Raw genomic sequence first — 57671 nt, 5'->3', positions numbered from 1 at the left:
CCTTTAACATAATACCTGCGGGTTTTAGTTCTTTCTCAATCCATTTAAGATTTTTCATAGTGATACCAAAGCCCAATATTAATTGAAATTTTCCTGCCAGGCTTAGTAAAAGCTTCTTTTGCGCTTCATCTATATTTTCAGTGTCTTCACTACTTTTTAAAAGGAGATAATCATAGTGATCTAAATGCTCAACCGAAGACTTCAAAGATTTAGAACTCTCAATGTTGAATTCAAATATTTTCGATTTTTCATCCTGAGGAAAAAGACCTGCTTCTTTGCTTAAATAAGAGTCAAAGTCCATTTTGAGTAAATCGGCATTCAAATTATAATTTCTAATCTCTAAAACGGTTTCAATTCCCTCTACCCATTGCAAAATTCCCTTTAGGTCATTCTCCGACAATATACTGCCCAGATCCTGACTTGAAAAACCCAACCATTTAACGCCCATTCCGGCACAATATCTTGCATCAGAAAGGTTATTAACTGAAGCTATGTACACAGGAATTCTTAAAGCCATAATTAGTATTAAAATTCAAAGCTCATAGTAATTGTTTAGAAAACCTACAGAAAGGTATTTATAAGTTAAATTTGTAAACAAATTGGATTTGTTGAAATACCTGATATATACATTCATTTTAATCATTTTTTTATCCTGCAATAATGATGATGATAAAATTGTACCGGAAGCAGGATACAACTATTTTCCACTTCAATTAAATTTATACCGGGATTATAAAATAAACAATACAAAATATTTTCTAAGGCCGGATTCCACACTGAATAAGGTGGTGCCTGACTCAACGGTAAAAGAGTATTATTTACGCGAAATCATCGCCTCTAAATTTTTGGATTTTGAAGGTGATTCTGCTTTGCGAATTGAAATTTACACAAAAGCTCAGCTTTTAGATGAATGGCCGAATCAACCTGATTCCATTGCCATCGCTAAAATAAAAAATGATGAATTGATTTATGAAATCAACAACCGCACTTTGATCAAACTTATTTTTCCGGTAAAAAATGGACTTAGTTGGAATGCGAACAAATTTAACAGTTTGGGTGAAGAGATTTACTCAATAAATAATCTTGGTGCCTCGATTCAACTGACTGATACAATTTTAAGTCCGGCATTAAGCATAATTCAAAGTGATATCGAAAACTTAGTTGAAGTTGATAAACGAACCGAAGAATATGTTTTAAACGTTGGATTAGCAAGGAAAAATACCCGAATATTGCAATATCGGCAGTCCAATGGAATGGTATTAACCGGAGAAATTGAAAAGGGTACTATTTTTAGTCAGGAATTAATAAAAAATGGTAAAATTTAAAGCGCTTGGAATCCTTTCACTAATTGTACTTCTGTCAATTGGTAATTCACTTTTAGCCCAGAAGAAATACGTCGTATATTTTAAGGACAAGGCCAATACCTCCTATGATTTGTCAAATCCACTCAGCATGATTTCCCAAAGAGCACTGGACAGAAGAACTAGACAAGGCATTTCTATGGATTCATCTGATATTCCTGTCAATGTAAATTATGTTTCGCAGGTTGAGAGCACCGGTGCGCTGGTCATCCGACAATCAAAATGGTTCAATGCGGTGGTTGTGGATTGCGACTCGATCACTCTTAATCAAATTCTGACATTGCCATTTGTGAAAAATGATCAGAGAATATTTAAAGTAAAACAACCGGATCGCGAATTTGAAGAATGGGAGATTGACAGAAAATATACCTCAAATGCCAAAACTCAATTTGACTATGGGGCCGCTGCGAATCAGATTACAATGCTGGGAGCAGATGTGATGCACAATGAGGGTTTCGACGGCACAGGAATGTGGATAGGTGTATTTGATTCTGGTTTTAGAAATGCCGACAGCATTGCAGCATTTGATCATTTGCATCAAAGTAATCGAATTTTAGGGACTTTTGATATAGTTGAAGGAGATCAAAATGTCTACGATGAACACAGCCATGGAACAAGTGTACTTTCATGCATGGCGGCTTTCTCTTCGGGCGAAATAATCGGAACCGCTTTTGGCGCCTCTTATTTTTTATTCAGAACTGAAGATGTGTTTTCCGAGACACAACTTGAAGAATTTAACTGGTTGGTAGCTGCTGAACAAGCAGATAGTCTGGGGCTTGACCTAATCAATACCTCTTTGGGCTATTCTACTATGGATAACTCTCAATTCAGCCATAGCTATGCGGACATGGACGGAAACACCACCATAATCTCAAGAGCTGCTGAATTTGCAGCCAAAAAAGGCATTCTTTGTATCAATAGTGCCGGGAATGAAGGCAATGGATCTTGGTATTATATTACTGCCCCGGCCGATGCCGATTCAATTATTACTGTAGGAGCTGTGGGCGCAGACAGCACTTTAGCTGCATTTAGCAGCAGAGGGCCAACAGCGGACGGAAGAATTAAACCCGATGTTATGGCCCAGGGTTTGTCCACGGCGGTGATAAGTTCTAGTACCGGAAATGTTGTAAACGGTTCCGGAACTTCATTTTCCGGGCCATTGATTGCCGGTTTTGCTGCCTCGCTTTGGTCTGCTTACCCAAATAAAACAAACATAGAGATGATTGAACTTATTAGAATGTCTGCAGATAGATATGCAAATCCTAACAACGATTATGGTTATGGAATACCCAACTATTCAAAAGCTAAATTTTTAAGTTCGCTTAATGACTTAAGCGATTCAAATGCTGATTTTAAGTTTTTCCCAAATCCTTTTTCTTATAATTCAAACTTGACTTTACAGGTAAGTGCGAAAATTATAGGTAAACAAGTAAAGATTGAAGTGTATAATACAATAGCATCTCTGTTAAAGAACATAGAAATCAAATCAGCCGATTATATAAATACTATTGATTTGTCTGAAAAATTTATGAATTCTAATATCCTGTATTTACGTGTCAGCACGGATGAAGAATCAAATGTATTTAGAATTGTAAAAGCCCAATAATATGGCCAATACCTTAATTGCTCCTTCTTTACTTGCAGCCGATTTTGCCAATATTGAGAAAGAAGTCAATATGTTAAATCAAAGCGAAGCCGATTTTATTCATCTCGATGTTATGGACGGAGTTTTTGTACCAAATATTTCATTTGGATTACCTGTCATTTCTGCAGTAAAAAAACATGCAAAAAAGGCTTTGGATGTTCATTTGATGATCGTTGAGCCCGATAAATACATTGCAGATTTCAAAAAGGCAGGTGCAGATTGGATCAGTGTTCACTATGAAGCTTGTCCCCATTTGCATCGCAGTATTCAAAATATTAAAAGCCATAATTGTAAAGCAGGTGTCGTTTTAAACCCGCACACGCCGGTGGAATTGCTCGACAATATATTGCCTGAGCTTGATTATGTTCTTTTAATGTCTGTAAACCCTGGATTTGGCGGCCAAAAATTTATTCCTCATGTTATTGAGAAAGTAAGGAAACTAAGAACTATGTGCGATGATAAAAATCCGGCCTGTCATATTGAAGTGGATGGAGGTGTAAACGCCGTGAATGCAGTTGAACTAGTAAAAGCCGGGGCAGATATGTTGGTTGCCGGTAGTTTTGTATTCAATTCTGAAAATCCCACAAAAGTAATTTCCGATTTGAAAAATATCAGTGCCGATTCTTACGTTGCCTGATCACAATCATTGATGATCCCAATTCGGTTTTCTCTTTTACTATTATTGATTTTTTTAGCATTCGCTGCTAATTCTCAGGATCTGGCCAGAGTATATGGTGTGGTTAAAGACGAAACGGGAATACCCGTAGAGTTTGCCAATGTAATAAGCAATTCCGATCAGAAATTATCTATTACCAATTCCAAAGGGGAGTTTTCTTTAATTACTACAGCTGGAATTGATAAAATATTTACGGTAAAATTTGTCGGTTTTAAGTCTCAGACTTTCATACTTAATCTCAATGCCGGAGAAGAAAAGTATAGGGAAATATATTTAGAAGAAGAAACCAAACTTTTGGAAGATGTAGAAATCAAAGGTGATCGTTCTGAAGCGGAAAAAGAACAGGTCAGTGTGATAGCAATAGACCCGAAATTGCCCAAAATTCTACCTAGTGTTAGTCAGGATTTCAATAAAATTATTGCCACCTTGCCCGGTGTAATCGCTCAAAATGAATTGTCGAGCGAATATGCGGTTAGGGGAGGAAACTTTGACGAAAATTTGGTTTACGTCAATGATATATTGGTTTACCGACCATTTTTAACCCGATCCGGCCAACAGGAGGGATTAAGTTTTGTCAATTCAGATCTCACTTCCAGTGCAGAATTTTCAGCCGGAGGTTGGCAGCCACGTTATGGTGACAAATTAAGTTCAGTTTTAAATGTTACCTATAAAGAGCCAGAGGCATTTGGCGGATCAATTTCTGTAGGCTTATTGGGAGGTTCATTTCACCTGGAAGGAAGTTCTCCAAATAAAAGACTTTCACATATTACAGGAATACGTCATAAAAGGACTGAATTTTTATTAAATACACTTGAAACGGAAGGGGAATATTTACCGCGTTTTACCGATCTGCAATCCTATATAAGTTATGATTTGAGTAAAGTTCAGGGAGAGGGTAAAACAAAATTGGGTTTCCTCAATGCCTATAGCAGAAACCGTTACAATGTAATCCCGGCAGCAAGAGAAAGCACTTTTGGTACCGTTCAGGAAGTGATCAGGTTATTCGTGGCGTTTGATGGACAGGAAGAAATGGAATACGATACATACCAGGGGGGACTCAGTTTGAAACACAAATTCTCAGAAAAATTTAAAAGTACGGTAACACAATCTTTGACCATTACCAGGGAAAGAGAAAATCAGGACTTGGAGGCAGGTTACCGGCTTTGTGATGTAGGGACAAATCTTGCGGACACCAGTTTTGACAAATGCATTTCCGAAAGGGGTATAGGTACGATATATAATTATGGCAGAAACAGTCTTTCAGCAAGTATTTTAAATACTATAAATAGAAATGAAATTAAGTTGAATGAAAAAAACGAATTGGAATTCGGATTACAATACGGGACTGAAATAATAGAAGATCAGCTCAATGAATGGTCTTTTATTGACTCTTCGGACTATGTCAATATCACTGAAAATAGAAAAAGCAGTATTGATCTAAACTCACATCGTTTTGAAGGATATGTACAGCATGAAATTCAACCCGATTCCGCAATTAAAATTACCTATGGTCTGCGCTTCAATTATTGGAATTTAAATGATCAGTTATTGGTATCGCCTCGGATACAGGTCTATTATCATCCAAAATGGAATAAAGATTTTACCTTCAAAGGTGCCCTGGGGGTATATCAACAACCTCCATTTTACAGAGAATTGAGAAATTTTGATGGAAGCGTGAATAAAGATGTGCTGGCGCAAAGATCATATCACGCCATTATAGGTAGTGATTATCGCTTTAAAATTTGGCATAGGGATTTTAAATTGACAACTGAAGGCTATCTCAAATACCTGGACAAAGTCATTCCATACGATATAGATAATGTCAGAATTCGTTATTATCCTAAGGTAAATGCGGAAGCCTATAATATTGGTTTAGATGTTAGAATTGGTGGAGAGTTCATAAAAGGAGCAGAATCCTGGTTTAGTTTGGGAATACTTTCTTCACGCGAAAATCTCGAGGGCGATGATAATGGTTTTATACGACGGCCAACGGATCAAAGGTTAAATCTGGGCATATTTTTTCAAGATCATTTACCAAAAAATCCGAGTATCCGTGTTTATATTAATTTGGTTTACGGCACAGGTCTTCCGTTTGGACCTCCGAGGAGACCGGAATTCAGAGCTCAGCTTAGTGCGCCATCTTACAGAAGGGCCGACGTAGGCTTTACAAAAATTTTAACCATAGGAGGTAAAGGTATTCGCGATGGAGGTTTTAAATCGATAAAACTGGCTGCCGAGGTTTTAAATATTATCGCAGCCAATAATACCATTTCCTATATCTGGATTCAGGATGTTACTGGAAATACTTATGCCATACCTAACACGCTTTCCCAACGATTTTTGAACTTCAGAGCAATCGCTGAATTCTAAATTTTATTTTTTGGTATAGTTATTGGTTTATGTTTTTCAAATCATAATTTTGGTTGTAAATAATCACAAAATGAAAAATTTAAGAATAATTCTAATCGCCATTGCTTTTTTAACTATTGGAACCGCTTGTAAACGCAGCGTTACAAGAGTAAGTCCCGATCAGCAAATTGACCTTAGCGGTCGCTGGAATGATACTGACTCAAGGCTTGTTTCCGAAGAAATGATCAGAGATGTATTGTCAAGGCCCTGGCTAGAGGATTTCCGTCAGGCAACAGGGGAAAAGCCCGTTGTTATTGTGGGGATGATGTCCAACAAGACTTCTGAGCACATTGAAACGGAAACATTTATCAAAAACATAGAAAGAGAATTTATTAATTCCGGTCGTGTTAGGGTTGTTCAGAATTCTGTATTCAGAGAAAAAATGAGAGAGGAAAGAGCTGATCAAAATGAATTCTCAAGTCCTGAAACGGCTAAAAAATGGGGTAAGGAATTAGGTGCTGATTTTATGCTTTTTGGCGTGTTGACATCAATCACCGATTCTTACAACAAGGAAAAGGTTGTCTTTTATAAAACCAATCTTGAACTGGCGAATCTGGAAACCAATGAAAAGGTCTGGATTGGTGATAAGGAGATTAAGAAATACATAAAAAATTAAGCATATACTTCTTTGAGAGCATTTAAAATTGCATCTGCATACCTGCTCCTGGTAGTGTTGCTGGGAGCTTGTATGACTTATTATCAAAGATACAGGGAGTTTAACCAAAGTTTTGAAAATGGCAACCTGGAACAAGCCAAAAAATTGCTGGTGGCTGATGATAAGGGAGAAAACAGAAAGAGTAGATTTCTGTATTTCACAAATTTAGGTGTGGTTAATTCTATGCTTTCAAATTATGAAGAAAGCAATGCCTGGTTTGAAAAAGCCTATATTTTTGGAGAAGATTACCGCAAAAATTACCTGAATTATGCGGCTTCTTTTCTTACCAACCCCAAAATGACCGTTTATCCCGGTGAAGACCATGAACATCTTTTGGTTCCCTATTACAAAGCCATAAACTATCTAAAGCAGGGGAATTTTGAAGCTGCCCTTGTAGAGGCCAGAAGAATGGATATTCGGCTAAATCAATTTAGTGATAAATATAAAAGTGATAATAAATTTCAGGAGGATGCATTTATAGACCTTTTGATTGGCCTCATCTACGATGCTTCAAAAGATTATAATAACGCATTTATAGCCTATAGAAATGCTTATAATACGTATGAAAATGAGTACAAGACGCGATTTGGTCTGTCTGCTCCTGACCAGTTGAAAAAAGATTTATTAAGGACGGCCAAATTATCAGGATTTTATACCGAAGTAGAACAATACGAAAGAGAATTTAAAATGAAAACTCCCGATCCATTGGCTTCCAATGAAGGCAGGGTTTTGTTTATTTGGCATAATGGCCTTGGTCCGGTGAAGGATGAATGGGCAATTAATTTTGTAATTATCAAAGGAGCCGGTGGAGTTGTAAATTTTCAAAATGAGGAGCTTGGCTTAAATTTTAATTTTGTAATGAGCAGCGACGATAAATCCTCACTGGGAGATTTGAGAACCTTAAGAGTGGTGTTTCCAAAATATGTCGAGCGGGAATTGTTGTTTACTGATGCTTCTGTCCAATGGGAAGGGGGTAGCTCCAGGTTATTTAAAGCAGAACCTGTGAATGATATAGCAAGACAATTGTTAAAACAGAGAATGCTCAAGGAAATGGGAGAAAGCTTATTGCGGGTTGCCATTAAAAAAGCTGCGGAACAAGCCATACGTCAACAAAGTGAAGGAGCCGCCGTTGCTGCAAGTATTATTAATATGGCAACCGAACAAGCCGATACCAGAAACTGGCAAACTTTACCACACAGCATCTATTATACCTGGTTGGAGGGAGAAGAAGGCAAAAAGGACTTAAATTTAAAATTGCTTTCCTCCAGATTTAGCAGTTATAATTCTCAAAAAAATATTTCTGTAGAATTTGAAAAGGGCAGAACCAAAGTCTTAACCTATCATTCTCTTGACGTATCCCCGAGATACAATCCTGTTATGGATTCTTACTGAATGAAAACACTGAGAATTTTCATATTACTTCTTATTATCATTTCCATTTCGGGAGCAATGGAATCCTGTAAACCGAGATATGGCAGCAGGTCGCTTGAAAAACGGAAAAGAAAACTCAAAAGAAAATATAAAAGAAGCGGAATTAACGATTGTCCTGTATTTGATTGCAGGAATTATTCTGAAATAGAAACCAGTATTTCTTCCTAAGCGGGTATTTCCCTATTGGCGATTTGATTTATCGATCTTATTCTGAAATAAATTTGCTCTGTTATGGAGTGAAGCCTTGAGAAATAAACATTCAATTTGGCTTTGTGCTTTTTCTTAAGTTTTGATTCAAGATGATCATCTTTGATCCTTTTAAAGGTATCCTCCAGATAAGCCAGCTCCTGCTTTTTTTCCAATTCACCCTTTTGAAAATTGTTTTGGAGTAATTTATTAAAGTCACCTAATGAATTAAATATATGTTTCAGTAATTCGTCCAATTGGTTTTTATGTTTTTCCTTTAGTTTCAAACCATTATTTCTATTTAATTCAATTTCTTTGGCCATGTATTCCAATAGGTCGGCAAAATCTTCAAGCTCACTGCTTATTTCCATGTATTGATATATTCTAAGTGAATTATATCTACTGGTTTCTTTTTCAGATAGTTCTATTAAATAATTACTAATGTTTAAGTCAAATTCATTGGTTATATCGGCATAAGCTTTTATACTTTTTCTTAATTCCCTATTTCCGTTATCATCATTATCGCTATTTGCAATATAGGACCTTAAGTTTTGAAATGATTTTTCAACATTATTGACAAACTCGACAAGTTCGAATTTTACATTACTCATGGCCTTATTGATGTCTTTTAAATCACCGGCATTGAGATATAATGGAAGACTGAGATCATCAAAATGTTTTTTATCCTTGACCAACCTCGTCACCGTAGAAGCAATGAAGTGACTAAACCAGATCAGAATAAAAACATTTAAAATGTTAAACACTGTATGAAAAATGCTCAAACCAATGGGGACGCTGCTTGCAGTTTCCATTGGTGAACCAAAATTATTTTTTTCCATATACCAGTTAATGGCCGTAATAAAGAAAGGCATTAAAAATACCATCCAAATCACTCCGAATACATTGAAAATGAAATGTGCTCTGGCTGCTCTTTTGGCATTCGTATTGGCCACTAGTGCTGCCAGGTTTGCTGTAATTGTAGTACCTATGTTTTCACCCAAAACCATAGAGGCGGCAAGAGGAAATGGAATCCATCCCTGATTGGTCATTACCAATGTCAGCGCCATAGCAGCACTTGAGGATTGCACTACAATAGTTAATATGGTTCCTATAAATACGAATAATACTGTGGTTAATAATTTTCCAAAATAGCTTTTGTCCTCATAAGAGAACCCCTTTAAAAACTCCAATGCTTGTGGGTTATTCTGAAGATCGGGAACTGAGTCTTTTAAAGCCTCCAAACCCATGAAAAGAAGTGCAAAACCAATTAAAGTTTCAGCGAGATTTTTAAAATTATTGTTTTTTGAAAAGAGAAGTGGGAAACTGATTCCAATTATAATTAGACTGAAATCCGCAATTTTAACCTTAAATCCAAAAATAGAAATTAGCCAGGCGGTTATGGTTGTTCCAATATTGGCGCCCATGATAACACCTATGGATTCAATTAAAGATAAGAGGCCTGCGTTTACGAAACTCACCACCATCACTGTAGTCGCCGATGAGCTTTGAATTAGACAGGTGATTAAAAAGCCAGTAATTACCCCAAAAAACCGATTGGACGTCATGGTGGCCAAAATCTGTCGGAGTTTGGTTCCGGCTACTTTTTGGACACCGTCACTCATGATTTTCATGCCATAGATGAAAAACCCAAGAGCCCCTATTAAAGTAAGTAAGTCAAGTAACCCGTAATTCATTGTTGAGTTACTTTAAAGAAAAAGCATTTTCATTTTTATGATTAGCGCTGCGCTGTGAAGGTAAAGATGAAGGTTTAATTCAGCAAGAAGTAAGAATTCAATATTAAGAATTTGTTAAGAAATTGAATTTTAGATGATTTGTCTGTATCAGATTTTTTCTCCTGCCTTCAGTTGATCTTCGATTGACACTCCTTCAATAACTTCAATATTGATTCCATCGGAGAGCCCCACTTTTACAGCCTGTTCTTTGAATTCCTGCTCACTCGTCTGTATTTCAACATAGGTTTTCCCATCTTTAAATGAGAGTATTCGCTCTGGAACTACAAGCACACTGTCTCTTTTATCGAGTACAATATCGGCATTGGCGCTGTATCCGGCGCGTAAAAATTTTCCTTCTTCCAATTTTACAGCGGCGCGTATTTCAAATTGAATTGCACCTTCTTCTTCTACACCCTTTGGAGAAATGTATTCGAGTTTGGCTTTAAAGCTCTCACTTTCAAGAGCTCCAATTTTTAAAATGAGATCCATTCCCTCTTTAATTTTACCAACTTCGGTTTCATCCACATTTCCTTCAAATATCATTTCGCTCATATTTGCTATAAAAGCGATGGTGGTACCGTCATTAAATGTATTTGTTTCAATCACAAAGTTTCCCTCTTTCACAGGGACATCTAAAACCATTCCTTCCACTGTGGATTTGACGAGATTAGAAACATTGCCTGATTTTTTAGCCGCACCTTCCTTGATGAGATCAAGGTTGTTTTCCGCAGCTTCTACCTGCTGTTTTCTTAAATTATAATCGAGCAGGAATTGATTATAATCAAATTCTGAAATCACTTTTTGTTCAAAAAGATCCTGCTGCCTTTTCAGTTCTTTTTCAGAATTTTTAAAATTGATTATGGCTGTTTTTAAATTGGCTTCGGCATTATTTAGTGCAACGACATTGGGAATAATTTTTATTCGTGCAATTATTTGGCCGGTTCTAACCTGTTCACCTGCTTCTACAAACAATTTATCAACAACCCCGGAAACCTGTGATTTAATTTCAATTTCCTTTCGCGGAATTATTGAGCCTGTTGCAACAGTTTTTTTGACTACATCACTAAAAAATGGTTTTTGAATTTCATACACAACCGGCTTTTCTTCTGATTTTTGGTAGAGATAATAGCCTCCCCCTATAAAACTTCCAAAAAGTAAAACAACGACTATAATTATTAGAAAGGTTCTCATTTTATTCTGTTCTTAATGCTTCTATTGGGTCAACAGCTGCCGCTTTTCTAGCCGGAATTAATCCAGCTAAAGCGCCTCCAAGTACTAATACAAAAAGTGCTATTAATGCTACCTGAAGATCGATTTCGGGATGGGCAAACATTCCTGTTTCCTGGCCTTCAATTAATTTATTAATGCCTTCAACCAGGATAGTGCCTAAAAGCAAACCACCATATCCTGCAATTAAAGTTATAAAGATTGATTCCTGAATTATTAATGCTATTATAGACCAGGGAGTAGCTCCCAAAGATTTGCGAATACCAATTTCCTTGGTTCGCTCTTTGACTATAATTAGCATGATATTGCTGACTCCAATAACACCGGCCAACAATGTTCCAATTCCTACAATCCATATAAATGTGTTTATACCTGTGAAAAGCGCTTGAATTTCTGCAAACTCTTCCTCTGCATTATAGGAACCAATACCTCTTTTATCTTCGGGGTGAACAGAGTGCCGCTCTTTTAAAATGGCTGCCGCATCTTCTTCGAGCTTTTCAGATGAATAGCCTTCTTTTGGAATCATGGCATACCAGCCTACAATGTCGCCATAGTTGAACACATTTTGAAATGTGGTAAATGGAATATAAATGCTTTGTTGATCTCGATCCTGCTCATCGCCTTCCGCACGAGATTTATGTGTACCTATTATTTTAAAATAAATACCATTAATTTTTAAGAAATCTCCAACGGGATCTTCATCTTCTTCAAATAGAATGTTTTGTACTCCTTTTCCTATTACACAAACTTTTCTCTTATAATCAATGTCCAATGGATTGATAAAACGGCCTTCCGGCATGACCATATATTTAATCCTTAAAAAGTCAGGAAAATCGCCATAAACACTAAAAGCTCCTGCTTTATTTTTACGGGTTACATTATTGGCATCTCTATAACCTCCCAATTGATTTCTTGGACTAATAACTTCTGCATAATTGATATTGTCACGAAGAAATTCGGTATCGGAATTATTAAAATTGAAATACCTTCCCGGTTTGAAACCTTTGTAGGGCATGGTGGTTCTTTGACTCCACATATAAACAGAATTAGTTGCACCGTTTACAAAGTCCTTGTTTACCCCATTTCTCAATCCACTACCACCCCCCAGCAATAATAATAGCATAAATATGCCCCAAAAAACGCCAAACATAGTAAGGAATGTCCGAAGTTTATTTTTTCGGATCGTCATCCATATTTCCTGCCATTTGTCGAAATCAAACATATTATTCGTCTCTTAATGCTTCAATTGGTTGAATTTTTGCAGCCTTTCTGGCAGGGAAATAGCCGGCCAGTGCTCCGGCAAATACCAGTATTCCTGTGGCCGTCAATGCCGTGCCCAATTCTATTTCTGGATTTTTAAAATAAGGCACATCAGCCCCAAAATTTTCCAGTGCAAAATTTACTAATTCAATAAGTGATACGCCAAATAATAATCCAAAATATCCTGAGATCAGGGTTATCACAATTGATTCCTGTATTATCAAAGAAATTATTGAAAAAGGAGTGGCACCCAAGGCTTTCCTAATTCCAATTTCTCTTGTTCTGTCTTTTACGATTATAAGCATGATATTACTTACACCGACAACACCGGCCACAATGGTTCCCATTCCAACAATCCATATAAAAATATTTATGCCTCCAAATAAATCTTTAAATCTCTGAAAGTTTTCAAGATTATTCCACATATGAATTGCGCGTTCATCTTCAGGAGAAAATTTATGCCTCTCAATCAATAATTCTTTAGCCTGATCACCCATCGCCACGCTTTCATTTACACTTGCATCGCCAACTGTGAACATCATCATGTGAACCCTGTTTGAACCATTATAGGCCATTTGAGTTGTGGAAATTGGAATAATTATTACCTGTTGTTCACGTTCACTTCCTTCGTCTCTGAATGTTCCTACTACTTTATAAAGAATGCCGGAAATATCAATCCATTTTCCCAATGGATCTTCACCATTTTCAAAAAGAGAATTAACCACCTCCTGACCTATAACTGCCACTTTCCTTTTTTGCTCAATATCCAAATCGTTAATGTAACGACCGGAAGTTAAAATTGTGTTTTCGAGATACAAATGAGCAGGGTGTACCCCCCTGATCTGAAATGAGGAATACTTTTTTTCATATCGCACCGTGTAATCTCCCCAAAGGAAATATCTGGCGGTTATGTGTTCCAAGCCATCGACTTTGTTTTTGAGATTGTTATAATCTTCATTGGTAAACTGAATTCTTCTACCGGGTTGCATGCCCTTATAAGGAATACTTGTTTGTCCTGACCTGATCCAAATGGAATTAATCGCATCGTCCTTGAACATTTCTTTTACACCGTTTAAGATTCCGGAGCCGGCACCCAAAAGCAATATCAACATAAATATTCCCCAGGATACACTGAATGCTGTCAGAAAGGTCCTAAGCTTATTCTGCCTGATTGTATTAAAAATTTCTTCCCACTTATCCAGATCGAACATATCAGTTGTCGTTAACTACTATTCCGTCTTTGAGTCTTATAATTCTATCCGTCATTTCTGCAATGTCATTTTCATGGGTCACTATAACCACGGTCATACCTTCCTGATTTACATCTTTAAAAAGCTGCATGACTTCCGATGATGTTTTTGAGTCAAGGGCACCTGTGGGTTCATCCGCCAATATTAACTTTGGGGATGTGATCAGAGACCTCGCAATGGCCACTCTTTGTTTTTGGCCTCCTGAAAGCTCACTGGGCATATGATCCCACCAATCGGTAAGGCCCACTTTCTCTAAATATTCCATGGCCTTTGCGTTTCGTTTTCTACGGCTTATTTTTTGATAATAGAGCGGGAGTGCTACATTTTCCAATGCATTTTTAAACGAAAGAAGATTGAATGACTGAAATACAAAACCAATAAATTTGTTTCTGTATTGCGCGGCAATTTTTTCATTCAACTTGTAAATGCTTTTACCAGCAAGATTATAGGTTCCCGAATCGTATTGATCAAGAATTCCGATTATGTTTAATAAGGTGGATTTTCCGGATCCGGAACTTCCCATAATACTGACCATCTCACCTTCTTTGATAGTCAATTCAATGTTTTTTAATACATGAAGCGACTTAGTTCCGGTTTGATAAGATTTATTTATCTTATTTAAGTCAATTATACTTTCTGCCATGGCCTCCAATCTTCGCAAATCAAAGCCAAATTTACACATTTAAACAGGAGTTCCATTTTAATATAAGATTGATATTATATAAACGGTCAAAAAAAAATATTAACAGAAAATTATAAGCCCCTGTGATGTCTGCGTTTTCATAACTTAGCGCATTCAAAAATAAAAGCATGAAGAAAAAATATCTATTCCTTGTATTTACGCTCATTTATTCAATAACGCTTTCATTTTCTCAAAAGACCACACCCTCAGCAGGAGAATTATTACTTAATCTGAAAAAACTAAATACACTTGGTTCGGTGCTTTATATCGCTGCACATCCCGATGATGAAAACACTAGAATGATCTCCTATTTTGCCAATGAAGCCTGTATGCGGACAGCCTACTTGTCACTCACCAGGGGAGACGGGGGACAAAATCTCATTGGTCCCGAAAAAGCTGAAAAAATGGGTTTGATTAGAACACAGGAATTATTGGAAGCCAGAAAAAAAGACGGAGGCATTCAGTTTTTCAGCAGAGCGAATGATTTTGGCTATTCCAAACATCCGGATGAAACCTTAAAAATATGGGGTAAGGATGAAGTACTGTCCGATGTGGTTTGGATAATCAGGAAATTTCGTCCAGATGTAATTATTACCAGATTTTCACCAAATAGTGCAGGCCAAACGCATGGCCATCATACCTCATCGGCAATGCTGGCTTTGGAAGCGTTTTCTATGTCGGGTGATAAGAATGCCTTCCCTGAGCAATTGGATCATGTGGACGAATGGCAGGCAGCAAGAATATATTGGAATACATCATGGTGGTTTTACGGCAGAAGGGATTTTGATAAAACCGGCCTCACTATGGTAGATGTTGGTGAATTCAATGCTCTATTAGGGAAAAATTATGGTGAAATTGCAGGTTCGAGTAGATCTATGCACAAATCTCAAGGATTTGGCGCCTCCGAATCCAAAGGAAGTATTGAAGAGTATCTGGACCCAATTGACGACAAAGAAGCGCCTGAAAATGTACTCAAAGGCATAAATACAAATTGGTCGAGAGTAGAAAAAGGTGAAAAGGTAAGTGAACATATACAATTGGCAATCGAGCAATTTGACCCTGAAAACCCGGCTGCAATTGTCCGACATTTAATAAATGCGAGAAAGGCATTGGCCTATTTAAAAGAAGATTTTTGGAGAGAAATTAAATACGAACAAATCAATGAACTTATTCTGGATTGTATGGGATTTACTGTCGAAGCGCTTTGTGACGATTATGTCTTTGCACCGGGAGATTCGGTATCCTTTAATCTTGAAGCTATTAACCGTTCACAAGAAGATTTGGTGATTTCAAATATTTCGCTTTTGAACAATGGCTATTCAGAGAATTTGAATTTAGCCTTGAAATACAATCAATTGGAACAAAAACAATTGAATTTTAAGATTCCAACTGACGCAGAGATTTCAAACCCTTATTGGTTAAAGCAGGATCATGAATACGGTTTGTATAATGTAGAAGATCTGCGATTGATTGGCTTACCCGAAACTCCGCCTTTTATGCAATTGAAAGTAGTCTTAAAAATGGGCGATACAGAACTAGAAAAAATAATTCCTTTCAACTACCGCTGGGTGGATAGAGTCAAAGGAGAATTGTATCGTGATATGGTGATAGCCCCTCCTGTAAGCATCAATTTTCTTGAGAAAACACTGGTATTTAATAAAGGAGCTAAGAAAAACCTGAAAGTTTCAATAAAAGCCTTTAAGGATAATGTTGAGGCCAAAGTAAAATTTGAAATTCCAGAAGGATGGACTGTAAATCCCAAAGAAATAAATCTATCCTTCCCTGAAAAAGGCAATACCCGTATAGTGGATCTGGAAATTAGTCCGGGTAATTCATCCATTAACGGAACGATTAAAGCATTCGTCGAAATAGGGGGGCGTTCTTATGAAAGAAGTTTTGAAGAAATCGACTACGATCACATCAAGCATATCAATTATTTTCCTAAGGCAAAAATGCCTTTGGTTAGCATAGACCTTCAAAGAAAAGGGGATTTGCTGGCCTATATTAAAGGAGCCGGTGATGATGTCCCCGAAGCACTTATGCAAATGGGTTACCAAATAGAATTTCTAGATGAAAATGCCGTAATACAAAGTGATTTAAGCAAGTACGATGCGATTATTCTTGGTGTAAGGGCATTCAATACTCAAACATGGTTATACGAAGCCCATGAAACTTTAATGAGATATGTTTATGAAGGTGGTAATTTAATTCTTCAATACAACACAAGCCGGGGGCTTAATTTTGAAAAGATGGGGCCATATAAATTTGAGTTGGGAAGAGACAGAGTTACCGTAGAGGAAGCTAAAATTAATATCAAAGTTCAGGATCACCCGATTTTAAACACACCCAACAAAATTGATGACAAGGATTTTGAAAACTGGGTGCAGGAAAGAGGTTTATATTTCGCATCTTCCTGGGATGAAAATTATGTTGCACCATTCGAATCGATGGATCCCGGAGAGGAACCAACAAAGGGAATGCTAATAACTGCGAAGTATGGCAAAGGTTATTTTACATACACAGGAATATCTTTCTTCAGGCAATTACCAGCCGGGGTTCCGGGAGCTTATCGTTTATTTGCCAATTTAATTTCCCTCGGCAAATGAAAAATCAAACCGAAACACCGGCTGAACAGGCACCATTCTTTAAGACCTGGGAAAGACTTTACATTTTTGTAATGGCCTTTTTTATTTCATTGGTGGGTCTCTTCTACCTTTTAAGCAGCTATTATAAATGAACTGGCTCGACTGGCTCACCATGCTCGGAACTTTGCTTTTCATCGCCATTTACGGCACATGGAAAACAAGGAAAAATAAAAACATAAAATCCTATTTGCAGGGTGATAAGGATATGAAATGGGTGACCATTGGATTATCTGTAATGGCAACACAGGCAAGCGCAATTACTTTTATTTCAACCCCAGGACAAGCTTTTGAAAGTGGAATGGGCTTTGTGCAAAATTATTTTGGTTTACCACTGGCGTTAATTATTGTTTCCGCTGTATTTATTCCTATTTATTATAAATTAAATGTATTTACTGCCTATGAATTTTTAGAGTCCCGCTTTGATTTAAAAACAAGGCTTCTCGCAGCTTTTTTATTTCTATTTCAACGAGGATTGGCCGCGGGCATCACCATTTATGCCCCTGCAATAATTTTAAGTACTACGCTGGGTTGGAATCTTTCTGTTACCATTGTATTGGTCGGTTTGGTCGTAGTTATTTACACAGTTTCTGGAGGTACAAAAGCTGTCAGCTTGACTCAAAAATGGCAAATGGGAGTAATCATGCTAGGAATGTTTATCGCATTTTTCATAATAATAAATAGCTTGCCCGATTATATCGGATTCTTAGATGCGGTAGATATAGCCGGCAGAATGGGTAAACTGGATGCGGTAAACTTTTCATTTGACCCTACTGAGCGATACACTTTTTGGTCTGGTATTACGGGCGGATTGTTTCTTGCTTTATCCTATTTTGGAACAGATCAATCTCAGGTGCAAAGATACCTCGGCGGAAAATCGGTCACAGAAAGCCGTATGGGTTTGATGTTTAATGCGGTATTAAAAATACCCATGCAGTTTTTTATCCTTTTCGTAGGGGTAATGGTGTTTGTTTTTTATCAGTTTGAAAGTCATGAAGTGCTATTTGACAAAACCAATCTTGAAAATTTAAGACAGAGCAAATATTCCGAGGAAATTTCATTTCATGAAGATGAGTACGCGAAAAATCATCAGATTAAACAGGAAGAGATAAGGGAATTAATTAAAGCCAGAAATGATGGTAATGCAGAATTGCTGAGTGAAAAACAGGAAAGCATAAAGGAGCTCGATTTAAATTCAAAGGAAATACGCGCCAATGTCAAACAAATCTTGATAGAAGAATACCCTGAAGAGACCGCTAAGGATTCAGATTTTGTATTTCTTACATTTATAATGAATTATCTGCCGCATGGTATAATTGGATTGTTGCTGGCAGTAATAATTTCCGCAGCCATGTCTTCAACAGCCGGTGAACTGAATGCATTAGGTTCAACAACAGTCGTAGATTTTTATAAACGCCTTATGAAAAGTGAAGCCTCTGATACACATTATGTCATTGCCTCCCGCCTGCTCACCGCATTATGGGGAATTCTGGCGATTATGTTTGCTCTATTTGCAAGACTGCTGGAAAACCTCATAGAAGCAGTAAACATTTTGGGATCTTTATTTTACGGAACTATTCTGGGAATTTTCCTTGTGGCCTTCTTTTTTAAGAGGATAAAAGGATCCGGGGTATTTTCTTCGGCCTTACTTGCGCAGTTATTTGTCTTTATTCTTTACATCTTTTTCGAGGATGTAGTTGCCTATCTATGGTACAATGTGATTGGGTGTTTACTCGTAATTTTCATCAGCCATTTCTTTTTATTTCTAACGTACAGGTCCAGAGCAAAATAATTCATTTACTTACATTGAATTTGAACTGCAATATCATAGTGCTAAATTGAATCGGTAATTTTATGCAACCTTAAAATGAACCAGGCTAAGGAAAGAAAGAGCGATATTTTTAGTTTTCTGTCTGTAGATCGAAAATATACCAGAACCAGAGAAGGTCATCAGAGCATTCGGGTGTTTAATATTCTGGCTTTTTCATTTATCCTATTTTATCTAATTACTGCAATTCCATTTCTATTTACAGAAGCGTATAAGGTAGGTCTGTTTTTGGTCTTTGAATCTTCGCTTTTTGCCTTGACTATCTCATTGACAAAAAGGGGAAAGTTTATTCTTGCTAAAAATTGCATATCCATAGCACTAATGGCAGGAATATTAACCTTGGGGGGTGTCTTGGGCCCTGACGGTTTTGCTCACATTCTATTTTTTCCATTGGTAATCTCCCTGTTTATCATTTTTAATAAATATGAAATACTTAATCGCAACATCTTCATTATAATTTCCATTGTTCAATTCTTTATTATGGAATTTTACCCGATCCATTATTACGATGGCCCGGCACTGGGTCACGATCAGGAAAGGGTTCTGGAATTTTGGATTTTTCTTGTTTCATTTATTGCCAACGGTGCTGCAGTATATTATTTCCTGATTATAAATTTATCATACAGAACCAGGCTAAAATCTAATGAGAAACGATTTAGATTTATTTCAGAGAATTCTAAAGACATAATCGCGCTTCTAAATAAGAATTGCAAAGTCCAGTATGTCTCGCCATCCATTGAAGAATTACTGGGTTATCAGGCCGATGAAGTAGAATCAAAAGGCATTGACCAATTCATTCATTCAAAGGACCGCTATTTGAAAAATGAAATACTTAAAGATGGAAAAGGCGAATTAAGGTTAATCAGTAAAAACAACAATACCATTTGGTTTGATATTGTCATCAGCGAAATTGATGAAGATAATTTCAGTGCTTATCAGTTAAGTATTAGGGATATATCCGATCGGAAAAGGGTAGAATACGAACTTCAAAATAATCGTTCTTTAATCGAAAGAATCGCGGAAACCACTCCAAATTTTTTATATGTATTTCATCACAAAGAGAAAAAAATAAGCTATTTGAACAGGAGTATTTGGGATTATCTGGAATACGACATGAATAGCTTGTTCAGGATGGATGAAGAAGATTTTCACTTGATCCACCCGGATGATAAAGATTTATTGGAGAAGAATTACAACACTTTGAAAAATGCTAAAGAAGGAAAAGTTGTAAGCACCGAATACCGAATGAAAAATGCTTCAGGAAGGTGGATTTGGTTTGAAAGTCGCGATACTGTTTTGGAAAAAACGCCTGATGGAAAAGATCTGGTTCTCAGTTTGGGAGAAGCCAGAGATATAACTCAGAATAAAGAAAATGAAGAATTTCTTTTAAAAAAACAGGAGGAGTTAAGAAAAGCCAAGCATTTGGCCGAGGAAGCATCAGAAGCAAAGGCCCAGTTTCTTTCAACCATGAGCCATGAAATCCGAACTCCTTTAAATTCCGTAATCGGGATGACCAATCTCCTTAGTTTAGAGGACCCTAAACCTGAGCAAATTGAAAACTTAAAGGCCCTGAGTTTTGGAGCTGAAAGCTTAATGGCTTTGATCAACGATATTTTAGATTTTTCAAAGATCGAAGCCGGCGGAATTAAGTTTGAATCCACAAGTTTTAATCTGGAAGAGCTTCTTAAAAATGTGGTCGAGTCTTTTAAGGTACTGTCACGTGATAAAAACCTTGAAATAAAGTTTGAAATCAATGAAAATCTGCCTCAATATATAAAAGGCGACCCCACCCGTTTAGGTCAAATACTAAACAATCTAATAGGAAATGCAATAAAATTCACCAATGATGGCTACGTTAAATTATCTGCAAAGAAACTATCTGAACAAGATAATTCTGCCAGAATTGCATTTATTGTTGAAGACACGGGTATAGGAATACCCAAGGAAAAACAGGAAATTATTTTTGATAGTTTTTCACAGGCAAGTTCTGAAACAACCAGAAAATATGGCGGTACCGGACTGGGATTGGCGATAACTAAAAAGCTAGTAGATCTACAAAAAGGAAAAATCCAGCTTTCAAGTGCCTTGGAAAAAGGAACGACTTTTATTGTTGAAATTGATTATGTGATTGATGAATCCGGCAAAGATTTAAAAAAACCGGTAGAGGAGGAAATAACAGATCTTGAAAATCATCACTTGTTATTGGTTGAAGACAATAAAATGAATCAAATAGTCGCCAGAAAATTTCTGGATAAATGGAAAATCACTTTTGATATAGCAGAAAATGGCTTGGAAGCTGTTGAGATGGTTCGTAAAAATGACTATGACCTTGTGTTAATGGATTTGCATATGCCTGAAATGGACGGTTATGAAGCCACCAAGCATATCCGTGAAATGGACAATGAGAAAAGAAAATTGCCAGTAATTGCCTTATCAGCTTCTACCGGCCCGGATGCAGAAGAAAAAATAGTCAATTATGGGATGAATGGATTCGTGATGAAACCCTTCGATCCAAAAGTTCTTTTCAATACCATTAAAATAAATGTGGAAAAATTGAAGACTTAGAATTTGCTAAGATTCAGGTTTTGCTCCGCTAAACTGTATTCCTGCTCCTGATTTGAAAACAATATAACCAATCGACCTTCCTGATTTTTAACCTCATTTTGAAACCATTCTATGCCTTGCTTATCGAGGTTTGTTGTGCCTTCATCGATCAAAAGGAGATCATTTTCAAAATAAAAACAAAGCCCCAGTTTTACGCGCTGTTTCATACCCGATGAAAATTCCTTAATGAATTTATCCCCCTGATTGGCCAAGCCGGTTTTATTCAGAAAACTTTCTTTGGATTCTGATGCTCTTAATGTTTTAAATTTTTGATGAAAATCTAGAAACTCGATTAATGTCAGATCTTCAACTATCTGCATATATGGCGCGGAAACTGCCAAATGTCTGAATTGATCATCGATGTTGATTTCTTTATTATCAATAATCCAATTGATATTTCCACTGCTCGGCAGGACATAGCCGGCAATTAGTTTTAATAAGGTAGATTTTCCCGATCCGTTTGGGCCAGTGATCGCAATTATTGATGATTTTTTAAACTCGAAGCAGAGATCTTTGATTACCCATTCTCTGTTGTATTTTTTACTCAGATTTTCCGCCCGGAGAATCATCTTTCAGAAACATATCCTTTCATGATTCCTCTTTCAGAATTCTGAATGAATTCCAAAATGATGGTTTTTTCTTCGCTTTCTTTTACACTTTCCTCTACCTCTTTAATGGCCTTGGCTGTATTGTATCCTTTTTGATAGATGATTCTATATATCTCCTGAATTTGAGCAATGCTGTCATTTGAAAATCCTCTTCTGCGAAGTCCTACAACATTTACTCCTGAATAGGAAATGGGTTCTCGTCCTGCTTTTACAAATGGAGGAACATCTTTTCTTACTAAGGACCCTCCACCTACCATGACATGTGAGCCGATTTTTGAAAACTGATGAACTGCACAAGTACCGCCAAATATGGCAAAATCATCTATAGTAACATGCCCTGCCAATTGCGTACCATTTGACAAAATGCAGTTATCGCCTAAAAAACAATCATGGGCCAAATGTACATAGGCCATCAACAGACAATTGGCACCAACTTTTGTTTTCCACCTGTCTTCGGTACCTCTGTTTATAGTTACAAATTCTCTGATTATCGTGTTATCTCCGATTTCACATGTGCTTTCCTCACCTTTGAATTTCAAATCTTGTGGGATTCCGGAGACAACCGCACTTGGGAAAATCTTTACATTATTGCCAATCCTTGCTCCATTATGTACAACCGCATTTGCACCAATCCAGCAATTGTCTCCAATCACTACGTCTTTTTCTATGGTTGCAAATGGTTCTACAACTACATTTTTGCCTAAGCTGGCATCAGGATGTATGTTTGTAAGATGACTACTCATTGGTTTTTTTAACCAGACTGGCTATAACTACTGCTTCACAAACCAATTGACCACCAACAAAGGCCTGGCTGTGAAATTTGGCAATACCTCTTCTTACCGGTGCCATCAATTCACATCTAAAAACAATGGTATCACCGGGAACTACCATTTTTTTGAATCGACAGTTTTCAATTCCGAGGAAATAGGCCCAGTAATTTTCAGGATCTTTAATGCTGTTTAATACAAGAATTCCTCCACATTGTGCCATTGCTTCGACCTGTAAAACTCCGGGCATAACGGGATTGTCAGGGAAGTGCCCCTGAAAAAACGGTTCATTAAGGGTTACGTTTTTAACGCCGGCCACAATATTATCGTCGAGATATATTATTTTATCTACCAATTGAAATGGATAACGATGTGGTAAAAGGCTATAAATTTTTTGAGCATCGAAAAGCGGGGGCAATTTGGGATCATAGTGAGGCGCATTTTTATTGGTCTCTTCCATGGCCCTTTTCAATTTCTTAGCAAAGGCCACATTACTCGCATGCCCCGGTCTTGCACCAAGGATTTGAGCTTTAATTGGCCTTCCTGCCAAAGCGAGATCACCAACCATATCCAGCAATTTATGTCTGGCCGGCTCATTATTATGTCTTAATTCAATATTGTTAAGAATACCTTCTTTCTGAACACTAATTTTTGGCTTATTGAATAAATCTGCCAGGTAATCCAATTCACCTTCCTGAACTTCGCGATCGACCACAACGATGGCGTTATTTAAATCTCCCCCCTTGATAAGGTTGGCCTTATACAAAGCTTCAAGTTCATGTAGAAAACAAAATGTTCTTGACGATGAAATTTCAGATTTAAATTCGGAGATATTATTCAGCGAAGCATGCTGACTTCCCAAAACAGGAGAGTTATAATCAATCATTACCGTTACCCGATAATCATCAAGAGGCAATGCAGCTATTTCAACGTTGTTTTCTTTATCGCGATAAGTAATACTCTGAGGTACTTCAAAGAAATTTCTTAATGCATTTTGCTCCTCCAGTCCTACTTTTTCCAATTCCTCCAAAAAAGGCAATGAACTGCCATCCATTATCGGACATTCAGGACCATTTATTTCGATAAGTATATTATCGATTTCTAATCCTACAAGTGCTGCCAGAGTATGTTCGATGGTTCCTACTCTCGCGCCGTGTTTTTCAATGGTAGTACCTCTGGAAACATCGACAACCAGATCTGCATCTGCTTCTACGATCGGTTTTTCGGGAAGATCAACTCTTTGAAATTTTATTCCGTGATCCGGGCCTGCCGGGCAAAATGTCATTGTGGTATTCACACCGGTGTGTAATCCTACACCGGTAACGGAAACCTTCTCTTTTATAGTGTGTTGCTTAATCTGCATTGAGCCTATTCTTTGGCGGCTGCCAAATTAATAACTTTTTTTTCAAGTTCTTTAATTTGACTGTACAGCTCGGGTAGTTTTCGATATAATGCATAACTTCTTTTGAAATTACCAATTGGTAAAGCCGGGTACCCAAGCATAACCTGACCTTCCTCTTTAATATTATTGCTGATCCCTGATTTTGATGCCAATGTGGTTTTGTTGGCTATTTCTATATGCCCGACAATTCCCACCTGACCGGCAAATACACAATTTTCACCCACTTTTGTGGAACCTGCTATACCTGTTTGCGCAGCAATAACAGTATTTCTACCAATTTCTACATTGTGGGCCAATTGAACAAGGTTGTCGATTTTCACACCTTCTCTGAGAATCGTTGATCCCATGGTAGCACAATCGATGGTGGTATTGGCCCCTATTTCTACATTATTTTCTAAAATCACATTGCCAACCTGTGGTATCTTTTTATATGAACCATCTTTTTGAGGGGCAAATCCAAAACCATCGCTCCCAATGATTACTCCGGAATGCAATATGCAGTTCGATCCGATTTTACAGCCATCATAAATTTTAACACCGGGATAAAGAATAGTATTATCTCCAATTTCACAATCGTTTCCAATATGGACCTGCGGATGAATTTTTACATTTTCACCAATTTTACACTTTGTACCAACATAAGCAAAGGCACCGATGAATTCGTTTTTACCAATTTTTGATCCTTTTCCAATAAATATTGGCTTTTCTCTTCCTTTCTTGCCGAGCTGAACCAAACGCGTGTATTCTTCGAGAAGTATTGTGAAGGCGGTATAAGAATCATCAACCCTAAGCAATGTGGTTTTAAATGATTTTTTTGGTTGAAGATCTTTATTGACTATTACAGCTGAAGCCTCGGTCGAGTACAAATAGTTTTCGTATTTCGGATTTGAAAGAAAGGCAATATCACCATTTTTGGCCTCTTCAATCTTTGCCAAATTCTTTATGGTACCTTCTTCTTTTCCTTCAACTTTTGCCTTGATGAGATGGGCAATTTGCTTGATAGTAAAGTTCATCTGCTCTCTTCAGCTAATTTCGCCCGCAAATATACGTTTTTAGGGTAGCATAGATAATACTTTTTCACGATTTTACTTATGGCCTTTATATTTGGCAAATCGGCTGCAGCAGATACATCCTGCAGGCTGCTATTTTTCATCAATATTAATATTTTACCACTATCAGGCATATATGCTGAATTGCTCAGTTCACCCGATTGAAAATAGTATTTAACCTGACTTTCCTTTAAATTCAATTCCTGAGCGAGCAATTTTCTGATTTGCTTTTTATCTTTTGCTTCCGCCTTGGAATTAGTAAGGTCCACTTTAAAGAGTCTTCGGTTAATTAAACGCGAACTCAGATCCGATAATATTTTATCGTCATGATGCGCCCATACTTTTATTGCTCCCCAAACATCGTAGTCATCTAAATTCAAAAAGTTCTTCAAAGCTTGAGGATTACTTTTTAGGGTTTCGGTATCAATGAGATTATTGAGAAAGAATAAAAGGGAAGGACTTCCGTATAAGAATTCTTTTTTTTCAGCTATTTTCCTGGCTCTTAATATTAATCCATTGAGCATTTGCTCCACCGCCACTGTGGTTTTATGAAGGTAAACCTGCCAGTACATCAACCTTCTAGCATTTAGAAAATTCTCAATGCTGTAAATGGCTTTCTCCTCAATTACAAGTTCATCTTCAACAATATTTAGCATTTTAATAATTCTATCACCACCTATTGTACCTTCATCTACTCCTGTATAAAAGCAATCGCGATTCAAATAATCCATTCGGTCCATGTCCATTTGTCCGGAAACCAGTTGAAAAAAAAATGGACGTTCGTACTCGTTTTTAAATATTTTAATGCTCAGCCCAAGTCGCCCATTCATTTCCTTGTTGAGCTCCTCCATAATTAGTATCGAAAGTATTTCATGATCGACATGATTGAGTAAATATTTTTCGAGAACATGTGAAAATGGGCCATGACCTATGTCGTGAAGGAGAACTGCAATAAGCGCAGCTTCGTATTCTTCTTCGCTTATATTATGACCTTTACTTCGAATTGTATCTAATGCTAGTGTCATAAGGTGCATCGCACCTAAAGCGTGATTAAAACGCGTATGAATGGCTCCGGGATAGACCAGATCCGTCAAGCCGAGTTGTTTGATTCTTCTTAACCTCTGAAAAAAAGGATGTTCAATTATTTCTAAAATAAAAGGAGAGTGTACAGTGATAAATCCATACACCGGATCTTTGATTATCTTTTTTTTATTCAAAATTTTTTGCAGAGCTTACCGTTATTCAGAAATTATAGGTCAAATTAAAAATATACATGCAAAGATATAACATATTATGGGCGGATGACGAGATTGATTTGCTCAAACCTCATATACTTTTTCTTGAGCAAAAAGGCTATGATGTTACTTCGGTAACCAGCGGAACAGATGCGATAGAAAAGTGTGAGGAAAACAACTATGATGTCGTTTTTCTCGATGAAAACATGCCCGGTTTAACCGGCCTTGAGGCACTCAATAGAATAAAATCATTTAAACCCTCGCTTCCAATCGTAATGATTACCAAAAGTGAAGAAGAGTATATAATGGAAGAGGCGATTGGATCAAAAATATCCGATTATCTTATCAAACCTCTAAACCCGAATCAGATACTTTTATCAGTAAAAAAAATCCTTGACAACAAAAGACTGGTTTCCGAGCGAACCAATCAGTCCTATCGCCAGGAATTTCAAGAAATTAGTATGCGGGTAGGAGAGGATCTCAGCCATGATGAATGGGCTGATATCTATAAGAAATTGATATTCTGGGAACGTGAAATTGAGCAGACCGAGAACAAAAGCATGAGTGAAGTCATCGAAATGCAGAAAGTAGAGGCCAATATCAATTTTAGCCGTTTTGTCATGGACAATTACAAGGATTGGCTAAATGACCCAAATGTAGAAAGGCCATTATTATCGCATATGCTCCTTAAAAAGAAAGTTTTCCCTTTGATTAAAAAAGGCGAACCGCTTTTCTTTATTCTTATAGATAATTTGCGCTATGATCAGTGGAAGGAAATTGAAACACAAATTTCGGCATTATTTAATATTGTAGAAGACAGTTCCTATTACTCAATTTTGCCTACAACCACAGCTTATTCCAGAAATGCCATTTTTTCAGGTTTAATGCCAAAAGAAATGGAGCGAATGCATCCTGAACTATGGGTCAATGAGGAAGTGGAAGAAGGAAAAAATTTAAAAGAAGCAGAATTTCTTGAGAAGAATTTAAAACGAGCACATCTGGATATTAAATACTCCTATCACAAAATTCTCAATCAGCAACACGGAAAACAACTTATGGATGCTGCCAATAATTTATTATCCAATGAATTAAATGCGGTTGTTTTCAATTTTGTTGATATGCTTTCCCATGCCAGAACCGATATGGAAATGATTCGGCAATTAGCACCCGATGAGGCGGCTTATTTGTCTTTGACCAAATCCTGGTTTGAACACTCATCCTTGTTGGAATTGTTGAAATTTCTATCTCAGAAAAAAGTTAAAACTGTAATAACCACAGATCACGGTACCATCCGGGTAAAGAAACCTTTTAAAATTGTAGGTGACAGAAATGTCAACACCAATTTGAGGTATAAAGTGGGCCGTAATTTGGGATTTGAAGAAAAAAATGTAGTGGTGGTGCGAAATCCTGAAGATTTTCAGCTGCCTAAACAATATGTGTCTTCAAGTTATGTATTTGCAATTGAGGATTACTTTTTTGCCTATCCCAATAATTTCAATTACTACGTCAAATATTTCACGGATACATTCCAGCACGGCGGTATTTCACTCGAAGAGATGATTATTCCTTATATTCAATTGGAACCAAAATAATAACCTTGGAAATAGACTATTCCGATCTTACCAAAATTGATGAAAATGCTTCCAAAATAATATCCTTTGCCGGCGATTTGAGGATTTGGCTATTCGATGGCGAAATGGGAACCGGGAAAACTACATTGATCAAAGCTGTATGTAAAAATCTAGGTGTCCCCGAATCGCAAATGAGCAGTCCAACTTTTGGGATTGCAAATGAATACCAGGGATCTTCAGAAATACTTTACCATTTTGATCTCTACAGACTTAAGCATATCGGTGAGCTTCTGGATATTGGGTTTTTGGAATATGTAGACTCCGGAAATTACTGTCTAATTGAATGGCCTGAATTGGTAAAATCCTTTCTTAAAGATCAATATCTTGAAATTACCCTTAAAAAATCGGATATTGGTAGACATTTATTTTTGAGGAAACATGTCTAGCAGCACCAAGCCGGGCTTTAAGGAGGTGGCACAGGAAAGTCAAATTTACCACCCTCAGGAAGCTCTTTTGAAGGTAAAATCAGGATCTCACAAATTACAGATTGGAATCCCAAAGGAAATCGGATGGCAGGAACACCGTATTCCATTGACACCTGAAGGTGTGGCGGTTCTCACTTCTAACGGGCATGAAGTCATGGTTGAAACCGGTGCAGGTGAGGCTTCAAAATATGCTGACCATGAGTTTAGCGACGCAGGCGCCACGATTTCTTATTCAACCAAAGAGGTATTTGAAAATGAAATTGTTCTCAAAATTCAACCGCCAAGCGATGCAGAAATAGACATGATTAAAACGGGCAAAACGCTTATGTCTGCGCTTCAATTGGGAAACCTCGAAGCGACCTATTTTAAAAAACTGGCCTCAAAAAAAATTACCGCCATTGGATTTGAGATGATAGAAGACAAAGTTGGCAGCATGCCGGTTGTAAGAGCCATGAGTGAAATCGCCGGAAGTTCTGTGATGTTGATTGCTGCTGAATATTTGAGCAATGTCAAGAATGGCAAAGGCGTAATTCTGGGCGGAATAACAGGCGTACCTCCAACCAGTGTAGTTATTTTGGGTGCCGGAACGGTGGCTGAATTTGCGGCGCGAACAGCACTTGGATTGGGAGCAGATGTAAAAATCTTCGACAACAGAATCTACAGATTAAGGAGGATTAAGTACAATTTAGGTCAACAAATTTTCACTTCGACATTGGATGGAGTTATACTCACCAATAGCATTGCAGAAGCAGATGTCGTCATAGGTGCCTTAAGGCCTTCCCACGGAAGAGCTCCGGTAGTGGTTACTGAGGAAATGATTAGCAATATGCAGGCAAATTCAATAATAATTGATGTAAGTATTGACAATGGTGGTTGTTTTGAGACCTCCGCTGTTACGAGTCATAAGTCTCCCACTTTTAGAAAACACGATGTAATCCATTATTGTGTTCCCAATATTGCTTCGAGAGTTCCGCGAACTGCTTCTACCGCGGTTAGCAATATTTTTGTCCCTTATATCTTGCAGGCGGCAAATTTGGGTGGCGTGGATAACATGATCCGAGAAAATAACTGGTTTATGAAGGGTGTTTATATGTACAAGGGAACGCTATGCAATTCAGATATTGCAGAGAAATACGAGCTCCAGTATAAAGACCTTGACCTGATCATTATGACCAGATTTTAAACTATTATTTAATCCCTGCCAGATCTAATATGAAAGCGTATTCCATTGCGGTTTCTTTCAAACTTGTGAATCTACCTGAAGCACCACCATGTCCGGCCTCCATATTCGTATGAAGCAATAACAAATTATCATCAGTCTTCATTTCCCGCAGTTTTGCAACCCACTTGGCCGGTTCCCAATATTGAACCTGTGAATCATGCAATCCTGTAGTGATTAGCATATGTGGGTAATTTTGCTTTTTGACCTGATCGTAAGGGGAATAGGAATGAATATAGTCATAATATTTTTTGTCATTTGGATTTCCCCACTCATCGTACTCCCCGGTTGTTAATGGAATGCTTTCATCTAACATGGTTGTTACCACGTCAACGAATGGTACTGCTGCCACTATGCCTTTATATAAATCAGGACGCATATTGACGATTGCTCCCATTAACAAACCGCCTGCGCTGCCACCCATGGCAAACAAATTATTCGGATCGGAGTATTTTTTTTCTATCAAATGTTCCGAGCAGGCAATAAAATCTTTAAAGGTATTTTCCTTTTTAAGGAATTTACCGTCTTCATACCAATCGCGTCCATTTATTTGACCACCGCGGACATGGGCAATGGCGAATACAAATCCTCTATCTAAGAGACTGAGTCTCACTGAGGAGAAATAGGGGTCAACTGTAGATCCGTATGAACCATATCCGTAAATCAGACATGGGTTTTTGCCCTTTTTCCTTAGATTTTTTCTGTATACAATTGAAATAGGAATTCTGGTTCCATCTTCCGCCTGTGCATAACTTCTTTCTGCTTTGTAGTTTTTTGAAGAGAATTCGCCAATTACCTCCTGCTGTTTCATCAACTTTCTCCTTTTTGTTCTCATATTATAGTCAAAACTTGATACCGGAGTGGTCGGGGAGGAATAGCCGAATCGCAATACCTCAGAGTCGAATTCAGGGTTGGTAGAAATAAAGGCCGTGTATACCTCTTCGCCAAAGTCTATATAATATTCTTCTCCGGCCCATGGAATAACCCTAATGTTGGTCAAGCCCTCACTACGTTCATCAAGGACCAGATAATCTTTAAATATTTCTATTGATTCCAGAAGGGTATCTTCACGATGGGGAATTAATTCTTCCCAATTCTCTTTTGAAGGATTGTCTTCATTTACTTTGAGCAAACGAAAGTTTTTTGCATTCCAATTACTTCGAATAAAAAATTCATTTCCAAAATGCGAGACATCGTATTCATGATTCTCTTCCCGTGTTTGAAGTACTTTGAATTCACCATCGGTATTTTCTGTATGCAGGTATCTTATCTCGCTCGAAAGCGTGGCATAGGAGCCTATCATTAGGTATTTTCTTGATTTGGTTTTCCATACATAGCAGCCAAAAGCTTCGTCGTTTTCCTCATAAATGAGTTTATCTTCCTCAGTATTTGTACCCAATTCGTGTTTATAAATTTGAAATGACCTCAGTGTGGTAGGGTCTTGTCTGGCATAAAAGAGGGTTTTATTGTCATTGGCCCAGGCAAGGTTTCCGGTTACATTTGAAATAACATCATCTAAAAATTTGCCGCTTTTGAAATCTTTAAATTTAATTTCATAAATTCTTCGACCAAGGGTGTCGATTGCAAAGGCCATCAACATATTATTGGTGCTAATACTACTTGAACCGAGATTGAAAAAGTCATGCCCCTCGGCCAATTCATTTAAATTCAGTATAGTTTCTTCACTGGCTTTTAAACTTCCCTTTTTTCTACAGAGTATTTGGTACTCCATCCCTTCCTCGTATCTGCTGTAATAGTAAAAACCATCTTTTCGGTAAGGAAGAGAACTGTCATCTTCCTTTATTCTTCCTTTCATCTCCTCGAACAGATCCTGCTGAAATGCTTTAGTATGAACGAGAATGGTATCAAGGTATTTGTTTTCTGCTTCCAGATAATTTATTACTTCGGGATTTTCCCTATCATTTAACCAGTAGTAATTATCAATTCTTGTATGACCGTGCTTGCTTAATTTTTTTGGTATTTTTTTGGCGACAGGTGCCAGGATCTGAGCTTTGTTCATTTTTTTCTTTAGGCCGTTTCTTAAGGGCAGGTAAAAGTAAAAATTAGGAGCATTAAAATCGAAAACAATTGATTATTCATTCCAGTGGAATAATTAGAATGCTCTGGAAAGTCTTTTTTATTCATTGCGACGATGAAAAATTAAATTTTATTTTTTGACTTTTCACACTCTATTTTATTTTCGCAATCGAAATTTTTTTAACAGAGTGTTATGGACATAGTTATTGAAAACCTTACTAAAAAGTACGGCGCTCAGCGCGCGGTTGATAACATTTCTTTTAAGGTGAAAACAGGGGAAATTCTGGGTTTTTTGGGACCAAATGGGGCCGGAAAAACCACCACAATGAAAATGATCACCAATTATATTTCAGTAGGAGAAGGTGAGATTAATATCGGTGGCAAATCAATCAAAAAGGATCCCGATGAATTAAAAAAGCACATAGGCTATTTACCGGAAAATAATCCCTTGTATCATGAAATGCCTGTAATAGATTACCTTGAATTTTGCGCCTCGCTTCAAGGGGTGGAAAAATCCAAAATACAGGAGAGAATCAGAGAAATGGTAAATAAATGTGGGTTGAATGCGGAAAAACACAAAAAGATAGGTGAACTTTCAAAAGGGTATAGACAAAGAGTGGGCCTTGCGCAAGCGATGATCCACGATCCTGAAATCCTGATTCTGGACGAGCCTACTACGGGATTAGACCCCAACCAAATTGTAGAAATAAGAAAATTGATTCGCGATTTGGGAAAGGAGAAGACAGTCATTCTCAGTACGCACATTTTGCCTGAAGTAGAAGCCACCTGCGATAGAATTTTGATTATTAACAGAGGTAAAATTGTGGCCGATGGAACTTCAGAAACGCTAAGAGCCCAGGCACAAGGACAAGAAATTTTAAAAATTAAAATTGAAGATGCCGAGCCTTCCAAAATTGAGTCTGAATTAAAAAATCTTGATTCTGTAGAAAAAGTAAAAAGTTTGTCCGAAAAAGGTGCTTTTGAAATAGAAAGTAAGAGTGGATCCTCTTCTAAACGCGCTGTATTTGAATCTTGTGTTAAGAATAAATGGGTACTCACTGAAATGATACCTTATGAAACAAAACTTGAAGATATTTTCAGAAACCTAACTGTGAACTAAAATGAATGCTATCTGGATAATTTCAAAAAGAGAATTACAATCATTTTTTGATTCCCTCATCGCTTATATCATGCTGGTTGCATTTTTGGGATTCAGCGGTTTTTTTACATGGCTCTACGGTCAGGATATTTTCTTAATTGGCCAAACAAGTCTGAGAGGTTTTTTTAGCATTGCCTACTGGACCTTATTCTTTTTTATTCCGGCCCTGACCATGCGATTATTGGCGGAAGAGAAAAAAACCGGGACCATTGAATTGTTGCTCACTAAAGCAGTAAGCGATAGAGAAGTGGTACTTGGTAAATTCCTTGCTACTTTATTATTGATCTGTATTGCATTGGTTTTCACTTTTCCCTATGTGATTACTCTTTCCAATATTGGTAATCTTGATCTGGGGGCTACGATATGTGGATACCTTGGACTTGTGATGATGAGTATAACTTACATAGGCATAGGAATATATGCCAGCAGTATTACCAACAATCAAATTGTGGCTTTTCTTCTCGCTTTATTCATCGGCTTATTTTTTCACATCATATTCGATGTTTTGGCTCCCAATTTTACCGGATGGCTTGGAGAAATATTTGTTTTCATGAGCTTATCAACTCATTTTGAAAGTATTTCAAGAGGTGTATTGGATACCAAAGATATCATCTACTTCTTGTCTCTGGGTGCTGTGGGCATATTATTGGCAGAATTATCGTTGGCAAAAAGAAATTTAAACAGTTAAAATCAGGATATTATGAAAGACAGTAGAATAATATTGAGTGTCGTTTTAATTGTCGGAATATTGGTGGTTATAAATTTTATTTCTGACCAGCTTTATTACCGTTTGGACCTTACCGAAGATAAAAGATATACCCTTAGTGAAGCCACTAAAGATATTTTAAAGGATATTGAAGAACCTGTAACAGTTAAAGCTTTCTTTTCAGAAAATCTTCCACCCGATATTGCCAAAACAAGACGCGATTTACAGGAAATGCTGGTAGAGTATTCCAGTCTTTCAGATGGAATGCTGGTTTTTGAATTTATAAATCCGTCGGAAAATGAAGAGCTGGAAAATCAGGCGATCAAGGCCGGTATTCAACCGGTTATGATTAATGTAAGGGAAAAAGACCAGGTTAAACAGCAAAAAGCCTATTTAGGAGTTCTTATTGAAATGGGAGAAGAAAAAGAAATAATACCATTTATGCAGCCCGGATTGGCAATGGAGTATTCTCTTTCAACGAGTATTAAAAAGTTGTCGGTAATTGATAAACCGGTGATTGGCCTGGTCAGTGGTCATGGCGAAGCGAGCATCGCTGAACTTCAGCAATTGAATGCTCAATTGTCGATTCTGTATCAATTAAAAGAAGTCGACATCAGCACAGATTCCGATTTGAGTACTTATAAAACATTGACGCTAATCAGACCTAAAGACACCATTCCGGCAGGGGAATTGGCAATTTTAGACGCTTTTTTAGCACAAGGTGGAAATCTGGTGATTGCATTAAACAGGGTAGAGGCTGATATGCAACAATCATTTGGAAAAATAATGAGCACGGGATTGGAAAGCTGGCTTTCTCAAAAAGGACTTAACATTCCTTCCAGTTTTTTAGTAGATCCCAATTCCGGAGCTGTTTCCGTACAGCAACAACAGGGAATATTTGTCTATAATACTCAGATACAATTTCCCTATTTGCCAATTGCTCAAAATTTTAGAGATCATCCTGTTACAAAAGGTCTGGAGCAGGTGATATTTCCATTTGCAAGTCCTTTGAATTATGAAGGAGACAGCTCAATTAAATGGACTCCTTTGGTGTATTCTTCAGATAAATCCGGTACTCAAACCGCGCCAACTTATTTTAACATTCAAAAACAATGGACTGAGGCAGATTATCCATTGGGTAAACAAGTGATCGGAGCATTGTTAGAGGGAAAAATATCAGGTACTGCGAATTCAAGATTGATTGTTTTCGGTGATGGAGATTTTGCAGTAACAGGCGAGGGTCAAGGGGCTCAGAGAATGCAGGCTGATAATATTTCTCTTATGGCAAATAGCATTGACTTCCTTTCCGATGACACGGGATTGATTGAATTAAGAACAAAGGGAGTTACATCAAGGCCCTTAGTCGATCTTGAAGATGGGACAAAAACCACATTGAAATTTTTAAATTTTCTATTGCCAATTATTCTTGTGGTTATATATGGCATTGCAAGAATGCAGGTAAAAAGAAATGTGAGAATAAAAAGAATGGAGGAAAATTATGGCAACTAAATGGAATAATAGTAAGCTGCTTATTGTTTTTGTCGTTCTTACTGCTGTTTTTTTATTGGTGAGGTACTTTAATGTCACCAGGACCAAGGGTAATTTTAATCCAAATGTTATTAGTCTTGATACTGCAGAAATTACCGAGATTCTTATTTACCCTCAAATCAATAATCAGCAAGAAATTCGACTAATTCGGGAGAATAATATTTGGAAAGCACAAAAAGGAGAGCTTAGTGTAAATGCAATGAAATCGACCGTAATGGCTTTGATCAATGCCATTCAAAACATAAAACCAACGCGTTTGGCAGCAAGATCCAAAGAGAAATGGGAGAAATTTCAGGTCAACGATTCTCTGGCAACGAAAGTTAAAGTGGTATACGAGGATGGGACCGAAATGGGTATTATGATCGGAAAATTTAGTTATAAGCAGGCACCGCAAGCAAATCCCTATCAACGGCAGCAGATGAAAACGCTTACATATTTCAGACTTATTGATCAGGAAGAAGTGTATGCAACCGATGGATTTTTAACGATGACGTTTAATAGAGATATCAATGCTTTTCGTGATCAGACCTTTATAAAGACGAAAAAAGAGGATATTAGAAAACTCCATTATAATTTACCCGGAGAAGAATCTTATATCCTTCAGAGAGTGGATTCAGCCTGGATGATCGCAGGTGAACAAGCAGATGATAATAAAGTAGATCAGGTACTATCAAAACTGGTCATAAATAATCAAAGTCAATTTGCTGATGACTTTGAAGCCAAGGGCAGTCCCGATTATTCATTGAAAATTGAAGGAGATAACATGTCGACATTGATAATCAAAGTAAAGGAAGGGGATAGTATTAATGTTTTCATGAATTCAAGTCTTAATTCAGAGGTTTGGTTTAAGGTAAACAGGGAGGATTTATTTAATGATATTTTTCTCAGCAAGGAAGAGTTTTTCAACCTGTAAATAAATCCCTGAGTCTTTCGGGATGTTTTGTTGATTAAAGCAGCTTATTTATATTAGCTTAAATTAACATGAAATAATGAGAAAATTAACTTACCTAAGCTTTGGAATAGTTTTTATACTATTTATATCCTGTGGAGATGATGACAATAATAAAGGAGGCACAGTAGCACCACAAGGTGATCCTGTAACTAGTTTTAATTCAAACCTTCAGCTACCGGCAGGCTCTTATACAGTGGACCCCGACACTATGGAAATAGATGAAACAATTGATATTGAAGGCCCTGCACCGGGATCTGCTGCAATGCCAATTTATCCAAATCAACAAATGGAGGGTAAAATTACGTTTAGTGCTCCTTCAGGCAATGTAGTGGGTGCCGGAATGAGGTTTGGTACTTCGGGTCCTGTCAATGTCGTTCCGGTCAATGTTCCATCGGGATCTACATCAGGAACATTAAACGTCCCATTTCAGGTAACTGATGCTACTTGTGCCAATCTATCGCAGGTCTGCCATGACATCAAATGTTATGAATTTGCAGTTACTTCCGATGGTAAAATTTCTAAAGCAAATATCCGAGACGTGGCTCTTATGTGCGGTAATTGTGATGAACCAAGTTGTAAAGATTTGATTGATCCTCCCTGTCCAGCTGCACCGGGAGAAGGTAACTTTTCCATTGATGGAATTACTTATGTTGCAGATTTAGTTCTTTGTGGATTAGATCCTCAAGGAAGTGGAAAGGAAATAATCATTTTTCAAAAAACGCTGTCAAATTCAGAAATAGCTTATGCTTATCTCTATAATATTCAAGATGGAACGCAATCACTTTCAAAATATGCGGACACGGATTTTGATGTTCTTAATGATCCTTATATTCTTAGCGCAAACACTTCAGGAACATTTACAAGGGCTACTGTAAGCGGATCTGTTACAAGAAGTGGTAATTCCGTAACTTTTAATTGCACGACATTTGATATATTGGATGAAAATTATAGTGGAACTGTAGCCGGAAACGGTACCTGTACTCAATAATAATTGGCCCTCATTCCATGAGGGCTTTTAAACCTTTCATTTAATAAAGTTGTTTTGTTTTTCATGAGCAAAGCAAACCGGATAATATTCGTGTTAGGTCTTTTTTTAATTGCATTAGTAGTAAGCAATCCTTCCGAAAGAGCATATTTGAATAAAATTGGTGAAGAATATGGTTCGATTCATCATGGTACCCAATTCACACCGGGTTATTTGTTGGCGATTGGCAAGGGCGATCGAATGAATTTAATCTTCTTGAGCAATTACAAATATGAATTCGGGAATATTTCTGTCGAGTATTTTGGAGTTTGTGGAATGATATTCAAAACGGGTTCAAGCAATGATTCCCTAAAAATTGAGGAAAGTCAGCCTCAAAAAGTGATCGTCTGATCAAAAACCTAAAATTTCTTTGAGTAAATGATAGCCGGAAGAACTCACCGGAATCTTATCTCCATTTTTAAGAATGGCTAAATGGCTCTCTTTACCCATAGCCTCTAATTTTTGTAAATGGTTACTGTTCAATATATGAGACCTGTGTATTCTTATAAATTGATCATTAGGTAATTTATTTTCCAAAAATTTCATTGTCATTTTTTTGAGATAATATTTATCCATTGAATGGATTTTCACATAATCATCATAGGCTTCAATTCGTTCAATGTCATCGATAGGCAAAATATGAATTTGATTGCCTGTTTTTACTACTATTTTTTCGAGTTTTTCCTTCTCTGATAATCGGTTCTCACTCAGTTTTTGAATATCAGGTCGACCGGTTCTTGAATTTAAAACTTTATTTATGGCCATTTCAAGTCTGCTTTCTTCTATTGGTTTTAGCAAATAGTCTATTGCATTCATTTCAAAAGCTTTTATAGCGTATTCCGAGTAAGCGGTAGTAAAAATTACCAAAGGTGGTTGATCAAGTATTTCCAGTAATTCAAAGCCATTTATTTTCGGCATTTGAATATCTAAAAAAATCAATTCGGGATTAAGTGAGTTAATTTGTTTTAAAGCCTCAAATCCGTTGGATGCTTCTCCGATAATTTCAAGGTCATTCTTATTTTTAAGCAATTCAACCAATAGCTGGCGAGCTGGTTTTTCATCATCAATAATCAATACTTTCAAAATTATTTCTTATTTGAGACAAGGATTAATTTTAATAATTAAATATAAGAATGTATAAGCGGTGCGTTACAATTAATGAAAATACTTAAAAAAAGAATTATTGAATTTAAATTTGAATTTCCTCAGATTCACGAATATGTTGGATATAAAAAATATTATTATGAATAGTTTTAAATACCCGGGTGTATTGAGTTTATTGTTATGCCTTGCATTTATTTCAATTTCTTGTAAAAAAGACAAGGAACCTGAACCCGTTCAAAAAACAGTTGAAGATAATGGTTTGACCAAAGATATTAACGATTTGGTTCCTGCAGACGTTTTAGCCGAAATGGAGAATCTCGGGATGATCATAAACAGAGGTGGAACACCGCCACCCTTAAATGGAATTTTTCTCGGTTCAAAGTTTATCTTAAAAAATTCCAATATCCCTGAAGATTTTATTGGTTATAGATATCCTGATTTCAAAGTTCAGTTCACGTCATTCAATCAATACAACTTATCTGTACAGCTGGATTATGTGAATAAATTCGAATCCGGTTCCGGATTGGGCGCATTTATAGTTGGTAAAGGAGATGCCTTTTCTGTTTTTGCCGAAGTTGAATCTGAAAAAGAATTTGAGAATGCAACTTTTGCTTATGTGATATCAGGTTCTATTGTTAACGATACTATTAGGGATATGCATGTTGCCAATTTTATGTTGGATAATAATGACAACCCAAATTTAATCTGGATTGAAAATGGTGAAGGAAGAATTCTCTATGATAAAGATGGAGATTCAGAGCGTATCCAGTCTTTGTGATAATGGATTGGCAGATTTATTTCAGCAAGATATAAATTGTTTTCAATGCGAAAACTGCAATTGGCTTTTCCGTTATAAATCAGGGAAAGCCTTTCTTTTATATTCTTCTGTCCAAAGGATGTCCCCGCTTTACTTGAGACCGGTTTTTCTTCAAGCGTATTTTTGACAAGTATTTGAACAGCATTATTAATTTTTTTTATCTCACAAATCAAGTCTGTATTACCTGTGTTTTCCTGCACACCATGTTTTATCGCATTTTCAAAAATTGGTTGTAACAGCATATTTGGAATTAAAACTGAGTGCAAATCGGGTGGCAGATTAAATTTGAAAACAAATTTTTCCGAAAATCGCACTCTCTCAATTTCCAAATATTCGGAACAGTTTTGAAGTTCTTCCTCCAGACTAATCATAGAATTTGGCTCATGAGACAAAGAGTTTCGCAAAAAATTAGAAAGTCTTCCAATCATGGATCTCGCTTTTGCAGCATCTGATAAAGTCAAAGATGAAATGGAATTGAGGCTATTAAATAGAAAATGTGGGTTTACCTGATTTCTGATAAGATTCAATCTGGCTTCGGTTATATTTCGCTTAAGCTCAATTTCTGCAGATTTTTTCTCCTGCAATCTGACATAATAAATGATAACATAATAAATTAGAATGATAAGGATATAATAAAAAACGGCCAGCGAGATTCGCCAAAACCGAAATGATTTGAGGAAACTATGATAATCATTTGACTGGCTGAATATCAATCGGAGAATTAATTCATTGAATCCAATCCAAAGTGAAATTATTACCAGTGCTCCGAGAAACAAATTGACAATAACCTGTATGTTATCTCTTTCATCCCAAACTGAATATTTAATTAAATACCAAAGTCCAAGGCCAAATAACGCAAAACTGAAATTAAAAAATAGCCCATCAGAAATGGAAATAGACAAGCCGAAATCATAATTTCGAAGAATATATAAAATATGGACTGTCGCTATAACAGCCCATAAAAGGATATAATAAAATAAGTTCTTATTATTTGATATAAATGGATTTTGCACCCTTTCTTTAGGTAGATTTTATATCGCCACCTCCGAATATCACCAAACCTTTAACTATCAAGACTTTGCTTGGATCCGGGTGAATGTTTGACAAATCCCGGTCATCACCAAATCCACCCAAAAGTGGGGTTACTTCGGAGTGCACTGTCCAGTCATTTGGTACTTTTAAGGAGACGCCTCCAAAAACACAGAGCAAATCAATTACTGCAGGTTGATTATTTATCAATTTTGCATTTTTAAAATTGATATCTGAACCACCAAATATACAGGTTGCTTTTCCCCCTTTAAAAGACATTGAACTCACGCTGCGGTCACCACCTCCAAAGATGGCAATTTCGTCAAAAGTATCAGAACCTCCCGGTGTTATTTCTGGTCCTTCGGTCCGGTCATTTTTTTTTTCTGCACCTTCCTGAAAATTTTGGTGCCAATTGTTTTTTCTTCCATGCTTTACCAGGATGTATATACCAATAGTTATGATAACAACTGGCCAGAATGCCTGCGTCCACCTTAAATCCAGATTTAAATAACGGTCTATCCAGAAGTACGCACCAATAAAGAATATAATAAGACCAGGTGTTTTATTTGTGCGATTTATCAATGCAATTGCACCTATAACCATTATCAGCATGGGCCAGTTAAAGATGGCATCTGAAAAGTAGTAGGGCAACATGCCAAAATTTTTAAACAATAAAAGGACTCCGGCTATAACTAGTATTATACCGAGTGCAATTCTTCGAGTTGGTAATTGATCCATATTTTTAATTTTAGAATGAGTTTAATTTGACCTCCAATCAGAAGCTAATTTATTTTCTTCGATGAAAATAAAAAATAGAATTTCGGCCAATGGCCGATTATTATCGGTCAATGTGGAAATTCTTAAGGTTCAATTGCATTGAATAAAATCTCAACCGGGTGAAAGGCTTTTCGCTTAGTCCCATCTATTATTTGATGCCTACAACTTGTCCCTGGTGCTGCAATTAAGGTGTTTTCAGATGATTTTTGAATTGCAGGGTATAATACAAGTTCAGCAATCTTTTGGGATAAATGATAATGCTCTTTTTCATAACCAAAAGATCCGGCCATTCCACAACAACCCGAGGGTATAATTTCTACCATATAATTATCGGGTATTTCAAGTATGGTTTTACTCGGAATTGTAGAAGATATGGCCTTTTGATGGCAATGGCCATGTAATAGTATCTTTTTCTTTTCCTTTGTAAACAGCGTCAAATCCAAATTTCCCAATTCCATTTCCTTTGCAAGAAATTCTTCAATCATAAAACAGTTCTCAGCCAATTTTTTGGCTTTTTCCTGAATGCTTTCATCAACCAAGTCGGGATATTCGTCTTTGAAAGTGAAAATAGCAGAAGGTTCTATACCCAAAAGCGGATTTTCTTCGCTAACGATATCAGCAAGGGCATTCACATTGTATTCAGCAATTGATTTAGCATTTTTTAAAAAACCTTTTGAAATGGAACTTCTGCCACTTTCATTATGATCGGGTATGATGACTTCATATCCAAGCTTTGTTAAGAGTAATATCGATTTTATTCCAATACCAACATCGTTGTAATTGCTAAACTCATCTGCAAAAAGCCAAACTCTCTTTCTGGGTTTTAATGGATTAATACTTGTTTTATTTTTCTCAAACCAGGATTTCAATTTAATAGTATGCAGTTTTGGAATGCTCCTTTGAGGGGCAATACCTGCGATTGATTTGAAGATACTGCTAAAAGGTTTTGTTTGAGTTATGAAATTATAGAGGCCCGGAAAAACAGAAGCCAGTTCATTGCTTTTATCGTATGAAGCGAAAAGTTTGGCTCTAAATCCTGCTCCATTACTGTCATAATAATTTTGAAGGAATTCTGCCTTCATTTTAGCCATATCGACATTGCTTGGACATTCAGATTTACATCCTTTGCAGGATAAACAAAGATCAAGTACATCCCTAATTTCATTGTGATCAAAACGATTATCTTTTTTCGAGTTGCTAAGATATTCTCTTAAGATATTCGCTCTCGCCCTGGTTGTATCTTTTTCATTCTTAGTCGCCATGTAACTCGGGCACATGGTTCCGCCGCTCAAATGTGTTTTCCTGCAATCTCCCGATCCATTGCACATCTCTGCTGCCCTTAGAATTCCTTGATTCTTTGAGAAATCAAAATATGTTAGGATGTCAGGTGTTTCCTGATCTGTCTGATATCTCAATGAACTGTTCATGGATGGGGTATCGACAATTTTACCGGGATTAAAAATATTCTGGGGATCCCAGGTATTTTTAACTATTCTCAATAATTGATAATTCTCTTTACCAATCATTTTCTGGATGAATTCTCCTCTCAATCGGCCATCACCGTGTTCACCACTTAAAGAACCTTTGTATTTCTTGACCAAAGTGGAAATTTCATCGAGAATAGTTTTGAATAATTCCTGCCCACTTTTCGTCTTAAGATTTATGATTGGACGCAAATGCAATTCTCCGGAACCAGCATGGGCGTAATGCACACAATAAAGGTCATATTTTTTGAGGATTTCATTAAAATCTTCAATATAATCCGGAAGGTCATTAACATCGACAGCCGTATCCTCTATAACCGGCACGGGTTTCGCATCGCCGGGTAAATTTGAAAGTAAGCCTAAACCGGCTTTTCTGAGATTCCATACTTTGGTGGTATCTACTCCGGTTACCAAAGGAAAATGATAACCCAATTCTGCTTTTCTAAGATCTTCGATAAGTTGATTGGCTTTATCTTGTGCTTTTTCAATGTCAGACTCCGTGAATTCAATCACCAGAATAGCCCGCGGATCGCCTAAAACAAAAAACCTGTTTTTTTTGTGTTCAATATTCTCCTTTGTACAATCTAAAACATAGTGGTCCATTAATTCGGAAGCACTTGGTTTATATTTTAAGGCATATAAATTCGCTTTTAATGAATCTTTGATAGAATTAAAATGTGCACAAAGCAAAACTTTATTGCTAGAAGGTTTATCAACCAGTTGAAGACAAATTTCAGTTATAAAGAAAAGCGTTCCTTCTGAACCAGCCAGAAGCTTACAGAAATTGAATTGATTTGTTCCATTTTGAAAAACTTCTGAGTCCATTAATAAATCCAAAGCATAGCCCGTGTTTCTCCTTGGAATGCTTGGTTTCGGGTAGGCATCGCTTATGGATTTCCTGTTTTGTCCATTGCCAAGTAAGTCTTTAATATTTCTGTATATATTTCCCTCCAAATTATCCGATGGCAGCTTACATTTTTCTTCAAAGGCTTCTTTATCTAGTGCCTTAAATTCAACTTCCTGGCCGTTGCTTAAAAATCCCTTGAGCGAAATGAGGTGTTCTCTTGTACTGCCATAAACTACAGAATTAGAACCGCATGAATTATTACCAACCATTCCACCGATCATGGCTCGATTGGCAGTAGAAGTTTCAGGACCAAAATATAGATTATGTGGGGCCAAATATTGATTTAATTCATCTCTAATTACTCCGGGCTCAAGATGAACGCGCTTTCCGGACTTATCAAGCTGTATAATTTTAGTAAAATACTTTGATACATCGACGATAATTCCCGATCCCACTACCTGGCCCGCTAAGGAGGTTCCGGCGGTTCGTGGAATCAAGGATGTTTTGTTTTTAGCTGCGTATAGAATTAATTTTTTTAAGTCATTTTTATTTTTTGGAAATGCAACGGCATGTGGAATTTCCCTGTATGCTGAAGCATCCGTAGCATATATTTTTCTACTGACTTCATCAGTTACTATCTCCCCTTCAAAATCGGCAATCAGCTTTGTCTTAAACATTCAATTCTTGCTATGAAAATTAAAACTAACTAATATTCATTTCTTAATAAAAATTTCTCAAGGCTATCCGGAATTTTTAATCCATTCGAATTGGAATCGCTAATTACCTTTCCAAAGTCAGAATTAATAGTTAATAATCCCGACCAAATGCCTGAATTTAAATCTTCCTTTTCATCAATCGGCTCTCCTTCGCGAATTTTTGCAGAGGCGGACTCAATTTGAATTTTTAATACTGCTGTAGCTTTTAATTCCTTTTTATTAGGCAATCTTGCCTCTTTCCATCGTCCTTTTAAAATGTTTTCAGTAATAATTTTCAATACATCAATTTTCTCATTTTCTGACTCTACAAGAGATGCTTTCCCAAATATTACGGCCGATCGATAATTCATGCTGTGATGAAATACGGATTTGGCAAGGACAAGGGCTTTTATTTCCGTAACGGTCATGCTTACTTTTTCACATTCCTGAATAGAATTGATCATTCGGTTTTTGCTAGAGCCATGAATGTAAATTTCATTCCCGTTTCTTCCATAGGCCATTGGTATAGTGATGGAGTAACCCTTGTATACATATCCCATATACCCGATGAAATTGCTATCCAGAATATCAAAAATTTCATCTTTATTATAATTACCTCTTTTGGGAATTCTTTTTACGGTATTTAAAGGTTTCTTTGAATATTCCATGACACGATTGTATTATTCTATTTATAAGTTCAAAACAATTACAATTTTGAACTTTTTTTTACCACTTGAATAAAAATCTATTTAATTTAAAATATTATACTTTTTGTGAGCATCACTATTACGTATAATTGACCACTAAATCGTTAAACATGGTAGAGGAAATTAAGATCCCTAAAAAAAGAGGAAGAAAACCACAAAATGCTGAAGCGCCAAAATTTGTTCATGTCCTACATCAACCACAGGAAAATTGGAGAATTAAGAATGCCAAATTAGTTACAATTCTGGATGTTGATTCGATTCAAAAAATCGTGATGAATGATTAATTAAATTTATTGGCAACCCTTTTATTTTGTTCTTGTCTTTATAAAAAAAAAGACCATGTTGAACAAAATTCTATTGGCAATTTCTTTGCTGGCCCCATTTTTTTCCTTTTCACAAGTAATAAATGAATACAGTGAAGATACTTTATTGCATCGAATCGAGCGAAGGGTTTATCGTTCCGATCAAAAGGAGATGAAGACAATCTTCAATGGTGATTATCATTCGGGAGCTTATTTAGCAATAAATTTTAAAGGGCATAATTACTTTGGAGAAGACGTCTTGTTTCTCGGAGCAAAAATGGCAGGCGTTATTAATCGTACCCTGGCCATTGGTCTGGAATTTAATTCCATGCTCCCTTCAGTAGAAGTCGATGATATTGAATTGAAATATTTACCGGAAGGAGGAAGCATGCGGCCGATTATTGGTTATGGTGGATTGATAATCGAGCCAATAATTATGTCTAATCAACCTGTGCATATCACATTCCCAATTTTACTTGGAGCCGGGTGGGTAGGGTACCTCAGGGATTGGAACGAAGAATTGCAGGAAGGAGAGAAGGATTTATTGGATGACGCCGTATTTTTTGTTGTAGAACCCGGTGTAAATGTTGAATTCAACCTAACCCGCCATACCAGATTGGGATTGGGAATATCTTATAGATCCGCAGATAATTTTGAACTTGAGAATACTAGTAAGAAGGCTTTCAATGGCATTAATTACAATATGATGCTAAAATTCGGAAGATTTTAGTCGAGTCTTTGATAAGCCATCGAGATGTGATCTATAATATCACCTGCAATCATACTTTCTTCATGAATTTTTAAAAGGGCCAGATCACCTGAAAGGCCATGAAGATAAACTGCTGATTTAGTTGCATTCAAAGCGTCCATGCCTTTCGATAATTGTGCTGCAATCATGCCTGTTAATACGTCTCCGGAACCTGCTGTTGCCATTCCGGGATTGCCGGTACTGTTTATATAAATATTCCCATTGGCATCAGAAATTGTTGTATAAGCTCCTTTTAAAACAATTATGCACTTATAGGTTTTTGAAAACACTTTCTGCAATGTTAATTTTTCTATTTCGTCTTCCCAGGCTCCCGCTAATCGACGAAATTCTCCGGGATGTGGCGTTAGAATTGAATTCTCCGGAATCGCCTTAAGGAGATGTTCATTTTTAGCGAGCAGATTGAGTGCATCCGCATCCAGCACCAAGGGCTTTGAATATCTTTCAAACAATGTTTCCAGACAGGTCAATGTTTCTTCATTTCGACCTATTCCAGGTCCGATTGCAATCGAATTAAAGGGCTGTAAATCTGGAATATCGATCAAAAAACTTTCTCCGATGTCTGTTATACACATTGCCTCAGGTAAAGCACTTTGAAAAATATTATAACCGACTTCAGGAATATATGCGGTGAGCAAACCACAACCCGTTCGCAATGCGGACTTTGAGGCTAAAACTGCAGCACCCATTTTTCCTTTTGACCCGGCGATTATCAGAGTATGGCCAAAATTACCTTTATGATCAAATTTCTTCCTCCTCTTATTTACAATTGCTTTTATATCGGAATGAGTGGAATAATAAATGTCTGTTTTTAATTTGTCAAGGCCTTCTTTGGACAAGCCTATATCCAGGATAGTCCATTCACCGATGCAATCTTCGTTTTCTTTTAGAAAAAAAGACAGTTTTGGCAATTGAAAACTTAGGGTGTATTTGGCCTTAATTTTATTTTCATCGCTATTTATTTTATCACAATAAAGACCAGAAGGAATATCTATACTAATAATATCAGCATCCCATTTATTTACCACCCTAACAATATCAGCATAAATTCCTTGCAGGGGTCTATCCAAACCCGATCCAAAAAGTGCGTCAATTATTATTTCCGAAGAATAATTCAATGGAATGTCCTTTACTTCCCGGATATGTCTAACAGGAATTTTATCAGGCAATCTTTTGAGATTTACTTCCGCGTCTTGAGAGAATTTGTTCTTAGGATTAACAAGGTCAACTTCAATTTTATATCCTTTTTGAGATAATAATCTTGCAATAGCAAGTCCATCTCCACCGTTATTTCCGGGGCCACATAGTATCCTTACAATTTGCTCCTGGTCAAAATTTTGTTTGTACCAATCGGCAAATGTTGAGGAGGCCCTTTCCATTAAATCAATAGATGCTATTGGTTCATTTTCAATAGTAAATTGATCTAGTTTTTGAATTTGAAGGGCTGAAAGTATCTTCATAATCTTAAACACTAATTTAATTCAATAGACTGTCAAATACAGAAAAAACATTCATAGTTTAAGGAATTATTATTTAATAAATGATCTTGGAAACAGGTAATAAATGAAATGGAAATAACTAATTATCGATTTGAATATTTAAATGCCTGTTTGTCGATTTTTGATAGCAATAAACCCGTTTATTTTCATGAAGACGAAAGACCTGTTTTTATCAATTACCTTAATAACAGTCCTGATGAATTATATTATGTTCTAAAAAATGAAAATAGGATAGTAGCCTGTGGTGGTATTTTTGAAGATGATATTGATATAGCCGGATTGGCATGGGGGATGGTTCACCGAGATTTTCACAACAAAGGAATTGGGTCATTTTTCACAAGGTTCAGGATAGAAAAACTTAAAGAAATATTTCCCGAACATCGTTATAAGATTGAAACCTCACAACACACGTTTGAATTTTATGTAAAATTGGGATTTGAAATTTCGCATAGAGTAAAAGACGGTTTTGGTCTAGGCCTGGACAAAATTGTTATGTGGTTGAAATAATTGTTTAATTAATTTTCCATTTCATCTAAAATGAGCTTATGATAGTTTATGACTCAAATAAAAATTGGTTTAAGGATATTTCTAATTTGGCCAGGAGCTGGACCATGGTAAAAATCGTCCGCTCAGTAATTGCGTTGGGATTATATACCCTAATTATATGCGTTCTTCATGTTGAGTTATTTCCTGAATCTTACAAAACATATGTCGGCAGTGTTTTCTCATTGCTGGGAATTGTGTTAAGTATTTTGCTTGTATTTAGGACAAATACGGCTTATGACAAATGGTGGGAGGGTAGAAAACAGTGGGGTGCTCTTGTCAATAATACCAGAAACCTGGCTGTATACGCACATTCCCAATTGCCTGATTCTGACAAACCCATCCGCAGATACCTCGCAATCCACATTAGCAATTTTTGTCTTTCATTGGTCGATCATCTTAGAAATGGGGTTGATCTGAAAAATTTAATAATGCTCGGCGAAGGAGAAAAAAAGATTTATAAGTCAAAAAATCACATACCAAATTTTGTTTCAATGCAAATCCAGAAATGTTTGCACGATGCTTATAAAAGGGGGGAAATGACAGAGGCGGATATGATTAATATTAGGCCTATGCATCAATCCCTCTTGGATATTTTGGGAGCCTGTGAGCGAATCAAAAAAACACCCATTCCATTTTCATACAGTGTTTATATTAAAATTTTTATTCTGGCATATGGGTTAATGTTGCCTTTTGCTCTTGTTTCTGAAATGCAATATTGGGCCATTCCTGCCGTAATGTTTGTATTCTTTGCTTTTATCGGGGTGGAAATGATGGGTGGTGAAATTGAGGAACCTTTCGGCTTGGACTGCAACGATCTGCCAACCGGTACAATTGCCAATACAATCAAGGAAAATGTATTTGAAATTCTGGAAGTAGACATGCTGGAAGAATGCAAGGCAAGTCCTGAGATTTATCAGAAGATTTTTTAAATAGAATCCTGTGCCATTTTAAAATCGATGGGGATTTCCAAATAGTCTACATTTTTCTCTTTTCCCGCTAATCGTTCAATTCTCTTGTCAAGTGCGGGATGAGTACTTAACCATTCGGGGATAAAATGGTCTTTTTTTGATTGAAGTGAAATAAAAAAAGCAGTCAGATGCTGAGGGTTAATATTGGCATTCTGGAGCAAATCAAATGCAAAATCATCCGCTTCATATTCCATTTTTCGTGAAAATGAACTGCTAATAACCGCTTTAGCCACCTGCTCAACTATTACAGGGTCACCACCTGAAATAATTACTGTTATTGTTGTAATTCCGAGTTCCTTAATGAGATTCTTTACCACATGTCTTTTTTGGCCATGGCCGATTTCATGTGCAAGAACCGCTGCCAGTTCTTCCGGTTTTTCACATTCCTCAATCAGGCCTTTAAACACATATATTTCTCCGGAAAAGGCACAAAAAGCATTGATTTCTTCACCTTCAAGAAGGGTAAAGGAATAATCGTATTTCGGTGTATCAAGACCTTTTAATAATCTTCTTCGAACGGTATCGAGAAGTGTATTAAAACTCGAATCGCTGCTAAATTCAAACTCACTAAGTATAAAACTCTGTATGGTTTCAGCGATTTCCTCTTCCTGTTCTACTGTAATGAAATCGTCCTGTACAACAGGTTCAGACCAAAGGCTAAAAGCAAACCAGACAAGTCCAAAAAGCGCAAGTAAAATCAGAAGATCTCTAAAAATTCTCATTTTATAATCTCGGGGCCCTGTTTTCGAAATCTTTGACCTGTTCTACCTTATTTGCAAATGCCACTTTATAAGAAAGCGGTCCGAAAAATATAAAATAGTACATCCTTCCTTTTCTGGCCCATATGGCGGCAACAATGCTCATGATTAAATAGAACACATTGGCGATAATAACAGCGGCCAGATAGCCAAAATACAATCGGGTAAATTCCAAATCGTAAATGAAATTTCTCACTGTCCAGAATACCAAAACGATATTCATAAGACTGGTGGGAAGCTGGCTGATCAAAGACTGGAGCGCATGAAAATGGACAAATGCGCTTTTCTTTTTATTGAGATAATAATAAATAACAGCGGCAATGAGATTTATAATAGGCAAGGGCAAGCCTGCCGCTAATGCGGCAAACATCATAAAATAAGAGCCCATTGCATCCTCACGCTCCCGCGTTGGGATTTCATTCGGTTGTGGTATTTCCTTGTATTTGTTCTGTTCCTGCATCTGGTTTTCCTGTATCTGGTTTTCCTGAAAATGGTGGATAGTCATCCGTTAACAAACTCATATAATTATTTACCCTGAAAGACCAGCGTGAAGTACCAACGTTAAACTCATGCCAGGATTTAGGGTATTTGCCGGTAAACAATACTGCCCACCAGGCAAGAAATATTAAAACCAAAGTAGCTAAAGTTCTAAAAAGTAAAATAAATCCATGTGGAAGTAAAACATAAAAACCTCCAAATAGTACTTTTAGTATGAGAATTCCTCGATCAAGTTTTTCTGGATAGGGAATTTCAACGGTTACATGTTCATCCTCTGCATTGAGCCCAAATCTTGGATAATCATCGGCAAGGTTGTTTAATCGCGCATTAACTCTTGTATTCCATCGAATTAGTTTTACTTGAAATTCAAACATACTTTCCGGATACCTTCCGGTAAACAATATTGACCAGAAAGCAATGAAAGTAAGTATTGCACTCCAGATGCTCAGAAAAGCAAGTAAGAACAAATGTGGAAGTGCGATATAGATAAAGCCAAATAAGGTTCTAAGGAGCAATTCACTTCTGGAATAGCGCTCCTGATAAGCGATTTCAAATGTTGCCATGATTATTTTATTAGAGTTTTTATTCGAGAGTAGAAATTTTGAATCCTAATGTAAAACTTATTTGATATATAATAAAATAAATATATATGATTCATTGAGATTCAGCGAAGTTTTTAAAGTCCACCATGAATTTATAACTCGTTTTTTTAAAGGATGAGCCAAATAAAAAAGCGATAATTTTCATTAATCCTTTAAATCTGAATTCACTTATGGTCTTCCATTTGGTTGTTTTATCATCAATAACGTAGAAATAATTTTCCTGGATATTAAATACCCCTTTTGCCTCATAGGTCCCGCTAAATTCTTCAGGCAAATTGCGTTTGGTAATAGTTTCGATCATTTCAGTTTTACGGCCATTCATGTCGTATAACAATCGTGACTTTGCACCTTTTTGCCCAACTTCACCACTAATATGCTCAAAACTTATTAAACCTTTTTGCCATTTCGACATATTATCGGGATTATCAAATAATCGTATTACTTCCTCTCTTGGCTTATTTATATTAATTTCCAGCTCGTATTTCATAAAATAATTGTCAAAATTTAATATTCCCTTTACTTTGAATGCTAGTCATAATAGTAAATTTAATATTTCCATTGAAAAGATAGCTATGCGAATTCTATTGATATTTCTGATGTTGAGTTTAGTTGTTGATTCCAAATCACAAAATGCCGGCATAACAATTCTACCTATGCAATCGACTGATGTACACCCATTTACAAGTACAAAAGTTAATAGAAGTGAAAATAATTTTCAATTCGCAATCGTAACGGATCGAACGGGCGATAAGAGACCAGGTGTTTTTATGGATGCCATAAATAAATTGAATTTGCTTCAACCCGAATTTGTAATGTCAGTTGGGGATTTGATCGATGGCTATACCGAAAATATTCCGGTGCTGGAACGTCAATGGGAAGAGTTTGATGGTTTTATCGAGAAACTGGATATGCCCTTTTTCTACGTTCCGGGAAATCACGACATCACCAATCAGGTCATGGAAAATCTTTGGAAAGAAAGATTAGGAGATACTTATTATGCTTTTACATACAAGGGTGTTCTATTTCTTTGTCTTAATTCCGAAGATCAAAAACGCGGGGCGGGGAGAGGAACCATTTCGGATAAGCAATTTGATTGGATCAGTAAAACACTAAAAGAAAATGAGAATGTAAAACACACCCTGGTATTCATGCATCAACCGCTTTGGACCCAGGAGGATACAAAAAGGTGGAAGGATGTAGAAAATTTGCTTAAAAACAGATCACATCACGTGTTTACCGGTCATTACCATCGATACACTAAATACGAAAGAAATCAAGGCAAATATTTTGTCTTGGCAACGACCGGTGGGCGAAGCAATCTAAGGGGACCCGGATTTGGTGAATTTGATCATGTAGTTTGGGTGACCATGAAAAATGGTGAGGCAATTGTTGCCAATCTTTTACTTGAGGGTATTTGGGATGAAAACGTGGTCACTGAAGATGTCAGAAACGAAATCAATTATTTGCAGGATAAATCACCGATTGAATTTCAACTGATCTATACCAATGATATAATTGAAAATGAGGCGAAAATTGTAGCCAGTATTACCAATGATGAAAACGTACCATTAAAAATTCGATTCAATCCCGGATTTAGTTTTGACCTGATAATTTATGGGGATAAGGAAGAAATAATCGTTCCGCCAAACTCCGTTGGGATGTACGAAATGACAATGCTAGTAAAGAATAAACAAGAGATTGGTAATATACGCCCCGTAACATTAAAGGCAACGCTAACTTATACGGGTAGAAGTGAAACAGAGATAAAACTGCCTTTTGAATACCGATTAAAACCAATTAGGAAAAATTTTATTGAAAAGGCCAAAAAGAAAATTTCTGTTGATGCCGATTTAAAAGACTGGGAAGATCTTAACTACAAAATTTTACCGGAAAGCAATGCTAGTGTTCAGGCAAATTTTGACTTAAAATACGATAAGGATATGCTTTATCTGGCGGCTAAAATTAAAGATAATAATGTGATTAGCTATGGCAGTGGCAGGCCATGGACTCAGGATTATATTGGCATTTGTCTCAATGCTGAAATAGCAGAAAAAAGCGCATTGAGTGTGGGAGAAGGCTGGTATAAAAATGAAATGTATTTTCTAATGACTCCGGAGAAAGGCAAAAATGAATCGCAAACATGGAAGAGCGAAAAACTGCCTGAAGGAAGTCAATACGCTTGCAAAGCAAATGAAGAAGGCTATACTTTTGAATGGGCCATTCCACTTTCATACATTGAGCAATTGCAAGGTAAAGACTGGAAAAATTTCAGGTTCAACCTAATTGTTGGAGATAAAGATTTTGATGAAGAAGATCCGAAGATGTATTACTGGCAGCCAAACTGGAGAGGGGATGAGAATTTTCTGGGGTCGGGGATGTTCTTTAGAAATTAAGAATTACGAATTTCGGATTACGAATGTGTAATATAATGTGATATGGAATTGTCCCGGCGCAGATTTGAGACTAAAACCGAAAATTGATGCGGGGTCGGGTTGAAAGAAGTTACTGGAGTCAAAAGAGATTATTGTGAAATGCACTGGAATGACGAAAACATTGAAGGGGATCCCGTGTCCCCCGCCATGCCGCGGGGCGTGGGAATAATCAACTCAAACTTTTCAATTGCTTCTCCTAAACCTTAATCATGCTTATTATATTTTTTCGATTTCATGTTATTCAGTATCTACCCATTAAATGTATTTAGATATTTATTTTATGAATTTTATGATAAAAGTTTGATGTTATATTTTTTTTTTTTGATTAGAGCTGCAACAACAAAGTAAGAACGCATGAAGAGATTTTATATAACTCTAATATCATTACTATTTATTTTCTCAAATGTATTAAGTCAAAGTCACTTGGAATGGCAATTGAACGGAACTGATGTGACCACAACAATCCAATCTGATAATGCTGCGCCAGGGGGTACACCTAATTCAAACCTTCCGGCAATAAATATTAATTGGAATTATGCAGACACTGAGATTTCAACTACTCACTATAGAAATTTTCAGATTAAAAATGAAGGGTTTACCGGGGGATTAAAATTTAAATACAGCGGAAATAATTCTACCTACACCAATATCATAGGTTTAGGACCATTGAATTTAGATGTTTATGGAGGTTTTGTAACTCATAACCAATCGACTTTCAAGGATAATGCAACTTTTGAGGATGATATATTAATGTTAAATAGCAAGATTTCTATTGGAGAAACTTATGCTGATATCAATATTGGTTCTCATAAATTTCAGGTAAAAGGAAGTTCCAATTTAATTGGAGATTTAAATGTTCAACAAAATTTTTCCGTTTCAAACCTTTCTACATTCAATGGAATTTCAAGGCATGAAAATAACGTAGAAATCCGTGAAAGTAATTATCTTGAATTTGGCTATGGTGTTGAGAAAGAAGTGAACGCTGGAAAAATTGGTTATCAAATCTGGACTCCAAATCTCGATATCGTGGGCGCGGGTGAAGAAGTTGGAGAGCGACAAATTAGGTTATGGGATAAAGTTACTATTGGTAATCGTAACAATGGACCCCATTCTGACGCTGAACTTCATGTAAACGGTAAAATAGCGGCAAGACGCGTTATAGTCACAGCACATAACTGGTCAGACTATGTTTTTGAAGATGGATATGAGCTGAGAAATATTCAAGAACTAGACGATTATATTAAAGAAAATGGGCATTTACCTAATATCCCAAGTACAAAAGAGGTGATGGAATCTGGGGTAGATGTTGCGGATATGAACCGCCTATTGCTTGAAAAAATAGAGGAACTCACTCTTTATGTGATAGATCTGCAAGGGCAAATAGAAGACTTAGGCAAATAATTCGGGTCATAATTCAATGAAACAATAATTAATTTGAAACGATCAGAATTGAAAATTTAATTCAGGGAATTTCAAAGTTGGACAAATTTCGATTCAAAAACTTTACTCATCTTGGCAGGCAAACAACGTATAACAATTGACACCATTAACTAATTTTTTTAGGGGTGAAGTTAACTGTTATCTAAAGAGACAATATCAATGAAAAATCAATTTGCATTAATTTTTTCAATTTTTATTCTCAGCACTTTTATTGCTTGCAATGAAGATTGCGAAGACCCGTGCAATGTAGATTGTAATAATTATGACCCTTGCTGTGGACAGACTAAATCAGATGCCAGTTTTACAATTTACGAGCTTTTGGGTAATGGACCGAAACCCAGTGATGGATTTGAATCTAAAGATGTTGCTACAGACACGATTCTGAATTCAAATTTCGCGCTGTTCAGGGCAGATTTCGAAGCTGACTATTACGAATGGAGTGTGGGCACGGATCCGCGTGTTTGGAATACAAGGGAATTTTCATTGCGTTTTGGATTACCAAATTACACTCCGATTCCTATTACTCTAAAAGTGTATAAAGAAAGTGACAAAACTTGTTTTCCGAATAATAGTGATACTGCTGTTTTTACTCGCCTACTCATCACTGTTCCCAAAGACAGTTCAAGAGTACTTGGTCGTTTTGAAGGCTATATGGAAAGTGCTCCTGAGGAAAAAAACTTTTTTGAAATTGATACCACAACAGATTTTTGGGGTGATCGAAAATATTCCATTGCAGGCATTACACCTAAATGCTCAACAAGTAGTTTGGGTGGCGGGGGACTAGAAGATATTCAACTAGGTTATCGGAGTTTTTATCTGAGCTCTATCGGTACTAAGATCGGTTGTTGCAATGGTCTCAGTGCTTTTGGAGTGGTAGATAATAATAAAAATTTACTTATGGATTTCGGGATATTTCCTTTTAATCCAAATGACACCTGCCAATGGAGTGTTTTGAATGATCCTTATGTAAATGACATTTTTTCCGGTATCAAACAATAATAAGTATGAAAAACTATTATGCTATTCTTTTTTTGATGGTCATATCTTCACCATTGGCTGCTCAACAAATACCGTGCCCTCCAACTGGAGTAATGACCGACCCTTCAAATCCCGTAAATAATCAACATCCAAATTATCTAAACAACTTTTTCGATTGGACTCAGGATCCATACAACGTAAATTTTGTTGGAGGGGCTGTTCAACAACAGGCAAATCCTTACAATGTTAATAATGGTGGGGTAACAAGTCTTTACGGTACAGACGATTTTGAGCCCGAAGACGGTTGGGAATTACTTTATGTTGATTTAGGACTTGATAAACTGGGTAACCCTCTTCTTCCACCGACAGCATCCGGGCAACTCTTCTTTGTTTTATATAATAAATTCCGTTCTATCATTAGGGTATTTGTAGCTATTGATCAACTAAACCAAAACAACCTGACCGAAATTGTGCTGGAAATTGAAGGTGACTATAATACAGCACTTTTAGGCTCAGTTAACAAAGTGCAAAAACCTCTTAAAAATTTTGATCCAACCGCGGTAGCATCCAATGTTCAGAAGCTAACCAATGGAGGCACTCTTGTGAAACATTGGCATTATGCCGATTTTCCGGTCAATTATGATCCGTGCACCTGTACACCTCCCATTAGTAATCCAGGCGGGATCAGTAATTTGAAATTTGATGTAAATTTAATTGATGAAGCCACAATAGAATTAAAAGGCTTTAGTAATGGTAGTATTCAAACTATCGTTAATAAGGCAAATGCAAGCTCTTCCAGTTCTGCAAATTGGAATGACTTCTACGGGACAGTTAAAAAAGCGGGACAGTTAATAGAAACAGGGAAAAAAGGCTATAAATCTTTTAGTGTATTTAAAACGGATGCAAAAAATACAGCAACAGGGAAAAGTAAAGAAACCGACATGAAATCGGGTATTGATAATCTCGGAAGCTTTTTAACAAACAATATTCCTGAATTAAAAGCTGTGCCTTATATCTCGGAAGCCTTGTCAATAATAGACTTTTTCGTAGGTGGTGGCAAAAAAAAGGATGGTGCAAACACTGTGTCATTACCGCCAATGTCAATACAACTTGAACATAATTTTAGTGGGACTCTAACTTCCAATTTTAACTATTTTACAAAACCACTATTTACTCCAGGTTCCAGTTTTGTACCTAATAATCAACTACCCAATTTTGATGATCGATATCCTTTATATAATGAAATTTTGGGGGTTTATACCTTGTTGGAAAAACCAATAATTGAAATGTATACCGGGTGGACTTATCGGCAAGTTTCGAGTTTACCAGGCGGATATTATGAAACTCGGATTAGGAAGTGGTTTAATATTAATCAACAGAGTATAAAAATTGCCTTAAATCCTGCTTCAGACTTAAACATTGTTGAAGAATACTTTCAACTGAATGTTGTTGATTTAAATAGACATAGTATTATAGCTACAAGTGGCGGATCTGTTATTAATGACACACAATGGACATCCGACTTAATACCCCTGGCTTGTGCAGAAGAAAATGCAATAATTATAGATGAAAGTAAGATTGGTTTTATTCATCCAAATTTAAATATTGACGACCTTAATCTATCTTTAATTTTAGTTTTTGAAAATAACAATGGAGAAAAATTCTTACATAAAAGTACATGGGAAACTGAATTAGTCGTTCATTCATATTCTTACGGTCCTGATAATAGTCAATGGATTCCTTATGGAGCTATATACAATTACAATTGGTTTAACAAATCTCCTTTTGACAGTAAAAACAATGGTTTCTTCGGTGCTACTCAGAATCTAAATATCAATAACTCCACGATTGACGAAGATGTTAGTGCCTTGGAAACAATTACAGTAAGTAATAGTACTATAACAGCAACGGCTGTTCATCCCGTGAACCCGGGTTTCACCAACGTTATTGCTGGGCATACTATTGATGTAAATTCTGAGTCAGACCTATTACCAAATTCAGATTTGCAAATCAGTCGATTGGGTAGAAGCTGCGATGCGTCTATAATCTTGGCTACAGCTGCAGAAATCAA

At 36.7% G+C, this 57671-nt stretch carries 50 protein-coding genes (2 of these 50 running past the window's edge); 28 read left to right on the top strand and 22 right to left on the bottom strand.

The window, feature by feature from the left end:
- On the bottom strand, positions 1–517 hold the 5' portion of the coding sequence (locus HZR84_03650) for a hypothetical protein (GenBank protein QNL21069.1). The gene continues 77 nt to the left of window position 1, outside the view; the window shows 517 of its 594 coding nt (coding positions 1–517); its start codon is at positions 515–517; its stop codon lies off the left edge, out of view.
- A 91-nt stretch (positions 518–608) separates the two neighbouring features.
- Here HZR84_03650 and HZR84_03645 point away from each other — a divergent pair, with 91 nt between their 5' ends.
- The 7 genes from HZR84_03645 to HZR84_03615 all read left to right on the top strand — a co-directional run bounded on the left by HZR84_03645 (position 609) and on the right by HZR84_03615 (position 8345).
- On the top strand, positions 609–1325 hold the full coding sequence (locus HZR84_03645) for a hypothetical protein (protein QNL21068.1): 717 nt from the start codon (positions 609–611) through the stop codon (positions 1323–1325).
- Complete coding sequence (locus tag HZR84_03640) at positions 1312–2967, top strand: S8 family serine peptidase (GenBank protein ID QNL21067.1); 1656 nt, start codon at positions 1312–1314, stop codon at positions 2965–2967. The genes HZR84_03645 and HZR84_03640 overlap by 14 nt, the downstream gene beginning before the upstream one ends.
- Position 2968: 1 nt before the next feature.
- Positions 2969–3643, top strand: a complete 675-nt coding sequence (locus tag HZR84_03635) for a ribulose-phosphate 3-epimerase (protein ID QNL21066.1) — start codon at positions 2969–2971, stop codon at positions 3641–3643.
- A 45-nt stretch (positions 3644–3688) separates the two neighbouring features.
- Positions 3689–6052 (top strand): TonB-dependent receptor, encoded by a 2364-nt coding sequence (locus HZR84_03630; protein ID QNL21065.1) that lies wholly within the window; start codon positions 3689–3691, stop codon positions 6050–6052.
- Positions 6053–6122: 70 nt separating this feature from the next.
- Positions 6123–6707: a penicillin-binding protein activator LpoB gene (locus HZR84_03625; protein ID QNL21064.1), complete on the top strand. Its 585-nt coding sequence runs from the start codon at positions 6123–6125 to the stop codon at positions 6705–6707.
- A 72-nt stretch (positions 6708–6779) separates the two neighbouring features.
- The gene (locus HZR84_03620; GenBank protein ID QNL23179.1) at positions 6780–8138 is read left to right on the top strand and encodes a hypothetical protein; all 1359 of its coding nucleotides are present in this window, start codon (positions 6780–6782) and stop codon (positions 8136–8138) included.
- Entirely contained in the window at positions 8139–8345 is a 207-nt protein-coding gene (locus tag HZR84_03615) for a hypothetical protein (protein ID QNL21063.1), read from the top strand.
- Here HZR84_03615 and HZR84_03610 read toward each other — a convergent pair.
- From HZR84_03610 to HZR84_03590, 5 genes are all read right to left on the bottom strand, one after another.
- Positions 8342–10057: a Na/Pi cotransporter family protein gene (locus HZR84_03610; GenBank protein ID QNL21062.1), complete on the bottom strand. Its 1716-nt coding sequence runs from the start codon at positions 10055–10057 to the stop codon at positions 8342–8344. The genes HZR84_03615 and HZR84_03610 overlap by 4 nt on opposite strands.
- Before the next feature lie 147 nt (positions 10058–10204).
- Complete coding sequence (locus HZR84_03605) at positions 10205–11287, bottom strand: efflux RND transporter periplasmic adaptor subunit (GenBank protein QNL21061.1); 1083 nt, start codon at positions 11285–11287, stop codon at positions 10205–10207.
- 1 nt (position 11288) lies between these two features.
- On the bottom strand, positions 11289–12545 hold the full coding sequence (locus tag HZR84_03600) for an ABC transporter permease (protein QNL21060.1): 1257 nt from the start codon (positions 12543–12545) through the stop codon (positions 11289–11291).
- Position 12546: 1 nt separating this feature from the next.
- Positions 12547–13794: an ABC transporter permease gene (locus tag HZR84_03595; protein ID QNL21059.1), complete on the bottom strand. Its 1248-nt coding sequence runs from the start codon at positions 13792–13794 to the stop codon at positions 12547–12549.
- A 1-nt stretch (position 13795) separates the two neighbouring features.
- Positions 13796–14464, bottom strand: a complete 669-nt coding sequence (locus tag HZR84_03590) for an ABC transporter ATP-binding protein (GenBank protein ID QNL23178.1) — start codon at positions 14462–14464, stop codon at positions 13796–13798.
- Between the two features lie 179 nt (positions 14465–14643).
- Between HZR84_03590 and HZR84_03585 the strand changes: the two genes are divergently transcribed.
- The 3 genes from HZR84_03585 to HZR84_03575 all read left to right on the top strand — a co-directional run bounded on the left by HZR84_03585 (position 14644) and on the right by HZR84_03575 (position 21550).
- A complete protein-coding gene (locus HZR84_03585; protein ID QNL21058.1) occupies positions 14644–17121 on the top strand; it encodes a PIG-L family deacetylase in 2478 nt (825 codons plus the stop codon).
- A gap of 127 nt (positions 17122–17248) precedes the next feature.
- The gene (locus HZR84_03580; GenBank protein QNL21057.1) at positions 17249–18949 is read left to right on the top strand and encodes a sodium:solute symporter; all 1701 of its coding nucleotides are present in this window, start codon (positions 17249–17251) and stop codon (positions 18947–18949) included.
- Between the two features lie 75 nt (positions 18950–19024).
- A complete protein-coding gene (locus HZR84_03575; protein QNL21056.1) occupies positions 19025–21550 on the top strand; it encodes a PAS domain S-box protein in 2526 nt (841 codons plus the stop codon).
- Here the strand turns inward: HZR84_03575 and HZR84_03570 are convergent.
- The 5 genes from HZR84_03570 to HZR84_03550 are packed head-to-tail and all read right to left on the bottom strand — an operon-like array spanning position 21547 to position 26632.
- On the bottom strand, positions 21547–22158 hold the full coding sequence (locus HZR84_03570) for an ABC transporter ATP-binding protein (GenBank protein ID QNL21055.1): 612 nt from the start codon (positions 22156–22158) through the stop codon (positions 21547–21549). The genes HZR84_03575 and HZR84_03570 overlap by 4 nt on opposite strands.
- Positions 22155–22940 (bottom strand): acyl-ACP--UDP-N-acetylglucosamine O-acyltransferase, encoded by a 786-nt coding sequence (lpxA, locus tag HZR84_03565; protein ID QNL21054.1) that lies wholly within the window; start codon positions 22938–22940, stop codon positions 22155–22157. Before lpxA ends, HZR84_03570 begins: the two co-directional genes overlap by 4 nt.
- Positions 22933–24327, bottom strand: a complete 1395-nt coding sequence (locus HZR84_03560; GenBank protein QNL21053.1) for a bifunctional UDP-3-O-[3-hydroxymyristoyl] N-acetylglucosamine deacetylase/3-hydroxyacyl-ACP dehydratase — start codon at positions 24325–24327, stop codon at positions 22933–22935. Before HZR84_03560 ends, lpxA begins: the two co-directional genes overlap by 8 nt.
- A gap of 5 nt (positions 24328–24332) precedes the next feature.
- Complete coding sequence (lpxD, locus tag HZR84_03555; protein ID QNL21052.1) at positions 24333–25379, bottom strand: UDP-3-O-(3-hydroxymyristoyl)glucosamine N-acyltransferase; 1047 nt, start codon at positions 25377–25379, stop codon at positions 24333–24335.
- Positions 25376–26632, bottom strand: a complete 1257-nt coding sequence (locus HZR84_03550; protein ID QNL21051.1) for an HD domain-containing protein — start codon at positions 26630–26632, stop codon at positions 25376–25378. The genes lpxD and HZR84_03550 overlap by 4 nt, the downstream gene beginning before the upstream one ends.
- A gap of 56 nt (positions 26633–26688) precedes the next feature.
- Between HZR84_03550 and HZR84_03545 the strand changes: the two genes are divergently transcribed.
- From HZR84_03545 to HZR84_03535, 3 genes are read left to right on the top strand one after another with little or no spacing between them, the layout of a single operon-like run.
- Positions 26689–28242, top strand: coding sequence for a PglZ domain-containing protein (locus HZR84_03545; GenBank protein ID QNL21050.1), 1554 nt, complete (start codon positions 26689–26691; stop codon positions 28240–28242).
- Positions 28239–28667 carry a tRNA (adenosine(37)-N6)-threonylcarbamoyltransferase complex ATPase subunit type 1 TsaE gene (gene tsaE / locus HZR84_03540; GenBank protein ID QNL23177.1) on the top strand — a complete coding sequence of 143 codons (429 nt, stop codon included), beginning with the start codon at positions 28239–28241 and terminating at the stop codon, positions 28665–28667. The genes HZR84_03545 and tsaE overlap by 4 nt, the downstream gene beginning before the upstream one ends.
- Positions 28660–29889, top strand: a complete 1230-nt coding sequence (locus tag HZR84_03535; protein ID QNL21049.1) for an alanine dehydrogenase — start codon at positions 28660–28662, stop codon at positions 29887–29889. Before tsaE ends, HZR84_03535 begins: the two co-directional genes overlap by 8 nt.
- A 4-nt stretch (positions 29890–29893) precedes the next feature.
- Here HZR84_03535 and HZR84_03530 read toward each other — a convergent pair whose 3' ends face one another.
- Positions 29894–31945 (bottom strand): S9 family peptidase, encoded by a 2052-nt coding sequence (locus HZR84_03530; protein ID QNL21048.1) that lies wholly within the window; start codon positions 31943–31945, stop codon positions 29894–29896.
- Positions 31946–32155: 210 nt separating this feature from the next.
- Between HZR84_03530 and HZR84_03525 the strand changes: the two genes are divergently transcribed.
- From HZR84_03525 to HZR84_03500, 6 genes are all read left to right on the top strand, one after another.
- Positions 32156–33082 carry an ATP-binding cassette domain-containing protein gene (locus HZR84_03525; GenBank protein QNL21047.1) on the top strand — a complete coding sequence of 309 codons (927 nt, stop codon included), beginning with the start codon at positions 32156–32158 and terminating at the stop codon, positions 33080–33082.
- Between the two features lies 1 nt (position 33083).
- The gene (locus HZR84_03520; GenBank protein ID QNL21046.1) at positions 33084–33809 is read left to right on the top strand and encodes an ABC transporter permease subunit; all 726 of its coding nucleotides are present in this window, start codon (positions 33084–33086) and stop codon (positions 33807–33809) included.
- 12 nt (positions 33810–33821) lie between these two features.
- Complete coding sequence (locus HZR84_03515) at positions 33822–35336, top strand: Gldg family protein (GenBank protein ID QNL21045.1); 1515 nt, start codon at positions 33822–33824, stop codon at positions 35334–35336.
- Positions 35326–36288, top strand: a complete 963-nt coding sequence (locus HZR84_03510) for a DUF4340 domain-containing protein (GenBank protein QNL21044.1) — start codon at positions 35326–35328, stop codon at positions 36286–36288. Before HZR84_03515 ends, HZR84_03510 begins: the two co-directional genes overlap by 11 nt.
- Before the next feature lie 76 nt (positions 36289–36364).
- Complete coding sequence (locus tag HZR84_03505; GenBank protein ID QNL21043.1) at positions 36365–37315, top strand: hypothetical protein; 951 nt, start codon at positions 36365–36367, stop codon at positions 37313–37315.
- 63 nt (positions 37316–37378) lie between these two features.
- Entirely contained in the window at positions 37379–37702 is a 324-nt protein-coding gene (locus HZR84_03500; protein QNL21042.1) for a hypothetical protein, read from the top strand.
- Here HZR84_03500 and HZR84_03495 read toward each other — a convergent pair whose 3' ends face one another.
- Complete coding sequence (locus tag HZR84_03495) at positions 37703–38437, bottom strand: LytTR family transcriptional regulator DNA-binding domain-containing protein (GenBank protein QNL23176.1); 735 nt, start codon at positions 38435–38437, stop codon at positions 37703–37705.
- A 157-nt stretch (positions 38438–38594) separates the two neighbouring features.
- Here HZR84_03495 and HZR84_03490 point away from each other — a divergent pair, with 157 nt between their 5' ends.
- Entirely contained in the window at positions 38595–39233 is a 639-nt protein-coding gene (locus HZR84_03490) for a hypothetical protein (GenBank protein QNL21041.1), read from the top strand.
- Here the strand turns inward: HZR84_03490 and HZR84_03485 are convergent.
- From HZR84_03485 to HZR84_03470, 4 genes are all read right to left on the bottom strand, one after another.
- Entirely contained in the window at positions 39191–40174 is a 984-nt protein-coding gene (locus HZR84_03485) for a histidine kinase (GenBank protein ID QNL21040.1), read from the bottom strand. The genes HZR84_03490 and HZR84_03485 overlap by 43 nt on opposite strands.
- A 118-nt stretch (positions 40175–40292) precedes the next feature.
- The gene (locus HZR84_03480; protein ID QNL21039.1) at positions 40293–41039 is read right to left on the bottom strand and encodes a hypothetical protein; all 747 of its coding nucleotides are present in this window, start codon (positions 41037–41039) and stop codon (positions 40293–40295) included.
- 122 nt (positions 41040–41161) lie between these two features.
- A complete protein-coding gene (locus tag HZR84_03475; protein ID QNL21038.1) occupies positions 41162–44086 on the bottom strand; it encodes an FAD-binding protein in 2925 nt (974 codons plus the stop codon).
- A 29-nt stretch (positions 44087–44115) separates the two neighbouring features.
- A complete protein-coding gene (locus HZR84_03470; protein QNL21037.1) occupies positions 44116–44772 on the bottom strand; it encodes a pyridoxamine 5'-phosphate oxidase family protein in 657 nt (218 codons plus the stop codon).
- 149 nt (positions 44773–44921) lie between these two features.
- Between HZR84_03470 and HZR84_03465 the strand changes: the two genes are divergently transcribed.
- Entirely contained in the window at positions 44922–45095 is a 174-nt protein-coding gene (locus tag HZR84_03465; GenBank protein ID QNL21036.1) for a hypothetical protein, read from the top strand.
- A 55-nt stretch (positions 45096–45150) separates the two neighbouring features.
- Complete coding sequence (locus tag HZR84_03460) at positions 45151–45843, top strand: hypothetical protein (GenBank protein ID QNL21035.1); 693 nt, start codon at positions 45151–45153, stop codon at positions 45841–45843.
- Here the strand turns inward: HZR84_03460 and HZR84_03455 are convergent.
- The gene (locus HZR84_03455; protein ID QNL21034.1) at positions 45840–47339 is read right to left on the bottom strand and encodes an NAD(P)H-hydrate dehydratase; all 1500 of its coding nucleotides are present in this window, start codon (positions 47337–47339) and stop codon (positions 45840–45842) included. The genes HZR84_03460 and HZR84_03455 overlap by 4 nt on opposite strands.
- Positions 47340–47447: 108 nt before the next feature.
- On the opposite strand from HZR84_03455, the gene HZR84_03450 reads away from it, so the two are divergent.
- Together HZR84_03450 and HZR84_03445 are read left to right on the top strand one after the other, a co-directional pair.
- Positions 47448–47885 carry a GNAT family N-acetyltransferase gene (locus HZR84_03450; protein QNL21033.1) on the top strand — a complete coding sequence of 146 codons (438 nt, stop codon included), beginning with the start codon at positions 47448–47450 and terminating at the stop codon, positions 47883–47885.
- Between the two features lie 38 nt (positions 47886–47923).
- Positions 47924–48853, top strand: coding sequence for a bestrophin (locus HZR84_03445; protein ID QNL21032.1), 930 nt, complete (start codon positions 47924–47926; stop codon positions 48851–48853).
- On the opposite strand, the gene HZR84_03440 is transcribed toward HZR84_03445, so the two are convergent.
- The 4 genes from HZR84_03440 to HZR84_03425 form a co-directional block, all read right to left on the bottom strand.
- The gene (locus HZR84_03440; GenBank protein QNL21031.1) at positions 48850–49614 is read right to left on the bottom strand and encodes a M48 family metallopeptidase; all 765 of its coding nucleotides are present in this window, start codon (positions 49612–49614) and stop codon (positions 48850–48852) included. The two genes, HZR84_03445 and HZR84_03440, sit on opposite strands and share 4 nt — an antisense overlap.
- 1 nt (position 49615) lies before the next feature.
- A complete protein-coding gene (locus HZR84_03435; protein ID QNL21030.1) occupies positions 49616–50110 on the bottom strand; it encodes a DUF4870 domain-containing protein in 495 nt (164 codons plus the stop codon).
- Complete coding sequence (locus HZR84_03430; GenBank protein ID QNL21029.1) at positions 50067–50711, bottom strand: DUF4389 domain-containing protein; 645 nt, start codon at positions 50709–50711, stop codon at positions 50067–50069. Before HZR84_03430 ends, HZR84_03435 begins: the two co-directional genes overlap by 44 nt.
- Before the next feature lie 91 nt (positions 50712–50802).
- Positions 50803–51237 carry an SRPBCC family protein gene (locus tag HZR84_03425; protein ID QNL21028.1) on the bottom strand — a complete coding sequence of 145 codons (435 nt, stop codon included), beginning with the start codon at positions 51235–51237 and terminating at the stop codon, positions 50803–50805.
- Between the two features lie 85 nt (positions 51238–51322).
- Between HZR84_03425 and HZR84_03420 the strand changes: the two genes are divergently transcribed.
- The 4 genes from HZR84_03420 to HZR84_03405 form a co-directional block, all read left to right on the top strand.
- Positions 51323–53143: a metallophosphoesterase gene (locus tag HZR84_03420; protein QNL21027.1), complete on the top strand. Its 1821-nt coding sequence runs from the start codon at positions 51323–51325 to the stop codon at positions 53141–53143.
- Between the two features lie 393 nt (positions 53144–53536).
- Complete coding sequence (locus HZR84_03415) at positions 53537–54583, top strand: hypothetical protein (GenBank protein QNL21026.1); 1047 nt, start codon at positions 53537–53539, stop codon at positions 54581–54583.
- Between the two features lie 198 nt (positions 54584–54781).
- A complete protein-coding gene (locus HZR84_03410) occupies positions 54782–55621 on the top strand; it encodes a hypothetical protein (protein ID QNL21025.1) in 840 nt (279 codons plus the stop codon).
- A 5-nt stretch (positions 55622–55626) separates the two neighbouring features.
- A protein-coding gene (locus HZR84_03405; GenBank protein ID QNL21024.1) for a T9SS type A sorting domain-containing protein crosses the window boundary here: on the top strand, positions 55627–57671 show its 5' portion. Its footprint extends 343 nt past the window's final position; 2045 of the gene's 2388 nt are visible here — the first part of the coding sequence; the start codon lies at positions 55627–55629; the stop codon falls past the right edge of the window.

Origin of the sequence: Hyphobacterium sp. CCMP332, assembly GCA_014323545.1 — a bacterium.
Taxonomy (GTDB): domain Bacteria; phylum Bacteroidota; class Bacteroidia; order Cytophagales; family CCMP332; genus CCMP332.
The sequence above is the reverse complement of the archived record's forward strand: the minus strand, read 5'-3'. Positions and strand labels throughout refer to the sequence as shown.

Bases quoted from the DNA above. Each gene is read 5' to 3' on its own strand.
- HZR84_03470 (QNL21037.1), bottom strand. From the start codon at position 44,772: ATGGAATATTCAAAGAAACCTTTAAATACCGTAAAAAGAATTCCCAAA.
- HZR84_03410 (QNL21025.1), top strand. From the start codon at position 54,782: ATGAAAAATCAATTTGCATTAATTTTTTCAATTTTTATTCTCAGCACT.
- HZR84_03545 (QNL21050.1), top strand. From the start codon at position 26,689: ATGCAAAGATATAACATATTATGGGCGGATGACGAGATTGATTTGCTC.
- HZR84_03570 (QNL21055.1), bottom strand. From the start codon at position 22,158: ATGATTCTCCGGGCGGAAAATCTGAGTAAAAAATACAACAGAGAATGG.
- HZR84_03605 (QNL21061.1), bottom strand. From the start codon at position 11,287: ATGAGAACCTTTCTAATAATTATAGTCGTTGTTTTACTTTTTGGAAGT.
- HZR84_03445 (QNL21032.1), top strand. From the start codon at position 47,924: ATGATAGTTTATGACTCAAATAAAAATTGGTTTAAGGATATTTCTAAT.
- HZR84_03420 (QNL21027.1), top strand. From the start codon at position 51,323: ATGCGAATTCTATTGATATTTCTGATGTTGAGTTTAGTTGTTGATTCC.
- HZR84_03460 (QNL21035.1), top strand. From the start codon at position 45,151: ATGTTGAACAAAATTCTATTGGCAATTTCTTTGCTGGCCCCATTTTTT.
- HZR84_03455 (QNL21034.1), bottom strand. From the start codon at position 47,339: ATGAAGATACTTTCAGCCCTTCAAATTCAAAAACTAGATCAATTTACT.
- HZR84_03640 (QNL21067.1), top strand. From the start codon at position 1,312: ATGGTAAAATTTAAAGCGCTTGGAATCCTTTCACTAATTGTACTTCTG.
- HZR84_03505 (QNL21043.1), top strand. From the start codon at position 36,365: ATGAGAAAATTAACTTACCTAAGCTTTGGAATAGTTTTTATACTATTT.
- HZR84_03440 (QNL21031.1), bottom strand. From the start codon at position 49,614: ATGAGAATTTTTAGAGATCTTCTGATTTTACTTGCGCTTTTTGGACTT.
- HZR84_03585 (QNL21058.1), top strand. From the start codon at position 14,644: ATGAAGAAAAAATATCTATTCCTTGTATTTACGCTCATTTATTCAATA.
- HZR84_03595 (QNL21059.1), bottom strand. From the start codon at position 13,794: ATGTTCGATCTGGATAAGTGGGAAGAAATTTTTAATACAATCAGGCAG.
- HZR84_03425 (QNL21028.1), bottom strand. From the start codon at position 51,237: ATGAAATACGAGCTGGAAATTAATATAAATAAGCCAAGAGAGGAAGTA.
- HZR84_03530 (QNL21048.1), bottom strand. From the start codon at position 31,945: ATGAACAAAGCTCAGATCCTGGCACCTGTCGCCAAAAAAATACCAAAA.
- HZR84_03430 (QNL21029.1), bottom strand. From the start codon at position 50,711: ATGGCAACATTTGAAATCGCTTATCAGGAGCGCTATTCCAGAAGTGAA.
- HZR84_03525 (QNL21047.1), top strand. From the start codon at position 32,156: ATGGACATAGTTATTGAAAACCTTACTAAAAAGTACGGCGCTCAGCGC.
- HZR84_03510 (QNL21044.1), top strand. From the start codon at position 35,326: ATGGCAACTAAATGGAATAATAGTAAGCTGCTTATTGTTTTTGTCGTT.
- lpxD (QNL21052.1), bottom strand. From the start codon at position 25,379: ATGAACTTTACTATCAAGCAAATTGCCCATCTCATCAAGGCAAAAGTT.
- HZR84_03625 (QNL21064.1), top strand. From the start codon at position 6,123: ATGAAAAATTTAAGAATAATTCTAATCGCCATTGCTTTTTTAACTATT.
- HZR84_03600 (QNL21060.1), bottom strand. From the start codon at position 12,545: ATGTTTGATTTCGACAAATGGCAGGAAATATGGATGACGATCCGAAAA.
- HZR84_03575 (QNL21056.1), top strand. From the start codon at position 19,025: ATGAACCAGGCTAAGGAAAGAAAGAGCGATATTTTTAGTTTTCTGTCT.
- HZR84_03515 (QNL21045.1), top strand. From the start codon at position 33,822: ATGAAAGACAGTAGAATAATATTGAGTGTCGTTTTAATTGTCGGAATA.
- HZR84_03635 (QNL21066.1), top strand. From the start codon at position 2,969: ATGGCCAATACCTTAATTGCTCCTTCTTTACTTGCAGCCGATTTTGCC.
- HZR84_03465 (QNL21036.1), top strand. From the start codon at position 44,922: ATGGTAGAGGAAATTAAGATCCCTAAAAAAAGAGGAAGAAAACCACAA.
- HZR84_03415 (QNL21026.1), top strand. From the start codon at position 53,537: ATGAAGAGATTTTATATAACTCTAATATCATTACTATTTATTTTCTCA.
- lpxA (QNL21054.1), bottom strand. From the start codon at position 22,940: ATGAGTAGTCATCTTACAAACATACATCCTGATGCCAGCTTAGGCAAA.
- HZR84_03620 (QNL23179.1), top strand. From the start codon at position 6,780: ATGACTTATTATCAAAGATACAGGGAGTTTAACCAAAGTTTTGAAAAT.
- HZR84_03435 (QNL21030.1), bottom strand. From the start codon at position 50,110: ATGCAGGAACAGAACAAATACAAGGAAATACCACAACCGAATGAAATC.
- HZR84_03480 (QNL21039.1), bottom strand. From the start codon at position 41,039: ATGGATCAATTACCAACTCGAAGAATTGCACTCGGTATAATACTAGTT.
- HZR84_03490 (QNL21041.1), top strand. From the start codon at position 38,595: ATGAATAGTTTTAAATACCCGGGTGTATTGAGTTTATTGTTATGCCTT.
- HZR84_03520 (QNL21046.1), top strand. From the start codon at position 33,084: ATGAATGCTATCTGGATAATTTCAAAAAGAGAATTACAATCATTTTTT.
- HZR84_03580 (QNL21057.1), top strand. From the start codon at position 17,249: ATGAACTGGCTCGACTGGCTCACCATGCTCGGAACTTTGCTTTTCATC.
- HZR84_03535 (QNL21049.1), top strand. From the start codon at position 28,660: ATGTCTAGCAGCACCAAGCCGGGCTTTAAGGAGGTGGCACAGGAAAGT.
- HZR84_03560 (QNL21053.1), bottom strand. From the start codon at position 24,327: ATGCAGATTAAGCAACACACTATAAAAGAGAAGGTTTCCGTTACCGGT.
- HZR84_03450 (QNL21033.1), top strand. From the start codon at position 47,448: ATGGAAATAACTAATTATCGATTTGAATATTTAAATGCCTGTTTGTCG.
- HZR84_03610 (QNL21062.1), bottom strand. From the start codon at position 10,057: ATGAATTACGGGTTACTTGACTTACTTACTTTAATAGGGGCTCTTGGG.
- HZR84_03500 (QNL21042.1), top strand. From the start codon at position 37,379: ATGAGCAAAGCAAACCGGATAATATTCGTGTTAGGTCTTTTTTTAATT.
- HZR84_03615 (QNL21063.1), top strand. From the start codon at position 8,139: ATGAAAACACTGAGAATTTTCATATTACTTCTTATTATCATTTCCATT.
- HZR84_03475 (QNL21038.1), bottom strand. From the start codon at position 44,086: ATGTTTAAGACAAAGCTGATTGCCGATTTTGAAGGGGAGATAGTAACT.